Annotated in this window: 49 protein-coding genes, 1 pseudogene and 1 riboswitch (2 of these 51 cut by a window edge); of the genes and pseudogenes, 7 read left to right on the top strand and 43 right to left on the bottom strand. The window is 65.4% G+C overall.

Going from position 1 to position 57,291, the window contains the following annotated elements:
• The 4 genes from mfd to KIH81_RS01000 all read right to left on the bottom strand — a co-directional run.
• Window positions 1-1,108, bottom strand: the start of a protein-coding gene (gene mfd, locus KIH81_RS00985; RefSeq protein ID WP_236029037.1) for a transcription-repair coupling factor. 2,573 nt of this gene lie to the left of the window's left edge; only the first 1,108 of its 3,681 coding nucleotides appear in the window; it begins with the start codon at window positions 1,106-1,108; its stop codon lies beyond the left edge, outside the window.
• A complete protein-coding gene (pth, locus tag KIH81_RS00990; protein ID WP_214303676.1) occupies window positions 1,098-1,697 on the bottom strand; it encodes an aminoacyl-tRNA hydrolase in 600 nt (199 codons plus the stop codon). The genes mfd and pth overlap by 11 nt, the downstream gene beginning before the upstream one ends.
• 101 nt (window positions 1,698-1,798) lie before the next feature.
• Window positions 1,799-2,326, bottom strand: a complete 528-nt coding sequence (locus KIH81_RS00995; protein ID WP_214303677.1) for a GNAT family N-acetyltransferase — start codon at window positions 2,324-2,326, stop codon at window positions 1,799-1,801.
• A 296-nt stretch (window positions 2,327-2,622) separates the two neighbouring features.
• Window positions 2,623-5,913: a UPF0182 family membrane protein gene (locus KIH81_RS01000; RefSeq protein ID WP_214303678.1), complete on the bottom strand. Its 3,291-nt coding sequence runs from the start codon at window positions 5,911-5,913 to the stop codon at window positions 2,623-2,625.
• A gap of 180 nt (window positions 5,914-6,093) precedes the next feature.
• Here KIH81_RS01000 and KIH81_RS01005 point away from each other — a divergent pair, with 180 nt between their 5' ends.
• Window positions 6,094-7,323, top strand: coding sequence for a glycoside hydrolase family 3 N-terminal domain-containing protein (locus KIH81_RS01005; protein ID WP_338024716.1), 1,230 nt, complete (start codon window positions 6,094-6,096; stop codon window positions 7,321-7,323).
• 145 nt (window positions 7,324-7,468) lie between these two features.
• Here KIH81_RS01005 and nadD read toward each other — a convergent pair whose 3' ends face one another.
• The 4 genes from nadD to glyA all read right to left on the bottom strand — a co-directional run bounded on the left by nadD (window position 7,469) and on the right by glyA (window position 11,626).
• Window positions 7,469-8,209 (bottom strand): nicotinate-nucleotide adenylyltransferase, encoded by a 741-nt coding sequence (gene nadD, locus KIH81_RS01010; protein ID WP_214303680.1) that lies wholly within the window; start codon window positions 8,207-8,209, stop codon window positions 7,469-7,471.
• A complete protein-coding gene (locus KIH81_RS01015) occupies window positions 8,206-8,781 on the bottom strand; it encodes a phosphoribosylglycinamide synthetase (protein ID WP_109057199.1) in 576 nt (191 codons plus the stop codon). Before KIH81_RS01015 ends, nadD begins: the two co-directional genes overlap by 4 nt.
• The gene (locus KIH81_RS01020) at window positions 8,778-10,073 is read right to left on the bottom strand and encodes a glutamate-5-semialdehyde dehydrogenase (RefSeq protein WP_214303681.1); all 1,296 of its coding nucleotides are present in this window, start codon (window positions 10,071-10,073) and stop codon (window positions 8,778-8,780) included. The genes KIH81_RS01015 and KIH81_RS01020 overlap by 4 nt, the downstream gene beginning before the upstream one ends.
• 245 nt (window positions 10,074-10,318) lie before the next feature.
• Complete coding sequence (glyA, locus tag KIH81_RS01025; RefSeq protein ID WP_214303682.1) at window positions 10,319-11,626, bottom strand: serine hydroxymethyltransferase; 1,308 nt, start codon at window positions 11,624-11,626, stop codon at window positions 10,319-10,321.
• Window positions 11,627-12,032: 406 nt separating this feature from the next.
• On the opposite strand from glyA, the gene thrC reads away from it, so the two are divergent.
• Window positions 12,033-13,523, top strand: coding sequence for a threonine synthase (thrC, locus tag KIH81_RS01030; protein WP_214303683.1), 1,491 nt, complete (start codon window positions 12,033-12,035; stop codon window positions 13,521-13,523).
• Window positions 13,524-13,672: 149 nt separating this feature from the next.
• On the opposite strand, the gene KIH81_RS01035 is transcribed toward thrC, so the two are convergent.
• The 4 genes from KIH81_RS01035 to KIH81_RS01050 form a co-directional block, all read right to left on the bottom strand.
• The gene (locus KIH81_RS01035) at window positions 13,673-14,392 is read right to left on the bottom strand and encodes an ABC-2 transporter permease (RefSeq protein WP_214303684.1); all 720 of its coding nucleotides are present in this window, start codon (window positions 14,390-14,392) and stop codon (window positions 13,673-13,675) included.
• Window positions 14,392-15,111, bottom strand: coding sequence for an ABC-2 transporter permease (locus tag KIH81_RS01040; RefSeq protein ID WP_214303685.1), 720 nt, complete (start codon window positions 15,109-15,111; stop codon window positions 14,392-14,394). Before KIH81_RS01040 ends, KIH81_RS01035 begins: the two co-directional genes overlap by 1 nt.
• On the bottom strand, window positions 15,108-16,034 hold the full coding sequence (locus tag KIH81_RS01045) for an ABC transporter ATP-binding protein (RefSeq protein WP_214303686.1): 927 nt from the start codon (window positions 16,032-16,034) through the stop codon (window positions 15,108-15,110). The genes KIH81_RS01040 and KIH81_RS01045 overlap by 4 nt, the downstream gene beginning before the upstream one ends.
• Window positions 16,035-16,143: 109 nt before the next feature.
• On the bottom strand, window positions 16,144-16,524 hold the full coding sequence (locus KIH81_RS01050) for a GntR family transcriptional regulator (RefSeq protein ID WP_214303687.1): 381 nt from the start codon (window positions 16,522-16,524) through the stop codon (window positions 16,144-16,146).
• 243 nt (window positions 16,525-16,767) lie between these two features.
• On the opposite strand from KIH81_RS01050, the gene KIH81_RS01055 reads away from it, so the two are divergent.
• Entirely contained in the window at window positions 16,768-17,388 is a 621-nt protein-coding gene (locus KIH81_RS01055) for a GNAT family N-acetyltransferase (RefSeq protein ID WP_214303688.1), read from the top strand.
• 130 nt (window positions 17,389-17,518) lie between these two features.
• On the opposite strand, the gene KIH81_RS01060 is transcribed toward KIH81_RS01055, so the two are convergent.
• The 3 genes from KIH81_RS01060 to KIH81_RS01070 all read right to left on the bottom strand — a co-directional run bounded on the left by KIH81_RS01060 (window position 17,519) and on the right by KIH81_RS01070 (window position 21,272).
• Complete coding sequence (locus KIH81_RS01060) at window positions 17,519-18,184, bottom strand: HAD family hydrolase (RefSeq protein ID WP_214303689.1); 666 nt, start codon at window positions 18,182-18,184, stop codon at window positions 17,519-17,521.
• A gap of 209 nt (window positions 18,185-18,393) precedes the next feature.
• Window positions 18,394-20,247 (bottom strand): DNA repair protein RecN, encoded by a 1,854-nt coding sequence (locus tag KIH81_RS01065; protein WP_214303690.1) that lies wholly within the window; start codon window positions 20,245-20,247, stop codon window positions 18,394-18,396.
• Window positions 20,247-21,272, bottom strand: coding sequence for an NAD kinase (locus KIH81_RS01070; RefSeq protein WP_236029043.1), 1,026 nt, complete (start codon window positions 21,270-21,272; stop codon window positions 20,247-20,249). The genes KIH81_RS01065 and KIH81_RS01070 overlap by 1 nt, the downstream gene beginning before the upstream one ends.
• A gap of 295 nt (window positions 21,273-21,567) precedes the next feature.
• On the opposite strand from KIH81_RS01070, the gene KIH81_RS01075 reads away from it, so the two are divergent.
• Entirely contained in the window at window positions 21,568-23,031 is a 1,464-nt protein-coding gene (locus tag KIH81_RS01075; protein ID WP_214303691.1) for a TrkH family potassium uptake protein, read from the top strand.
• Between the two features lie 66 nt (window positions 23,032-23,097).
• Window positions 23,098-23,772: a potassium channel family protein gene (locus KIH81_RS01080; protein WP_214303692.1), complete on the top strand. Its 675-nt coding sequence runs from the start codon at window positions 23,098-23,100 to the stop codon at window positions 23,770-23,772.
• A gap of 38 nt (window positions 23,773-23,810) precedes the next feature.
• Here the strand turns inward: KIH81_RS01080 and KIH81_RS01085 are convergent, their stop codons facing one another.
• From KIH81_RS01085 to KIH81_RS01220, 28 genes and pseudogenes are all read right to left on the bottom strand, one after another.
• Window positions 23,811-24,458, bottom strand: a complete 648-nt coding sequence (locus KIH81_RS01085) for a hypothetical protein (RefSeq protein ID WP_214303693.1) — start codon at window positions 24,456-24,458, stop codon at window positions 23,811-23,813.
• Window positions 24,459-24,736: 278 nt separating this feature from the next.
• On the bottom strand, window positions 24,737-25,507 hold the full coding sequence (locus KIH81_RS01090) for a TlyA family RNA methyltransferase (protein ID WP_214303694.1): 771 nt from the start codon (window positions 25,505-25,507) through the stop codon (window positions 24,737-24,739).
• A gap of 65 nt (window positions 25,508-25,572) precedes the next feature.
• Entirely contained in the window at window positions 25,573-25,779 is a 207-nt protein-coding gene (locus KIH81_RS01095; RefSeq protein ID WP_214303741.1) for a hypothetical protein, read from the bottom strand.
• Window positions 25,780-25,787: 8 nt separating this feature from the next.
• Window positions 25,788-26,828, bottom strand: a complete 1,041-nt coding sequence (locus tag KIH81_RS01100; protein ID WP_214303695.1) for an HAD-IIA family hydrolase — start codon at window positions 26,826-26,828, stop codon at window positions 25,788-25,790.
• Window positions 26,828-28,675 (bottom strand): hypothetical protein, encoded by a 1,848-nt coding sequence (locus tag KIH81_RS01105; RefSeq protein ID WP_214303696.1) that lies wholly within the window; start codon window positions 28,673-28,675, stop codon window positions 26,828-26,830. Before KIH81_RS01105 ends, KIH81_RS01100 begins: the two co-directional genes overlap by 1 nt.
• Window positions 28,676-28,827: 152 nt before the next feature.
• On the bottom strand, window positions 28,828-30,150 hold the full coding sequence (gene tyrS / locus KIH81_RS01110; protein ID WP_214303697.1) for a tyrosine--tRNA ligase: 1,323 nt from the start codon (window positions 30,148-30,150) through the stop codon (window positions 28,828-28,830).
• 562 nt (window positions 30,151-30,712) lie between these two features.
• Window positions 30,713-31,318: pseudogene (locus KIH81_RS12315) on the bottom strand (putative ABC transporter permease); the annotation flags it as partial.
• On the bottom strand, window positions 31,309-31,854 hold the full coding sequence (locus KIH81_RS01120; RefSeq protein WP_214303698.1) for an HD domain-containing protein: 546 nt from the start codon (window positions 31,852-31,854) through the stop codon (window positions 31,309-31,311). The gene KIH81_RS01120 and the pseudogene KIH81_RS12315, both read right to left, overlap by 10 nt.
• A 162-nt stretch (window positions 31,855-32,016) precedes the next feature.
• A complete protein-coding gene (locus tag KIH81_RS01125) occupies window positions 32,017-32,376 on the bottom strand; it encodes a rhodanese-like domain-containing protein (RefSeq protein ID WP_214303699.1) in 360 nt (119 codons plus the stop codon).
• Window positions 32,377-32,471: 95 nt separating this feature from the next.
• The gene (gene thiF / locus KIH81_RS01130) at window positions 32,472-33,281 is read right to left on the bottom strand and encodes a thiazole biosynthesis adenylyltransferase ThiF (protein ID WP_214303700.1); all 810 of its coding nucleotides are present in this window, start codon (window positions 33,279-33,281) and stop codon (window positions 32,472-32,474) included.
• 112 nt (window positions 33,282-33,393) lie between these two features.
• Window positions 33,394-34,167 (bottom strand): thiazole synthase, encoded by a 774-nt coding sequence (locus KIH81_RS01135; RefSeq protein ID WP_033890456.1) that lies wholly within the window; start codon window positions 34,165-34,167, stop codon window positions 33,394-33,396.
• Window positions 34,168-34,416: 249 nt separating this feature from the next.
• Window positions 34,417-34,611, bottom strand: a complete 195-nt coding sequence (thiS, locus tag KIH81_RS01140; RefSeq protein ID WP_109057222.1) for a sulfur carrier protein ThiS — start codon at window positions 34,609-34,611, stop codon at window positions 34,417-34,419.
• Between the two features lie 173 nt (window positions 34,612-34,784).
• A riboswitch (TPP riboswitch) is annotated at window positions 34,785-34,885 on the bottom strand.
• Between the two features lie 245 nt (window positions 34,886-35,130).
• Window positions 35,131-36,603: an argininosuccinate lyase gene (argH, locus tag KIH81_RS01145; protein WP_214303702.1), complete on the bottom strand. Its 1,473-nt coding sequence runs from the start codon at window positions 36,601-36,603 to the stop codon at window positions 35,131-35,133.
• A 299-nt stretch (window positions 36,604-36,902) separates the two neighbouring features.
• Window positions 36,903-38,141: an argininosuccinate synthase gene (locus tag KIH81_RS01150; protein WP_214303703.1), complete on the bottom strand. Its 1,239-nt coding sequence runs from the start codon at window positions 38,139-38,141 to the stop codon at window positions 36,903-36,905.
• Window positions 38,142-38,242: 101 nt separating this feature from the next.
• On the bottom strand, window positions 38,243-38,770 hold the full coding sequence (locus KIH81_RS01155; RefSeq protein WP_214303704.1) for an arginine repressor: 528 nt from the start codon (window positions 38,768-38,770) through the stop codon (window positions 38,243-38,245).
• Window positions 38,767-39,732 (bottom strand): ornithine carbamoyltransferase, encoded by a 966-nt coding sequence (argF, locus tag KIH81_RS01160; RefSeq protein ID WP_214303705.1) that lies wholly within the window; start codon window positions 39,730-39,732, stop codon window positions 38,767-38,769. Before argF ends, KIH81_RS01155 begins: the two co-directional genes overlap by 4 nt.
• Before the next feature lie 11 nt (window positions 39,733-39,743).
• Window positions 39,744-41,039, bottom strand: coding sequence for an acetylornithine transaminase (locus KIH81_RS01165; protein WP_214303706.1), 1,296 nt, complete (start codon window positions 41,037-41,039; stop codon window positions 39,744-39,746).
• A complete protein-coding gene (gene argB, locus KIH81_RS01170) occupies window positions 41,029-41,985 on the bottom strand; it encodes an acetylglutamate kinase (protein WP_214303707.1) in 957 nt (318 codons plus the stop codon). Before argB ends, KIH81_RS01165 begins: the two co-directional genes overlap by 11 nt.
• Before the next feature lie 191 nt (window positions 41,986-42,176).
• Window positions 42,177-43,355, bottom strand: a complete 1,179-nt coding sequence (gene argJ, locus KIH81_RS01175; protein WP_214303708.1) for a bifunctional glutamate N-acetyltransferase/amino-acid acetyltransferase ArgJ — start codon at window positions 43,353-43,355, stop codon at window positions 42,177-42,179.
• A complete protein-coding gene (argC, locus tag KIH81_RS01180; protein ID WP_214303709.1) occupies window positions 43,352-44,446 on the bottom strand; it encodes an N-acetyl-gamma-glutamyl-phosphate reductase in 1,095 nt (364 codons plus the stop codon). Before argC ends, argJ begins: the two co-directional genes overlap by 4 nt.
• Before the next feature lie 160 nt (window positions 44,447-44,606).
• Complete coding sequence (locus KIH81_RS01185; protein WP_214303710.1) at window positions 44,607-45,365, bottom strand: hypothetical protein; 759 nt, start codon at window positions 45,363-45,365, stop codon at window positions 44,607-44,609.
• Window positions 45,366-45,511: 146 nt separating this feature from the next.
• The gene (pheT, locus tag KIH81_RS01190) at window positions 45,512-48,121 is read right to left on the bottom strand and encodes a phenylalanine--tRNA ligase subunit beta (protein WP_214303711.1); all 2,610 of its coding nucleotides are present in this window, start codon (window positions 48,119-48,121) and stop codon (window positions 45,512-45,514) included.
• 7 nt (window positions 48,122-48,128) lie between these two features.
• Window positions 48,129-49,196: a phenylalanine--tRNA ligase subunit alpha gene (pheS, locus tag KIH81_RS01195; protein ID WP_109056880.1), complete on the bottom strand. Its 1,068-nt coding sequence runs from the start codon at window positions 49,194-49,196 to the stop codon at window positions 48,129-48,131.
• A gap of 65 nt (window positions 49,197-49,261) precedes the next feature.
• A complete protein-coding gene (locus KIH81_RS01200; protein WP_214303712.1) occupies window positions 49,262-50,236 on the bottom strand; it encodes a TrmH family RNA methyltransferase in 975 nt (324 codons plus the stop codon).
• A gap of 115 nt (window positions 50,237-50,351) precedes the next feature.
• Window positions 50,352-51,269 carry an energy-coupling factor transporter transmembrane component T family protein gene (locus KIH81_RS01205; RefSeq protein WP_214303713.1) on the bottom strand — a complete coding sequence of 306 codons (918 nt, stop codon included), beginning with the start codon at window positions 51,267-51,269 and terminating at the stop codon, window positions 50,352-50,354.
• Window positions 51,266-52,864: an ABC transporter ATP-binding protein gene (locus KIH81_RS01210; protein WP_214303714.1), complete on the bottom strand. Its 1,599-nt coding sequence runs from the start codon at window positions 52,862-52,864 to the stop codon at window positions 51,266-51,268. The genes KIH81_RS01205 and KIH81_RS01210 overlap by 4 nt, the downstream gene beginning before the upstream one ends.
• Window positions 52,864-53,463, bottom strand: a complete 600-nt coding sequence (locus KIH81_RS01215; protein ID WP_109056876.1) for an ECF transporter S component — start codon at window positions 53,461-53,463, stop codon at window positions 52,864-52,866. The genes KIH81_RS01210 and KIH81_RS01215 overlap by 1 nt, the downstream gene beginning before the upstream one ends.
• Before the next feature lie 294 nt (window positions 53,464-53,757).
• Entirely contained in the window at window positions 53,758-55,140 is a 1,383-nt protein-coding gene (locus KIH81_RS01220) for a dipeptidase (RefSeq protein WP_214303715.1), read from the bottom strand.
• A gap of 93 nt (window positions 55,141-55,233) precedes the next feature.
• Here KIH81_RS01220 and KIH81_RS01225 point away from each other — a divergent pair, with 93 nt between their 5' ends.
• Window positions 55,234-55,863, top strand: coding sequence for a DUF3043 domain-containing protein (locus tag KIH81_RS01225; protein WP_109056874.1), 630 nt, complete (start codon window positions 55,234-55,236; stop codon window positions 55,861-55,863).
• 122 nt (window positions 55,864-55,985) lie between these two features.
• Window positions 55,986-57,291: the 5' portion of a dihydrolipoyl dehydrogenase family protein gene (locus tag KIH81_RS01230; protein WP_214303716.1), read on the top strand. It continues 191 nt past the right edge of the window; 1,306 of the gene's 1,497 nt are visible here — the first part of the coding sequence; its start codon is at window positions 55,986-55,988; its stop codon lies off the right edge, out of view.

Raw genomic sequence — 57,291 nt, forward strand, 5'->3', positions numbered from 1 at the left:
CGGCGGAGCGGCGCAGTTTTTCGGGGTCGCTGAGCATGATGACGGCGTTCGCGGGCAGCATGGAGCTCACCGGCTCCAGATGGTCCACGAGCGCGGGCATCAGCGATTCCATGCCCTCCACCGGAATGGCGTTGGCGATGGATTCGAGCATGTCCTCGGCGTTGGGGATGGAGCCGATCAGGGCCTTGGCGCGTTTGCGCACGGCGTCCGTGAGCTGCAGTTCACGGCAGGCGGTGGCCCAGATGGTCTTCATGCCGCCGCCATAGGTGCGCTGGTCGGAGGCGTGGAATTCCTTGATGGTGTCGATCTCGTCGCCGAAGAACTCGATGCGCACCGGGTGCGGCGCGGTGGGCGGGAACACGTCGAGGATGCCGCCGCGTACGGCGAATTCGCCGCGATCCATCACGAGGTCCACGCGCGTGTAGGCGTTCTCGATGAGGCGCTTGGCGGCCTCGTCGAGTGCCAGTTCCTCCCCCGTCGTGAAGACGAGCGGTTCCACGTCGCCCAGACCCTTGACCACGGGCTGGATGAGCGAGCGCACGGGCATCACAAGGATGCGGATCGGGCCGAACATCGGGTCGGTGGCGCTGGGGTGCTTGAGTCGGCGGAATACGGCCATGCGGCTGGCCACGGTGTCCGCGCGGGGGCTCAGGCGCTCGTGCGGCAACGTCTCCCAGGCCTCAAGCTGGGCGATGTCGTTCGGGTCGCCGTCGTACCAGGAACGCAGTGCTCCCACGGTCTCCTCGGCCTCGCGTCCGGAGGCCACGACCAGCACCACAGGCTTGCCGGTGGCGTTGTGGTCGTTGCCGTCGGCGTGATCGTGACCGTCGATGCCCTGGGCGATGGCAGCGGCAAGCGCCGGACGCAGGCCTTCGGGGATGCCGACCGTGATGGACGGGTCGGCGGCGGCCTCCTCGCCGGGCTGCACGTCGCCGGACGCCACCCTGCGGAAGGCGGGGTCGCGCGGCAAATCATGCAGGATGCCGGTGAGCGAACCGTTGATGGGTTCGCCGTTCAGCGCCGCGGACGCAACAGCGGAGGGCTCGGCCGCACGGGAGGCGTCGGCACCGGCGGATGCGGTGGAAGCGGATGCGGCGTCAGCGGCCATTGAACATCTCCTGGGTCTTGGCCAGGCCCTTGAAGATGATGTCTTCGGCGGCGTCGGCGCCGTCGGCGAGGAATTCGGGCAGCTGCTTGCGCTGGTCGGGGCCGAAGCCGCCGAGGACCCAGTTCACGGTGTTGTCGTGCGCGTTGGGGCCGCGCTTGGCATGGCCCACGCCCATGCGCACGCGCGCGTACTTCGGCGTGCCGAGGGAGCGGTCGATGGATTTGATGCCGTTGTGGCCGCCCGCGGAGCCGCCGGCCTTGACCTTGATGCGGCCGAACTCCAAGTCCATGTCGTCGTGGATCACCACGATGTGGTCCGGCTCGATCTGGTAGTAGGCGGAGATGGAGGCCACGGCGTTGCCGGAATCGTTCATGTAGGTCAGCGGCTTGGCCAGGAAGAACTTGACCGTGCGGCTCTCGAGGTTCATGGCGCCCTTGCCGAGCATGGCCAGGCCCTTGTGGTCGGCGAAGTTCACCGACCAGCGTTCGGCCAGCAGGTCGGCGGTCATGAAGCCCATGTTGTGCCGGGTGTCCTCATACTTCTTGCCGGGGTTGCCCAGGCCCACGATCAGCCAGAAATCCGATGCCATATCCGCTCCTTTACTCGGTCAAACCGTACAGATTGTACTCAACGCCGCCGTCAAGGCCGACCGTGGGCCGGACCCGGGGCATGACGTGTGCGGACGTGGGGTCACAGGTCCAGGTACCAGTAGGACATGTCGCGCATGGTGCCGGTGGAGTCGGTGGCGGCGGCGGGCATGAGGCCGAAGCGTGTGAAGCCGAAGCGGCGCATGAGGGCGATGGAGCCGGCGTTGTCCGCGAAGATGATGCCGCAGGCCTTGCGCATGTGGCGGACGCGCGCTTCGTCGAGGAGCTTGGACAGCAGGAACGTGCCGACGCCTCTGCCCTGCCATGCGGGGGCGATGTAGTAGGCCAGATCGGTGACGCCGTCGTAGCCCGCTCGGTCGTAGAAGACGGAGAGCGCACCGAAGCCGACGACCTGCGAGGTGGCGTTGTCCGCCTCGCCGACCGTCTCGCCGTCGGATTCTACCACGAAGACGCCGTACGGGGGCTTGTGCGATTCGACCCATGCACGGCGTTGGTCGAGGGTGCGTGGCGTGAGGTCGGCGGTGGAGCCGCCGGCGATAACGGAGGCGTTGTAGATGTCGGTGATGTTCTGGATGTCCCGCGGTTCGGCGGGGCGGAAGGTGTATGGCATGGGGATTCCTTTTGCTGCGATGTTCCGAACCAGATGACACGAAATCTCGTGGAACTACCCCTCAGTCGGCTTCGCCGCCAGCTCGTCCTGCAATTATGGACGAACTTCGTTCGCATTCTGTTGGCTCGACTGTCGTCTCGCACATTGCCTACAAACGGCTCTGCCGTTTGCTTCACGGCAATGTCCTGACAAGGGGAGCCAAGAAAAAGGGTATGCCCGTTCTGGTCCAGGGAAGCTTTCAATATGCGTGTGGCCCGTCCTCGCGCCTGAGGACGGGCCACACGGCCGGTTTGGGACTACTTGTCGAGTTCGAGGGCCTTGTTGAGGGCGTCCTCGAGCTCCTGCTGGGCCTTGCCGTAGGCGGTCCAGTCGCCGTTCTTCATGGCGGTCTGGCTGTCCCTCATGGCCTGGGCGGCATCTTCGAGGGCCTGCTGGAGTTCAGGGCTGGCCGTCGTGCCGGAGGTGCCGGACGAATTGCCGGAGTCTCCGTTGGACTGGTCGGACTTACCTTGGTCGCCGGACTGGTCGGACGAATCGGACTTATCCGACTTGTCGCCGTCGGACGAGCCGGAACCGGACTGACTGGACGAATCCGAGCCGCCCGCGTTCTGTGCGTCGCCCGCGGCCGCGCCGGAATCGCCGCCGAACACCTGGTCCAGCGCCTCGTCGAGCGTGTCCGCGAAGCCCACCTGGTCGCCGAAGGCCACCAGCGTCTTCTTGAGCAGCGGGAAGGACGTGGCACCCGAGGACTTGACGTACACGGGCTGCACGTAGACCAGGCCGCCGCCGAGCGGCAGGGTCAGGAGGTTGCCTCGCACCACCTGCGTGTCGCCGGACTGCAGGAGGTTGAGCTCCTTGGACACGTCCGCGTTGGCGTTGAAGTTGTTCTGCGCCTGTCCGGGGCCGGGTACATTGGAGTCCTTGGGCAGCTCCTGCAATCGGATGGTGCCGTAGTTCGGACCGATCTTGCCCTTCTCGCTGCCCGCGTCCGAATCGACCGAGAGGAAGCCGGTGAGGATCTCACGGGTGGACTGGCCGGCCGGGATGTACGTGGAGGTCAGCGAGAAGATGGGCTCCTCAGTGCCGCCGGTCTGCAGGGTCAGGTAGTAGGGCGGCTGCAGGATGTCCTGGTCCTGCTGGGCCTGCGATTCGGTGGGGTCCACGGGCGTCTGCCAGAAGTCCTCGCCGGAGTAGTACTGGTTGGCGGAGGTGACGTGGTACTTGGACAGCAGGTTGCGCTGCACCTTGAACAGGCCCTCCGGGTAGCGCAGATGGCTCATGAGGTCGCCGGAAATCTCGCTCAGCTGGTGGTACTGGCCGGGGAAGATCTGCTCCCATGCCTTGATCACCGGGTCGGAGGTGTCCCACACGTACAGGTCCACGGAACCGTCGTAGGCGTCAACGGTGGCCTTGACCGAGTTGCGGATGTAGTTGGCCTGCTGCGACCCCAGGGAGGAGACCGTGTCCGAGGAGACGGTGGTGGAGTCCTGGGTGGAGGTGCCGAGGTTGGTCATCTGCGAGTACGGATAGGCGTCGGAGGTGGTGTAGCCATCCACGATCCACTTGACGCGGCCGTCCACCACCGCCGGGTAGACGCGGCCGTCGAGCGTGAGGTACGGGGCGACCTTGGCCACGCGCTCCTTCGGGGAGCGGTCGTAGAGGATCTGCGAGGCGCTGGTCACGCGGTCGGAGAAGAGGATCTGGTCCGAGCCGAAGCGGATCGCATAGAGGATGCGGGCGAACAGGTTGCCCACGGACGGGCCGCCGTCACCCTTGAAGGTGGTCAGGGCGCCTTCGGAACCGGTCGGATAATCGAACTCCCAGGCCTGCGTGCCCTCGGGCGCGCCGACGATGGAGTACTCGGTGGTGTTCGGGGAGAAGTAGATGCGCGGCTCGTACTTCTCGGATTCGGTGAGCTTGCCCTGGGTGGGGATGCCGGACTCGAAGAACTCCGGCTGGCCGTCCGCGGTCACCTTGTTGCCGTAGGCGGCCACGATGCCGTAGCCGTGCGTGTAGACGGTGTGGTCGTTGACCCAGTTGCGGTTGTCGTTGCCGTCGAGGTCCAGCTCGCGTGCGGCGATCACGGTGTCCTGGGAGACGCCGTCGATCTCGTACTTGTCCACGGCGAGCGTGTCCGCGAAGGTGTAGTACTGCTTGGACTGCTGGAGCTGCTTGAACGTGGGGCTGACCACCTGCGGGTCGAGCAGGCGGATCTGCGCGGTGGTGTCCGCCTCCTTGGCCAGGGCACCCTGCTCGCCCTTGTTGGTCACCTCGTACTGCTCGGTCTTGAGCTTGTCGAGACCGTACGCGGCGCGGGTGGCGTCGATGTTGCGCTGGATGTAGGTGGATTCCATCTCCTGCGCGTTCGGGTTCACACGGAATCGCTGGAGCAGCACCGGCCAGGCCACGGTGAGCACCATGCCCACCACCACGGTGGCGGCGATGGCCACCACCGGCACGCGCCAGGCCTTGAGGGCGGCGGAGGCGCGCACGCCGAGCGTCGCCTGACCTTCGAGCGCATGCGAGCGCATGAGCCACACGCCCAGCACCACGCCGAGGATGGCGGTCAGGGCGGCCATGATGAAGGTGACCGGGATGTTGGCATGCACGGCGGTGTAGGAGGCGCCGGTGATGCGAGAGCCCTGCACGGTGAGCTGGTCGAACACGCCGATGACCTGGCGCACCGCCCAGGCGAACATGTTGAGGATCAGCCAGATGCCGAGCTGGCGGCGGCAGCGCTTGGTGATGGAGAACAGGCCGCGGCCGTTGACCGGCATGGTGATGCGGATGCCGCCCATGAGCACGTGCGTGATCAGCGAGAAGACGAGTCCCACGCCCAGCAGCATGGACGCGGCGGCGAGCACGAGCTTCAGGCCCGGAAGCACGAACACGTAGAAACCGTTGTCGAGGCCGAACTGCGGGTCGGTGGTGCCGAAGCTCTGCGCGTTGAACATGAGCAGGATCTCGCTCCAGTTGGCGTTGAACTGCGCGCCGAACACCACGCCCACGATGAGCGAGACGCCGGCGGCCACGCGCCGCGCGGTCTTGGAGCTGAAGGATTTGGCCACTTCGATGACGTCGCCGTTGATGCGGATGGTGGAGCCGTCCGCCGCGTCGGGGCGGGCGCGGATCGCCAGCCATGCGGACACGAAGCCGGTCAGCGCCATGAGCAGCGCGTACGCCACCCACAGGCCCACCTTGACGCCGAGCTGGGTCCAGACCACGGATTGGAAGCCGAGCTGGCCGTACCACATGAGGTCGGTGATGAAGCGGGACAGGGCGAAGAACAGGCTCACGACGATGACGAGCGCCAGCACCACGCCGAGCATGATCTTGGTGCCGCGCGTGCTCTGGGCGTTGCGCGGTCGGCCATTGGACGGGCGGTTGGTCAGGCGCGGGTTCGAGGGCCCGTGCGGCGGACGGCCGGAGCCGAACGAGCCGGAAGCATTGGCGTCGCCGCCGTTTGCGGGGCCGTCCCCATCGGCCTCGACGTCGAGAATGATCGGATCGTCATCGCCGGACTTGCCGCGGTGGCCGTCGCCGCCACCGTTGCCGAACAGTATTGAGAAAGGATCGTTGAAAGACATGTTCCCAGCCTACCGGCAGGCAAGGAAGGGTGATTATGCCGCCAGCGCACAGGTGATTCGCAGGAAACACAACATCGGAACACACCCTGTCATAGGCTTGGAGGCATGAGAAGAGAACGTCCGCAACATCTGCATGCCTCCCACGCCGCATCCAAGGCCTCCCATATCGGTACGGTGGTCGTGGCCGTGATCTGCGTGCTGGTCCTGGCCCTGGCCGGCACGGTGGCCTACGGGTGGCATACCGGCGCGTTCGATTTCCTGCGGGGCTCCGGCACCGCCGGCGGCGGCAATACCACGCAGCAGTCCGCCGCGGGAACCTCGAAGCAGTCGCAGACACTCAATCGCAAGGACTCCCCCAAACCCGACGATTCGGCCGCCGCACGGGCCCGGAAACTGGTCTCCTCGATGTCGCTCGGCGAGCGCGTGGGACAGCTGGTGATGGTGCCGCTGTTCGCCGGCACCAACCCGTCCTCGCTGGCCTCGACCATCCAGAACGACCACGCCGGTTCGGTGCTCATCATCGGCAACTGGACCAGTGGCACCACGGGCGTCAAGGCTGCGGTCGATCAGTTGCAGGGATATGCCCCGGAAGGCAACGGGCTCATCATCGCCACCGATCAGGAGGGCGGGCAGGTGCAGCATCTGACCGGCTCCGGGTTCGATACGATGCCGTCGGCCGTCGAACAGGGCGCGATGACGACCGACCAACTGCGCACCTCCGCGAAGGTGTGGGGTTCGCAACTGGCATCCGCCGGCGTGAACGTCGATCTTGCACCGGTGCTGGGCACGGTAACGGTTGATCGCGCCTCGAACGCCCCGATCGGCGCGCTGAACCGTGATTTCGGCCTGGACGCCGCCGGCAACGCCGCCCATGGCGTGGCGTTCATCCAGGGCATGAAGGACGCCTCCGTGCAGACGTCGGTCAAGCATTATCCCGGTCTGGGCGCGGTGACCGGCAACACCGATTTCACCTCGCAGGGCATCCTCGACACCACCACCGCGTTGGGCGGCGACGAGATCGGCGCGTTCGACACGGCCATCAAGCAGGCCGACCCGGCGATGGTGATGATGTCGCTGGCCACGTATCAGGCCATCGATCCGAACAATCCCGCGGTGTTCTCGTCCGCGCTCATCACCGACCATCTGCGCGGCGAACTGGGCTATGACGGCGTGGTGACCTCCGATTCGCTGTCCGCCGAGGCGCTGAGCGGCTACGATGCCACGCAGCTGGGCGTGAAGATGGTTGAGGCGGGCGCGGACCTGGCCTGCATCGGTCAGGTGGAGTATGTGGAGCCGATTCTGCAAGGCCTCAACACGCAGGCCTCCGCCGATGAGGCGTTCGCCAAGAAGGTCACGGAATCCGCGGTGCGCGTGATGACGTTGAAGATCGAAATGGGATTGGTGAAGTAGCGGCAGTAGCGGCGAAAGGATCGGAACGCGACAGGCTCATGCTTTCTCGCAAGCCCTAAAAATTCGTAATACGTTGCGTGGAGGCCGGTGAGGGGAGCGCACAGCCCCTCACCGGCCTCCGCGCAACTTATTCCGTTTGACTCCGCTACTCCCCCTGCGCGTACAGGCCGTGCTTGCCGATGTACTGCACCACGCCGTCGGGCACCAGATACCAGACGGGCTCGTTGTGTTCGGCGCGGCGGCGCACGTCGGTCGAGGAGATGGCCAGGGCCGGGATCTCCAGCGTGTCCACCTTGCCTTCGGGCAGCTTTACGCCGGTCGGGCTGGAGTATCCGGGCCGGGTCACTGCCACGAAGTGCGCCAGATCCCACATCTTCTCGGCGTCCTTCCACTGCATGATCTCAGCCACGGCGTCCGCACCGGTGATGAAGAACAGCTCCGCGTCCGGGTGCTGGGCGCGGATGTCGCGCAGCGTGTCGATGGTGTAGGTGACGCCCGGACGGTCGATATCCACGCGGGAGACCGTGAACTTGGGATTGGAGGCCGTGGCGATCACGGTCATGAGGTACCGGTCCTCGGCGTTGGTCACATGCTTGTCCAACTTGAACACCGGCCGGCCGGTGGGCACGAAGATGACCTCGTCCAGGTCGTAGACCCACGCCACCTCCGAGGCGGCGACCAGGTGGCCGTTGTGGATCGGGTCGAAGGTGCCGCCCATGATGCCGATGCGCAGTCGCGTATGCCAGTTGCCGCGCGCCGAAAGCCGTCCGCGGCCGTGACCGGAGTGCCCGTCCTGACCGGACAGATCGGACATGCGGCGCATGGGTTCCGCCGCACCCGCCGCCTGTTGCAGGGCCGCGAGTTCGGTAGGTTCGGCGGCGCTCATGCCTGGCCGCCTTCGTCCGCCACCTGCGTCTCCTGCTCGATCTCGTCGGCGGTGGGGTCGGCCTCCTGCGGGTCGATCTTGCCCATGTCCTCATCCCATTCGTCCTGCACCACGCGGCGGATCTCGGCGAAGGTGGGCAGCGGGAATCCGGGCTGGTAGAGTCGACGCACCTCGGCCACGCGCTCGGTGATGCGGATGAGCGTGTCCGTCATACCGTCGATGTCGCCGTCACGCTCCATTTGGGAGAACTTGCCGATGTAGCCTTCCATGAGTTCCATGTGCTCGCGCACGGTGTGCAGCCGGGCCTCGTCCAGATCCACCACGTCGGGCGAATCGGTTTCGGGCCAGCCGATGAGCACGGCGTCCGCGTATTCCAACGAGGCGCGCTGGGCGGCGGAGGCGATGCCGTCCTCGATCTGCACGAGGAAGACATAGCGTACGATGCTCAGGCGCTCGGCCGCGATCTTGAGCCCGAGTTTGGGATCGTTCAGGTCGATGTCGTTGCGCAGGTCGGTCACCTGGCCGCCCTCCTTGGTCGTGCCGTTGACGACGTTGCCGTTGTTCTCGCTCATACGCGCACCTGTCCTGTTCCGTATCCGATCCACTTGGTGGTGGTCATTTCACGCAGTCCCATGGGTCCGCGCGCGTGCATCTTCTGGGTGGAGATGCCGAGTTCGGCGCCGAAGCCGAACACGCCGCCGTCCGTGAAGCGTGTGGAGGCGTTGACCATGACCACTGCCGAGTCTATACGCTTGGTGAACGTTTCGATGGCTTCGTAATCCTCGGCGATGATGGATTCGGTATGGCCGGTGGAGTGCTCGTTGATGTGCGCGATGGCCTCGTCCAGATCATCGACCACCTTGACGCCCATCTTGAGGGCCAGGTATTCGGTGTCCCAGTCCTCCTCGGTGGCGTGGTTGAGCGTCAGCCCCTCGATCGCGGCGCCCTGGATGATGTCGTAGGAGATGGCGTCCGCCTGCAGCACCACGTCCGCCTGGCCCAGGGCCGTGGCGATGGCGGGCAGGAAGTCGGCGGCGACATCCTTGTGGACCAGCAGCTTTTCGGCGGCGTTGCACACGCCCACGCGCTGGGTCTTGGCGTTGAGGATGATCGGGATGGCCTTGTCGAGGTCGCCGGAACGGTCCACGTAGATGTGCACGTTGCCGGCTCCGGTTTCGATGACCGGCACCTTGGAGTTGCGCACCACGGCCTGGATGAGTCCCGCGCCGCCTCGCGGCACGAGCACGTCGATGTGGCCGCGCGCTTCCATCATGGCAGTGGCGCCGGCGCGTCCGAACTGATCCACGGACTGCACGAGGGCCGGGTCGAAACCATGAATCTCAAGCACGGGAGCGATCACGGACAGCGTGGCGGCGTTGGTGCGTTCGGCGGCGTGGCCTCCCCGAAGCAGCGCGGCGTTGCCGGATTTGAGGCACAGGCTGGCCACGTCCACGGTGACGTTCGGGCGGGCCTCGTAGATCATGCCGATCACGCCCATCGGCACGCGCGTCTGCGTCAGGCGCAGGCCGTTGGGCAGGTTGTATCCGCGCACGATCTCCCCTACCGGGTCGGGCAGGGTGGCCACGTGACGCACGCCGTTGGCTGCGGCGGCCACGCGCGGGATGTCGAAGAGCAGACGGTCGAGTTTGCCCGCGTCCATGCCGTTTTCCTTGGATTCGAGCATGTCGAGGGCGTTGGCGGCTTCGATCTCGCCGGCGTGCGCGTCCAGTGCGTCCGCGATGGCGAGCAGCAGCTCGTTCTTGGATTCGGTGTTTGCCCTGGCGAGGCGCTCCTGTGCGCGGGCGGCCCGATCGGCCTGGCCGCACACCGCGCTGAACACCTCGGGACTCAATGCTTCGCTCATAGAAGACAAGGGTAACGCACAATGCGGCATGTCGCTTGTTTCGGGCCAGATATGCGCTTGGCTCCCTCTGACGAGGGAGTTGGCAGCGAAGCTGGCTGAGGGAGAGAAGCCGAGGCGATGCCATCGCCGTGGAATCGTATCGGCTGTAAGCCGATGCCTTTCCCAAACGGCTGACGCCGTACTTCTCTCCCTCAGTCTTGCTTCGCAAGCCAGCTCCCTCGTCGGAGGGAGCCAAGGTGGTTAGATCAGTGAATCTGGTCGAGGCCCGGGTAGAGCGGGAAGTCCTCGACGAGCTTGTCCACGCGGGCCTTGAGGGCCTCCACGTCGGCGGACGGGCCGGCGGCGAGCGCGGTGCCGATGATGTCGGCGACCTCCTCGTATTCCTTCGGTCCGAAGCCGCGGGTGGCCAGGGCGGAGGTGCCGATGCGCAGGCCGGAGGCCACGGAGGCCGGGCGCGGGTCGAACGGCACGGTGTTGCGGTTGATGGTGATGCCGCAGGCGGCGAGCAGATCCTCGCCCTGCTTGCCGTCCATCTCGGAGTTGCGCAGATCCACCATGACCAGGTGCACGTCGGTGCCGCCGGTCAGCACGGAGATGCCGTTGGCCTTGACGTCGTCCGCCATGAGGCGGTCGGCCAGGATCTTGGCGCCGTCGAGGGTGCGCTGCATACGGTCCTTGAACTCCGGGGTGCCGGCCACCTTGAAGCTGACGGCCTTGCCGGCCACCACGTGCATGAGCGGGCCGCCCTGCTGGCCGGGGAACACGGAGGAGTTGAGCTTCTTGGCGTACTCCTCCTTGGCCAGGATGAAGCCGGAACGCGGGCCGCCGAGCGTCTTGTGTGCCGTGGAGGAGACCACGTCGGCGTACGGCACCGGGCTCGGGTGCAGGCCGGCGGCCACAAGGCCGGCGAAGTGGGCCATGTCGACCCAGAACTTGGCGCCCACCTCGTCGGCGATCTCCTTGATGGCCTTGAAGTCCTCGATGCGCGGGTAGGCGGACCAGCCGCCGATGATCATGGCCGGGTGCACCTCGAGGGCGCGCTGGCGGATGATCTCCGGGTCGATGCGGAAGGTCTCGGGGTTCACGCCGTAGGCTTCGGCGTGGTAGAACTTGCCGGAGAAGTTGATCTTCATGCCGTGGGTCAGGTGGCCGCCGTGGTCGAGGGCCAGGCCGAGCACGGTGTCGCCGGGCTTGACGAGCGCCTGGTAGACGGCGGCGTTGGCCTGGGCGCCGGAGTGCGGCTGGACGTTGGCGTATTCGGCGCCGAACAGCTTCTTGGCGCGCTCGCGGGCGATGGTCTCGATCTGGTCCACGAACTCGCAGCCGCCGTAGTAGCGGCGTCCCGGATAGCCCTCGGCGTACTTGTTGGTGAGCACGGAACCCTGGCACTGCAGCACGGCGCGCGGTACGAAGTTCTCGGAGGCGATCATCTCCAGGCCGCCCTGCTGGCGGTGCAGCTCGGAGTCGAGCAGCTGGGCGATCTCGGGATCGGTCTCGCTGATGGGCGCGTTGAAGGCGTCGGTTGCGGTCTGTGCGAGGGGTGAAGCGGTCATGGGTGCTCCTTAGTGGTGTGGATAACGACTGGTTTGCCGTTCGGGGGCTACTGTACGTTCCGTTTGTGGCCGTTCTGTTTCCGCACGACGATTCCGCCGGTGTTTCACAGGTCGTTTCACGACCGGTGCGCACATCGTGCGTCATCGTCGGCCTTGCGTCCGGCAGACCCGCACGCCGCCCGTATACCGGCCATCATGGCCCGGATCGCACATGACGGGAAGGTAAAGTCCCATATCTCGGACATCGCGACGCGCCGTCTCACCATACGGACGCACAGCTCCCTCGCGTCACACATCCGGCGTCTTTCCTCCATCATGCGGGAGGCCCCGCTCCCCTGACCGAGGCCCACGGTAGACTTAAGAGGATTCAATCATCCCTTAAGGCTTCAAGGATTAAGGATTCACCGTGGCTACCACCTTCCATTCCACCCGCAGCACCACCGACTCGCTGACCGCCAAGCAGGCCATCCGCAAGGGCATCGCCGACGACGGCGGCCTGTTCGTCTCGGATGACCTGGGCAAGACCAAGGTGGACATCGCCTCCCTGCCCGGCAAGACGTATCAGGAAATCGCCGCGGAGGTGCTCGGCGTGCTGCTGCCGGACTTCACGGCCGAGGAGCTGGGCCAGTGCATCGTGGACGCCTACGGCGACCAGTGGTCGGACGAGCGCATCACGCCGCTCAAGCCCCTGGGCGACGACTACATCCTCGAACTGTTCAACGGCCCGACCTCCGCGTTCAAGGACGTGGCCCTGCAGATCCTGCCGCGTTTCATGGCGCACACCACGCCGGCCGACGGCGACCCGGACGAGAAGATCATGATCCTCACCGCCACCTCCGGCGACACGGGCAAGGCCGCACTGGCCGGCTTCGCGGACGCTCCGGGCACCGCCATCACCGTCTTCTATCCGGAAGGCAAGGTAAGCCAGGTCCAGGAACTGCAGATGACCACGCAGACCGGCGCGAACGTGAACGTGGCGGCCGTGCAGGGCAACTTCGACGACGCACAGTCCGCGGTCAAGCGCATCTTCGGCGACCGTGTGCTGGCGGACAAGCTCGCCGCCGAATCGCATGTGGTGCTTTCCTCCGCCAACTCCATCAACGTGGGCCGTCTGGTGCCGCAGGTGGTCTACTACTTCTCCGCGTACGCGCAGCTGCTCGCCGACCAGGTGATCAACGTGGGCGACGAGGTGGAGTTCGTGGTGCCCACCGGCAACTTCGGCGACATCCTGGCCGGCTACTACGCCAAGCTGCTGGGCCTGCCGGTCAAGCACCTCGTGGTGGCCTCCGACAAGAACAACGTACTGTTCGACTTCCTGACCACCGGCACATACAACCGCCAGCGCCCGTTCTTCCAGACCATCTCCCCCTCGATGGACATCCTCATCTCCTCGAACCTGGAGCGCATGCTCTACTACTTCTCCGAGGGCGACACCCGTCTGATCTCCATGCTCATGAACGACCTCAACAAGTGGGGCGCTTATGAGGTGCCGGAGCCGCTGCTGGCCCAGATCCGCCAGATCTTCGGCACCGGCTGGGCCGACGAGGATCAGGTGCGCGAGGCCATCAAGCACTGCTGGGACGAGAACCATTACGTCATCGACCCGCACACCGCCTGCGGCTACTACCTGTTGGAGCAGATGCCGCGCGACCCGCTGACCCCGCGCGTGCTGCTGTCCACCGCGAGCCCGTACAAGTTCCCTCGCGTGGTGAACGAGGCGCTGGGCTTCGACGCCACCGGCACCGACTTCGAATGCATGGACGTGCTCTCCCGCGAAACCGGCACCACCGCCCCCGCCGCGCTGCGCGGTCTGGAGCATGCCGAGGTGCGTTTCAATACGGTCGTGCCGATCGACGGCATGGAGCGTTTCGTGGCCAACGCCGCCGAAGCGCTGTAAACGGCACGAAACGCAAGTTCCGAACGTCGTCGACTTGCGTTTCGTGCCATATCGAGACACCGAAACGGGGCGAAACGCAACATCGCATCGTCGCTAACTTGCGTTTCGCCCCGTTTCCGTTGGGCAAAGGGTCCCGCGGCCCGTGAGGCCTACAGTTCCTTGGCGCTCCAGATGCGCAGGGAGATGCGGTAGGACGCCGTGATGGCCAGAATGGCTACGGCGGTGATCACGACCCATCCGACCGGCGGCACCGTGATAGCCGTGGACAGCACCTGCAGGCGCAGGCCGTCAGGCAGAAGCAGCATGATGATCTGCGCGGCGAAGAACACGGTGATGGCACCGACGAACAGCCTCGAATAGGCCTTGACGAAATCGCCGCAGGAGTAGAACACCGGAATCACTATGGCGGCCAACACCACGAAAGTAGCCATGGCAAGCGGCACGACCGTGGCGAGCGCGCTCAGACCGATACCGAACCACAGTCTGGACAGTGCGATTTCGATGCTGAGTTCCGTAAAGCAGATTACGAACAGCACGCCCGCGGAGCAGTAACGCATATTGACCTGCGTACGGCGGGACACCGGCATCACACCGATCATCCGGGTCGAGGCCAACTGATTGTCACTGTTGAATTGGAACAATACGGCGACGGACGCGACCCAGTACATAACGGTCAGATATGCCATAACCGTGAGCGGTAGGCCTGATTCATCCGGCCCCGATTGCCAGGTGAACGCGGTGAATACCAGCGGGGCCAGGAATGCGATGACGTTCGTCACCGTGGAATTGCCGGTGAGGGCGGCGAAATCCATACGCATGGCGACACGCTCGGCATGCACGTGAATGTTGTCATCCGCTATGAATGCCATCAGAACTCCTTAGCGAGATAGATGTGCAACGACACGGCGAGCGAGGCGGCCACGGCGACCGCCGCCAAAACCACTCCACCCAAAGCCGGCCAGATCACGTCTGCGCCCGACATAGCCTCGGCAGACGACACCACCCATGAGATCAGGGCGTCAATCGAAGCCGGAGCCAGTTTGGCGAGCAGTGCGAATGCAGCGGCCACCACCGCACCGAACCCTATGCAGATGAGCATCATCGTCAGCAACGCCTTCTGATAGGTGAACCGGTAGCACAATGGGAGCATCACCGCTTCCAGCAATGCATACGCCACGACCGCAATCAGCACGGACACCACCAACTCGGGCAGCAGCAGCGTTCCCGATTCGAACCACATGCCGGCTCCAGCGCAGAGCGCGACCTCCAACGCCAATATCAGCATGCACACGGCCATCACAAGATACCGGCCGATCACCTGATGGACACGACGAACCGGAATCACGCCGTTCATCCAATTGTTCCGTCCCTGCTGTTCAAAGGTGAACGTGTTGAGCGGCAACAAGGCGAGCATCGCGGAAACGCCGCCGACAGCGGCTCCGGGCATATAGCTGACACCGCCCGAGATGCTCCCGAGCAGTATCATTGCAGCGGGAAACCCTATGAGCAGGACCACTATCGAGAACATGCCCTGTGAAGCAACTCGCCGCACATCCAATACGAACGCGCGCAGTACCCCGGTCATCATGCCACCTCCATGGCGCGCGCGGCGTCGTCCGTATTGGTCAGTCGGATGATGTCGTCGATGGAGGCGGGTTCGGCGGTGAGCGGTGCCGCCCTGCGTCTCCCCTCCTCCGTCTTGAGACCCCCGATTTTGCCGAGATCCTCGGTACGCACGAGTGCATCGAAGCCGGTTTCGTAGCGGTGGATGCCGACCGCTACGCCTTTGACGTCGGGCGCCAGGTCGTCCGGCCCGCCCTTGATCAAACGGAAGGATTCCTCGAATTCGTCCTTGGGACCGGTGAAGTAGAGCTTGCCGCGCGTGATGTAGGTGATGAAGTCGGCGGCGCGTTCGAGGTCGGCGGTGATGTGCGTGGAGAAGAGCACGCTACGCCCGCCGTCCGCGATGTAGTTCTGGAGGATGTCCATGAGTTCGTCGCGGGCGAGCACGTCGAGACCACTGGTGGGTTCGTCCAGCACCAGCAGTTTGGCGTCGTGGCTCAGGGCCACGGCGAGCATGAGCTTCATCTGCATGCCGCGGGAGAGTTCCTTCACCCGCTTCTTGCGGTCCAGGCCGAAACGCTTGAGGTAATTGTCGAAAGTCGCATGGTTCCATGCGAGATACATCGGCGCCATGGTCTGTTCGACCTTGTTCACCGTCCACGTCTCGATGAAGTAGCTGGAGTCGAAGACCACGCCGAGGTTTTCCTTGACGGTTTCCTCGTCGGCGAGGTTGTCGAGGCCGAACACGTGGATTTCGCCGGCGTCTCGGTGGATCATGTTGAGGATGAGTTTGATGAGCGTGGATTTGCCGGCGCCGTTCGGGCCGATGAGGCCCATGATGTAGCCGGCCGGCAGGTCGAAGGTGATGTCGTCCAGCGTGAAGCCGGAATCGTAATGCTTGGTTGCGCCGGTGATGGACAGCGCCATCGGCGATTGGTCAATGGTCATAGCAATGCCTTGCCTTTCATCGGATGATAAGCAATGCCAAATGCATGTCATCCATGTGACTACCCCTCAGTCGTGCTTCGCACGCCAGCTCCTCTGACAAGGGGGAGCCTTAGGAGGGAAGTTTTTCGTATTCCTCGGCGAGCATCCGGGTCAGATCGGTCAGCGGCATGTCCGCGGCCTTGGCGGCGCGGACGGCTTCAGCGAGGCTCGTGCGGGCTTGGGTTTCAAGCTGATTGCGCATCAGCTCGTTGCCCTTGTCCATCACGAAGGTGCCCTTGCCCTGGATGTTCTGCACCACGCCCTCATCGGCCAGTTCGTTGTACGCCCTGGTGACGGTGAGCACGGAGATGCGCAGTTCCTTGGCGAGCTTCCTCAGGGAAGGCAGAGCCTGGCCTGCCTTGAGCTCGCCGTTCAGGACGCTGGCGCGAATCTGGTTCTTGATCTGCTCGTAGATGGGTTCGCCGGACACGGATGAGATGATCAGTTTCATCTATGCCCCTTTCGGTTGGTTTCGTTATAGCGCTCGCAGCTGTTCAGCTGTTATGTATCACAGTATAACTGTTATGGTTCACTGTCAAGGTGTGTTGCATAACAGTAGAACAGCAAGAGCAGCCTGAAAAGCCGACAGCCGGGCGCGATAATGAACAGTCGGCGAACAATGCCGCGCGCATATCGCCCGACCACGAGTCGAAACATTGGACATGCCTACAATGGCCCCGGAAAGGGGCCTGATATGCCAAACAACGTTGTTACCTTGCGCGCAACAGAGCCAAGTGATTATCCCTATCTTGAAGCCTGGTGGAACGACGTGTCCGTCGCGGACGGCTGCCGTGCCACACTGGACGATCTTCCCCGCGAACGGGTGGACGCACTGTTCCACGGCTGGAGCGACATCAACGACGAACATCGCTTCGGACGCACCGTGCTCGATCCGGGCGGCATGCCCATCGGCCACATCGCCGCATGGGATTGCGAGGATCCGGACCGCGACGCCACGATGGGCATCCTCATCGGACCGTACTTCCAGGGCCTCGGCTACGGCAACCAGGCCATGAAGCTCGGCATCAAGATCGCCGCCGAGCAGCTCAAGGCCAAGACCATCACCGTGAAGGTGTGGTCGTTCAACCTGCGCGCGCGGCACATGTACGAGTCGCTGGGATTCAAGGAGGTGGACCGCACGGCCAAGGCCGTCGAACGCGACGGCGCCCCGTTCGACGAAGTGGTGTATCGCGCACCGATCGACGTGTTGCTGGAGCGCATCGCCGCCGAGCAGACGGAACGCACCGAAGGCGAGGAGATGGAGCGGCAGCGTTTCGCCGCGCAACGCCCGGGCGACAAGTTGCCGTTGCGGTGATTTCAATGCCCGCCACTGGCTGAGGGGAGCATTCCGCCTGTCCGAAACTCCCCTCAGTCGCCTCACGGCGACAGCTCCCCTCAGAGAAGGGAGCCAAATTCAAGACGCGGAGCGTTGCTACCAGCTCTTCTCAAAAGGGGAGCCTAGTTAGCGGGGCGTCGCGGAAATCATGAAGCGTGCCGTCGGCGATCGCCGTGATTTCGGGCCAGTCGGCGGCCGAGGAGTCGTCGTACATGGCCCAGACCCGCATGCCGGCGGATTTGGCGGAGCGGATGCCAGCCAGCAGGTCCTCGAACACGGTGCAGTCGGCCGGCGCTGCGCCAAGACGTGAGGCGGCCAGCAGATAGACGTCCGGCCGGTCCTTGCCCACGCCGTGCGCGTCGTCCACGGAGACGATGGCGTCGAACAGGTCGCGCATGCCGAGATGGCCGAGCGCGGCCTCGCGCAGTTCCGGCAACAGGGTGGTGGCCACGCCGAGCCTCACGCCGGCGGTCTTGAGCTCATGCAGGTATTCGATTGCGCCCGGCTTGGCCTTGACCGTGGTGGCGTAGGCTTCGCGGGCCATCTCATCCCATTCAGCCATCAGCGCCTCTGGCGTGTCCTTGAGGCCGAACCGGTCGATGGTGTATTCGGCGATCTGACGGAACTGCATCGAGGCCACGGTGGCCATGTAGTCGTCCGGCACGGCGAGGCCGCGCTTGCCGAGGAAATCGATGTCGATCTGGTTCCAGACGCCCATCGAGTCGAGCAGGGTGCCGTCGAGGTCGAAGATGGCGGCTTTGGTGTGCTGGGTCATTACAGAATCCTTCCCTCTGACTCCCCTCAGTCTCGCTTCGCGAGCCAGCTCGTCCTGTAATTAATGACGGGCCATGCCCGCGTTTTGCTAGCTCGACTGTCGTCTCGCACATTGCCTACAAACAGCTCTGCTGTTTGCTTCACGGCAATGTCCTGACAAGGGGAGCCAAGAATAGGGGAATGTCGATCTTGGTTTAATAGAGCTTTTATTCACGCTTTAGACGAGGCGAGCAGTTCGCGGGCGTGGTCGAGGGACGCCTCGGATTCGCTGCCGGAGAGCATGCGGGCCACCTCGTGCACACGCGCGTCGTCCTCAACCTCGGCCACGGTGGTGACGACGCCTACCGCGTCGTCGTCCGCGTCCGGCGGTTCCTTGGTCACCACGAATTGCGCGTCTGCCCAGGAGGCCACCTGCGCCAGATGCGTGACGACGATGACCTGCGAGGTGCGGGCCAATCGGGCGAGACGACGACCGAGCTCCGCGGCCGCCTTGCCGCCCACACCGGCATCGACCTCATCGAAAATGAACGTCATATCGGACGGCGCCATGTCACCGGACCCGTTACCGTCACCGGCATCACCGGTCCCGGAAGCGGATTCGCGTCCCTTTCCCGCGCCGGCAGCCGCGCCGGCAGCCGCACCGGCGTGTATATCCGCGGCGGACAATTCCAGGGCGAGCATCAGTCGGCTCAGCTCGCCGCCGGACGCGCTCTTGCCCATCGGCAGTTGCGGGGATCCCTCGTACGGCGTGAACAGGAAGGCGATGTCGTCGCCGCCGTTCTGGTCGAGTGCACGCTCCCCCGAAGCATCCGACTTGCCGTCGCCCGTCGTAGCTGAAGCCGTACGCGGCGTGACGCGAATCTCCAGGGACGCGCCGGCCATAGCCAGCGATTCCAGTTCGGCGGTGACGCGCGCGGCCAGGCGCGAGGCCGCCTCCGCACGCGCCGCGCTCAACGTATCGGCGGCGGCCGCGGCAGCCTGATACAACTGTTCGCGTTCCGCTTCCAGCTCGGCCAGTTTCTCCGGCGAGGCATCCAGATCCTCGATTTCGAACGCGGCCTTGTCCCGCCAGGCCACCACGTCGGCCAGCGTCGGTCCCCAACGCCGCATGAGCTCGCCGAGCTCATGGATGCGCGCGTTCAACGTGTCCAGATCGGCATCGCCGAAGTCCTCGTCCAGATGGCCGGAAAGCGCGAACACCACGTCCTGCAGCTCCGCGTTCAGCGATTCCAGACGATCCGCGAGCTCGCCGAAATCGCCTGAGGCACGAATGCCGCGCAACGCCTGGGCCGCCTGCAGCAACAGGTCGGACGCGCTGGCGCTTTCCGAGGACGAATCGTAGTCAAGCTGCGAGGAGTCCAGCGCGGCGAGCGCCCTGGAGACGCCCTCGGCGATTTCGGCCGCATTTTCGATGCGGTCGCGCTTGGCCTTGAGTTCCTCGTCCTCACCGGGGTGCGGGTCCACCTCGTTGATGTGCTCCACGGATTCACGCAGGTAGTCGGCGCGCTGGCGCGCGGAGGATTCCTGCGAGCGCAGCCGCGTCAGACGCTCGTCCATGGCCGAAAGCGCACGCCATGCCTCGCGGTAGGCGTCCAGTTCCCGCTCGTCGCCCGCGGCGCGGTCCAGGAAGTCCCGCTGGCGCGAGGGCGAGGCGATCTTCAATTGTTCGGCCTGGCCGTGGATAGTGATGAGTTCGCCGGCGACCGCGACGAGTACGGATTTCGGTAGGCTTTTGCCCCCAAGCACGGCACGGGAGCGGCCCGCGGCACGCACGGTGCGCGAAAGGAATAGCTCGCCGTCCTCGGGTTCCACGCCGGCCTCGCGCGCGATGCCCGCCGCCGCGGACTCCTCGCTGACCGCGAAGATGCCCTGTGCCCATGCCTCGCTGGCACCGGTGGAGACGCGGCCGGCGTCGGCCGGACCTCCGGAGATGAGGTTCAGCGCGGACAGCAGCATGGATTTGCCGGCGCCGGTCTCGCCGGTGATGGCGGTCATGCCCGCCGCCGGCGTGATGGTGGCCTCGCGAATCGGGCCGAGGTTGCGGATGTCGAGTTCCTCAAGCATCAGGCGGCCGCCTTGCCGGACGTTGCCTCGGCATCGGCCTCACCCGGCCGGACGGCGGTCCGGACGTCATCAACCGGGGCACCGTCGCCGGACGCGCCCGCGGGGAACACATGGCCGTGCCGCGCCGCGCCGGACTTGCCGGCCTCCGCACGGGCGTGCTCACGCCAACCGACCACGGGCAGGTCGAACTTGGAGACCAGACGGTTGGTGAACGGCACGCCGGAGAGGCGGGCGAGTCGCAGTGTATCGCGCGATTCGCGCACGATGATGCGCGTGCCCTTCGGCAGCGCGCGCTGACGGCGGCCGTCGCAGCAGATCCAGCCGTCGGACATGGAATCGTTCAGGATGTCGATGGTGAACGTGGACCCCGAGCCGATGATGAGCGGGCGGGCGAACAGGGCGTGCGCGGCGAGCGGGATGAGCTGCAGCGCCTTGACGTTCGGCCATATGACCGGACCGCCCGCGGAGAAGGCGTAGGCGGTGGAGCCGGTGGGCGTGGAGACGATCACGCCGTCCGCGCCGAAGGAGTTCATCTCCACATCGTCCACGCGGATGGACAGTTCGACCATCTTGCCGCGGTCGGCGCGCTCCAGCGTGATGTCGTTCAGGGCCCAGTCCTCGATGGGTTCGGACGCACCGGGCAGCCACACGTCCACATGGGCGATCATGCGCTCGTCGATGGAGTAGTCGTGTTCGGCGATGCGTCGGATCGCCTCGTCGATCTGGAAGCTTTCGAATTCCGCCAGGAAGCCCACGTGCCCCATGTTCACGCCGAGAATCGGCACCTGGGTGCAATGCACCAGTTCGGCCGCGCGCAGGATGGTGCCGTCGCCGCCGAGCACCACCACGATCTCCGTGTCATCGGGCACGCAGGCCGGCTGCACGCCGAAATCGGGGGCCTCGGTGTTGTCGATGATCGTCACGTCGAATCCGGCCACGCGCAACTGGCTCACCGCCTCGGACACCACGGTGCCGGACTGCCTGAGCCTGGTATGCGTCACCACCACAGCATTGCGCTTGGCCATTGGACCTCCTGTGTTCCGGGGATGCGTTCCATTGACCATCCTAACCGGCGTTGCCGCCATCGGACCGGACCTTCTTCCCGATTCGTCCGAATCCGGCGCATCCGATCGGCGGACCGGACGGGCGGCAAGTTCCACGGAGTCGATTATTCTGGTTTGCCGGCATACAATGGCAGGCGTACGGCGATGCGTACCGACACTTGCCCGCGGAGCGTCGCCCGCACCGAACGGCGTCGCGCACGGCATGCCGGAGAGCAAGAAGAACACCAAACAGAAGAGCTGAGGAAGCGCAGGAACCATGTCCGACGACTTCGACGAATCCTCCCTTAACGAGGAGGCCTCGAAGGGGCTGTCATGGTGGTATTCGTCCGACGACCCCAACCACAACCGCGAGGAGCGGACATCCCGTCGTATCCGCCGCATCGGCCTGACCGACCGGCTGCTCAGCCATCCCGGCCGTCTTTCCATCCTGTATTTCGTGGTGCTCATCGTGCTGGTCACGGCTCTGCTGCTGCCGTTCTCCACGCATGACTGGGTGTTCACCAACTTCCCCGTGGCCTTCTTCACCGCGGTCTCGGCGTTGTCCACGTGTGGCATCCCGGTGGTGAACACGGCCGAGTACTGGTCCACGTTCGGGCAGGTCGTCATCCTGTTCTCCATCCAGTTCGGCGGCCTCGGCGTCATGACCTTCGCCTCGATGGTGGCGCTCGGCGTCTCCCGCCGTCTCAAGGTCTCCCAGCGCATGCTCACCGCCAGCGAGCTCGGCACCACCAAGCTTTCGGAGATCAAAAGCGTGCTCACCGTGGTGTTCGGCACCTTCGTGATCGCCGAGGGACTGACCTTCGCGCTGCTGCTGCCGGAACTGTTCCGCGTGAACCACGGCCAGCTCGGCCGCACCCTGTGGCAGGCGCTGTTCTACGCCGTCTCCGCCTACAACAACACCGGCTTCACGCCCGACGCCACCGGCCTGCACATCAACCGCTGGGGCGTGGGCCTGCCGATCCTCATCAGCGCCTTCGTGGGCACACTCGGCTTCCCCGTGGTGCTCAACCTGGTCCAGTGCGCACGCAAACGCCAGAGCCCGAAGCGCTGGACGCTGCACACCAAGCTCACGCTGGTGACCACCGGTCTGCTGGTGATCGCCTCGCTCGCCTGGTTCCTGCTGGTCGAATGGGGCAACACCGGACTGTTCCCGGCCGACGATCCGGGCATGAAGCTCAGGCGCGCGCTTTCGGCCGCCGTGATGCCGCGTTCGGCCGGATTCGACATCTCCTGGGTGCCCGAGGTGACCAACGAGACCAAGGTGTTCATGAGCGTGCTCATGTTCATCGGCGCCGGATCGTCCTCCACGGCGGGCGGCATCCGCGTGACCACGTTCGCGGTGATCATCCTCATCTGCGGTGCCTCCTTCACCGGCCACCGCGATGTGACCGCATTCCACCGCCGCATCCCCCGCCGCATCCAGATGACGTCCGTCTCCGTGTGCACCGCATGCTTCGCACTGGTGATGGTGGGTGCGGTCGCCCTGATGTTCGTGACCGGCTGCGCGTTCGTGGACGCCGTGTTCGAGGCCTGTTCGGCGTTCTCGCTGGGCGGCTACTCCGTGGGTGTGGCCAGCGCCGGCAACGCCGCGTCCATGTTCATCCTCGCCGGCGAGATGATCGTGGGCCGTCTGGGCCCGCTCACCATCGCCTACGCCATCAGCAGGCCGATGGCGCCCGAGCCCATCCGCTACCCGCAGGAAAACATCATCGTCGGCTGACAGCCGGCCCGGTTCTTTGGTTCGATGCATATGTTCGGCAAGCATTCGTTTGAGGAGGTTATTCGCATGGCAGTCAAGCCTCGTGACACCAAGAGCAGCAACAAGAGCGTGCTGGTCATCGGCCTGGGCCGTTTCGGCGGCTCCGTGGCCTCCACCCTGGACCAGATGGGCCAGGACGTGCTCGCCGTGGACAAGAACCCGGAGATCGTGGCCCGCTGGTCCGCGCACCTGCCCACGATCCAGGCGGATATGACCGACGTGATGGCCATCGAGCAGATCGACGTCTCCCAGTTCGACACGGCCGTGGTGGCCATCGGCGACAGTATCGAGGCGTCCGTGATCATCACCGGCAACCTGCTGGACGCCGGCATCTCGGATCTGTGGGCCAAGTCCGTCTCCCAGGAGCACGCGCGCATCCTGCAGCGCATCGGCGCGCGCCACATCATCAACGCCGAAACGGACGCCGGCAAGCGCGTGGGCCATCTCGTGGCCGGCAACTACCTCGACTACATCGAGATCGACGGCCCGTACACCGTGGTCAAGATCCATACGCCGCTGTATGCCGTGGGCCGCACCATCGAGAACGTGCAGGTCCACGACAAGTACGGCGTGACCGTGGTGGGCATCAAGGCCCCCGGCAAGGAATTCCAGTACGGTTCCAGGGAACTGGTCATGCACCGCAACGACGAGCTCATCATCATGGGCAAGCAGGATCAGATCGACCACTTCATCCAAGGCTGATTCGTTCAGGGGCGAGCGCGCGTTTTACACGGATGCCGTCACGCGGATCTCAGATGCTTCGCACGATGGCATTTGCCGCTGAGCATGACCACGGCCGAACTGGCGTCCAGGCTCAGCGAAGTCTCACAGACCGCGTGCTCCACCATCGTGCCGTCGCGCAGGATGGCCGTATCCGCCTTGAGCAGCTTACATCGCAGGTTGCCGGCGTCCAGATCGACCACGGTCACCTGATCCGCTTCCGACCGGCCCTCGTACTGGGTCATGCCGAACCGGGAGAACATGGCGCTGTGCAGCGGACGGATGACCAGCGCGTTGCCGCTGACGGTTCCGGTGGTCAGCGTGCCTTTGAGCGTGATGTCGCCGCCGCTGACGTGCTGCCGGCTCAGCAGTTTGCCGTTCACGAGGATGTCGCCGCTGCAATGGACGTTGCCGGAACAGCGCAGTTCGCCGGTCATGCCGATGGCGTCACAGAACAGGTTGCCGGAGATTTCGATGATGCCGCGTCCGGTGAGACACCGTATGCGGGCGACTCCCCTGCACCGCACCTTGCCGCCTTCCAATTCCAGGATCTCGCCGTCGAGCGATTCGGCCTCCAGCAGCGCCCTGACCGTGGTACATCGGAAACGAACGCCTCTGGCGAACCTTGTCCGTGCGGTGACGTCTATCGCATCGTGGTTTCCCGGCATCACGTATATCATTCCCGTTGACTCGCCGTTCATGGTGTGCTCTTCTCTCTTGTTTCGTATGCACAACTCATCATGCATACGTTCTCAACGCTACTGTTGGAGAGCTCTGTGCATGTAAACGCATGAAAGGCAAGAAGCCGATGAAATCGTATGCATTATTGCATACGCTACGGTGCTGTTTGCAGGAAGATGGGCTGCGGTTGCACGTCACTGTGCAACGATATGTCACCATGCCGCATAAGGCATTTTCAACGGGTGCCGTGCGGGGAACGCACACCCTATGCGCGCGCGTACAGCAGGTATTCCGCGTTGCCGTGGGTGCCGGTGATGGGGCTGTCGGCGGTGGCGACCACCGTGAGTCCGCAGCGTTCGGCGCAGGCGACCACGGTGTCCAACGCCTGTTCGCGCAACGTCTCGTCCTCCACGATGCCGTTCTTGCCGAGTCCTTCGCGCCCCACTTCGAACTGCGGTTTGACCAGCAGCACGATCTGCGCTCCCGGTGCCACGATGCGTGCGATCACCGGAATCACGTAGGTCAGGGAGATGAAGGAGACGTCCGACACGATCATCTGAGGTCGGAACGGCAGATCGCCGGCCTCGACCTCGCGGATGTTCACGCCGCTCATCTCGATGACGCGGCCGTCACCGGCGATGCGTGGGTCAAGCTGTCCGTGGCCCACGTCGAGGGCGATGACCTTGGACGCTCCCCCACGTAGCAGCACGTCGGTGAAGCCGCCGGTGGAGGCGCCGATGTCGAGGCATTCCAGGCCTTCGGGGCCGGTCAGGCCGTTATCGGCGAAGGCGGAGAAGGCGCCCAGCAGCTTGTAGGCGCCGCGGGAGACGTAGTCGTCGCCCTTGTCCACGGCGAGCTCGCTATGGCCGGCCTTGACCATGAAGGAGGGTTTGGTGACGGTCTCGCCGTCCACGCGCACATGCCCGGCCTTGATGAGCCGCTGCGCCTTGGCCCGTGATTCCACCAGCCCGGACGCCACCAGCATCATGTCGAGACGGTCCAGCGGCGTGGACGGATCAAGATTCTGCTCGGTCATATGGCTTTCTCTCGGTGGTATGCAATATCTTGGCTCCCCTCTCTGAGGGGAGCCAAAACAAGGAATCAGCGCGATTCGTCAAGGCGCTGCTGAAGGGATTTGAGGACGGCCTGATAGGTTTCGATTTGGTCGTCAATGGGCTTGGATTCGATGCCGGCGAGTTCGGGGTACCGCTGTTCGATCGGAATCCGAGTCGCCGGGGTGCCGGCTTCGGAAGCACCCGCAGGCGTCTCCGAAGCCGTATCCCCATACGATTGCATGGCCTCGGCCATAATCGCTTTCAGTCCTTCAGCTCGAAGGCCGGCACCGTGGTCTCGTCCAGCTTGGCACCCTTGTCGACAGCCTCCCAGGCGGCGCAGATGGCCGCACGAAGGCCGTCGATGCTCTCGGCGTCGCTGACGTGCACACTGCCGTTCTCGAACCATGCGCAGGCGTCGCGGCACTTCCAGGTGCCGTCCTCGGCGCGCACCGGCTCAGGCTGCACGCATCCCAGTTCGCGCAGGTCACGTGCCACGTACGTGGGGCGCAGATGCGCGGGGGCGAGCATGAGCTCGGTCGGATTGGTCACGCCGGTCAGCACGGCCAGCGAGTCGTATCCGCCGCGGTTGCCCGCTTCGATGTCCGTGTCCAGACGGTCGCCGATGGCGATGGACGCCTCCTTGGGCACCAGGTCATGGCCTTCGGCGGCGTTGAGCTCTCGGGCCTCGTCATACATGTACGATTCGGGCTTGCCCGCGGAGGCCACCGGTTCCACACCGGTGGCGGCGATCACGGCGCGAATCATCGAACCGCAGCCGGGGGCGATGCCTAGCTCGCGCGGGATGGTGAGATCGCGGTTGGTCACGAAGTATTCGGCACCGGCCTCCACGGCGAAGGCCACGTTGGCCATCATCTGCCAGGTCATCTCCGGGTACCAGCCTTGGATGACGGCCTGGGGATGGTCCTCGGGGCCCTCCACGATGGTCAGGCCGTTGCGCAAGACCTCCTCGCGGAGGTGTTCGGCGCCCAGCACCTGCACCTTGGCCCCGGCCGGCACGGCCTTGGCCACCATGCGGGCGGCCACCACGGAGGAGGTGATCACCTGCCACGGTTCCACGTCGAGACCGAAGCCCTTGAGCTGGTCGGCCACCACGTGCTGGAAGCGCGAGGAGTTGTTCGTGGTGTATTCGATGGTCATGCCGGCCCGTTCCGCCGCGCGGATGGAGTCGGCGGCGTGTTCCACCGGGTTCTTGCCGCGGTAGACCACGCCGTCAAGGTCCAGCAGTGCCAGCTGGTAGGCCTCGGCCAGGGTGCGATCGGTTCCTTTGAGGAAACGGGTCATTACTCCGCGGTCTCCTCGGACTGCTCCGTCTTGTCGGCTTCGGATTCCTCTTCGGAGGATTCGTCAGACTGTTCCTCGGCCGGCTCGGGCTCAGCCTCGGCGGGCTTCTCAACGGTCTCGTCGGCAACCGGTTCGTCCTCGACGGTTTCGGTCTCCTCGGCCGGTTCCTCGTCGGATTCGACGTCATCGGAATCGTCCTCAGCACCGGAATCCTCGGACTCGCCGGCTTCGCCCTCGCCATCCTCATCGGAGCTCTCCGGCTCCAGCTCAGGCGCATACTCGGCCTCGGACGGGTCGATGCCCAGCTTCTCCAGCACTTCGGAATCATCGGTGAGGCCGGCCAGATCGTGGTCGATCACCACGTCGTCGCTATCCTCGTCGATGTCCTCCTCGGCGAACTGGTCCTCAAGACGGTCCAGCAGGCCGTCGAGCGCGGCGGCTTCCTCGTCACGGCCGGCCTGCTCCAGGAAGTACTGCTCGGCCTGCACCGCACGCATGCGGTACTCGCCCGGCAGGCCCTGGGAGCGGCCCACGGTGTGCGCCACATTGATGGCCTTGTCCCACAGCTGCAGATCGCCCAGCGCACCGGCGTACACCAGGAACATCTCGACCTTGGCGGCGCCGACCAGGCTCTTGCCCTCGTCGGAAAGCGCCAGCTCCACGGCCTTGTCCGGGTTGCCCACGCCACGCTCGCAGTCGGCGATGAACGGCAGGTAGTCCGGGAAGCCGTTCATGCGGTAGGCGGTGCGGAATTCGCGCAGGGCCAGCTTGTACTCGCCCTGGCGGTAGGCCACGAAGGCCAGCGTCTCACGGGCGAAGTCGATGCGGGAGGCCTGGCGGGCCACCCACTTGGCGTGCTCCAACGCGGCGGCCGGGTCGCTCTCCTCCAGCGCGTAGGCGGCCAGGATGTGCAGACCGATGTTCTCGGCGTGCTCCTTGGACAGGCCGCGCAGACGCTCGCGCTCGTCGCTGGAGAGCATGCGCCATTCCATGCCCTTGGGCATCTTCGGCTCATCCGGGCGACGGTCGGTGTACGGGTTCTGCGAGGGGAAGCTCATGGTGCCGTCGGAGTTGCGGCGCGGCTTCCTCATGTATTCGGAACGCTTCTGCTCGCGGTATTCGCGCTTCTCCTGCGGGGTGAACTCGCGGCGTTCGCCATCGTTGCGGTTGTCGCGGCGATCGTTGCGGCGATCGTCATCGCGGCGCTGGTAGCGCGGGTTCTCGCCATGCTCGCGGCGCGGCTTGAAGCCCTCGCCGTCCTCATGACGACGCGGCTTGAAACCGTCGCCATCGCCCTCATGGCGACGCGGACGGAAGCCGTCGCCATCACGACGGTCGTTGCCGCGGTAGCCGCCCTTACGGAAACCGCCGGACTTGCCGTAGGACTTGTTGCCGTAGGACTTATGGAAGCCGCCGGAACGGCCGGACTCGCCCTCGCCGTCACGGCGCTGGTAGCCTTCGCCGTCCTCGCGGCGACGCGGCTTGAAGCCATCGCCATCGTCACGACGCGGACGGAAGCCGTCGCCATCGCGACGCGGGCCGTTGCCGCGGTAGCCGCCCTTGTGGAAACCGCCGGACTTGCCGTAGGACTTGCGGAAACCGCCGGAACGACCCTCGCCATCGCCTTCGCGGCGCGGCTTGTAGCCCTCGCCGTCACCGTCGTGGCGACGCGGCTTGAAACCGTCGCCGTCCTCGTGGCGACGCGGACGGAAGCCCTCGCCGTCACGGCGGAAGCCGCCCTTGCCGCGCGGCTTGAAGCCCTTGCCGCCGCGGTTGCCGGGGCGACGGTCGCCATAGGACTTGCGGCCGCCGTAGGACTTGCCGGAATGCTCGTTACCTTCTGCCATCTACGATTCCTTTACTGCTTACTGCTGAAATGATTAACGATTGATCCCGCCAGACCAGACCGACATGAATCCGGTCCGGCTACCCCTCAGTCGGCTTCCCCGACGGCTCCCCTGTCAGGGGAGCCGAGAACGAAAGTCATGCCGATTTTGGTTTAACGGTTTTCCACGGCGCCGAGCGCCTTCTTGCCGCGGCGGATGAGGGCGAAGCGGCCGGCGAGGAAGTCGCCCTCGGCCAGCGTCTGCTCGTCATCCTCCACACGGTTGTTGTTGAGATACACGCCGCCGGACTTGATGGCGCGGCGTGCCTCGGAGCCGGACTTGAACAGGCCGGCGGCCTGGGCGGCGTCGATCACGCGATCGCCCGGCTTGGCGGTGGGGAACACATGCTCGCCGTTCTCGTCGGCCACCTTGAAGCCGTCCAGCACGGATTCGAGCGTGTCCTCGTCGATGTCCTCAAGATTGCCGCCACGGCCGAACAGCGCGGAGGAGGCGTCGATGGCGGCCTGGGTGGCGGCCTCGCCATGCACGAAGCTGGTGACCTCCCATGCCAGCGTCTTCTGCGCCTCGCGGGCACCAGGATTGGTCTTGGACTCCTCCACGAGACGTTCGATCTCCGCCTTGGGCAGGAAGGTGAAGGCCTTGAGCAGGCTCTCCATCTCCACGTCCGGGCGGTTGATCCAGAACTGGTAGAACTTGTACGGCGAGAGCATGGTGGCGTCGAGCCAGACGGCGTTGCCCTCGGACTTGCCGAACTTCTTGCCCTGTGCGTCCGTGATGATCGGGCTGGTGAACACGTTGACGTCCACGCCGCGCACCTTGTGGATGAGGTCGAGGCCGGAGGTCAGGTTGCCCCACTGGTCGGAGCCGCCGAGCTCCAGCGTGCAGTGGTACTCGTCGAACAGGTGCAGGAAGTCGTTGCCCTGCAGCACCTGGTAGCTGAACTCGGTGAAGGAGATGCCCTCCTCGGAGTTGAGGCGGCGGGCCACGGTGTCCTTGGCGAGCATGGTGCCCAGGCGGAAGTTCTTGCCGACATCGCGCAGGAAGTCGATGACGGACATGGAGGCGGTCCAATCGTAGTTGGACACGAAGCGCACCGGATTGGCGCCTTCGGTCTCCAGAATGCCGCCGATCTGGTTCTTGAGACGCTCGGCCCAGCCGGCCACCACGTCCTTCGGGTTCAGGGTGCGTTCGCCGGACTGGCGCGGATCGCCGATCAGACCGGTGGCGCCGCCCACGAGGGCGATCGGGTGATGGCCCGCCAGCTGCAGGTGGCGCATGTTGATGAGCTGCACCAGGTTACCGATGTGCAGGGAGGCGGCGGTGGGATCGAAACCGCAATAATAGGTGATCGGCTCGCCGTTCAATGCGTGTGCGAGTCGATCGCGGTCCGTGGACTGCGAGATCAACCCGCGCCATTCCAGTTCATCGAGCAGGGTATCGAATCCTGCCTCTTTGAAGTCGATGACGTGAGCCATAACTGGTCGCTCTCCCTATCGAATTGTGTGATTTGGACGTGCTTTACTCGGTTTTCAAGCGTCTCCAAGTCTCGCAGAACACACCGACAGTGGACGGGCCGCGGGTTGCCGGGCGGGGCAGGGCGCTGATTGCCCCTCGCCGTGGGCCCGCCGCAGAGCCGCTCGCCCGACCGCGGACTCGGCCGGGCATGACGCACGGTTTTGGGCTTGATTGCCGTCACCTGCCGCCGCGGTGCAGCTTCTCCATCGTCTCGCGCAGCTCCTGCAGCGTCTCGTTGTTGCGGTTGGTCTTCAGACGCGGGAACGAGGCGATCATACGGCGCTGCTGGCGGTTGAACATGGAGTCGGCCACGTCACGCACGCGCAGCATGAATTCGGCGGACATCTCCTTGCCGTTCTGCCACGACTCGCCGACCTTCTCCCCCACCTTGCCGGGCATGCCGCCGAACCGTTCGGAGGCGCCGTCCATCACGCCGGAGGCCATGCTCGCCGCACTGGAGGCCATCGCGGACGCCGCGGACGCCACGCTGGAGGCCGCGCCGGTGGCACCGGAGACCATGTCGGCCGCGCCGGAGACGGCATCGCCCACCTTCTCGCGCATGGCGTCTCCGTATTGGGCCGCCTTGGCCATGGCCACCTTGAACTGCTCGAGGCTCTGCTCGAAGTTCACGATGCCGCACACGGTGATCACGGTGTCAATGGCGGTGAGCACCGCCAGCACGGCGAACAGTACATGGACCATCTGCAGTGGAATCAAGGCCGTCACTCGTTCCACCTGCGGTTGCACCACGTCCACGATCACCACGCCACCGACGCCGAAGACCACGGCGCCGAGCAGGCACACGCGGCCCTGGATATTGAAACGGAAGTGGGAGTAGTCCCACCAGCGGGCGTGGAACAGCTGCTCCATGGCCCAGGAGGTGACGTATTCGAGGATCGAAGCGCCGAACATCGAGACAAGGAAAATGACCAGCGGATCGCGCATATCGCCGAACACCACCACGCCGGTCACCGCTCCGGTGCCGTAGATCGGGCACAGCGGGCCGTTGAGGAAGCCGCGGTTCACCCAGCGACGCTCCTGACAGGAGACGAGAATCGACTCATAGACCCAGCCGGCGAAGCTGTAGAAGATGAACCACAGGAACAGGTACTCGACGATCAGCGGCATCGGCGAGCTCCGGCTCCGATTTCGGGCAGCGGCGCACGAGCGGGCAGGGCCTTCTTGTGGAAGCGGCCGCGGGAGAACGTCTCGCGGGTGGCGGAGATCTTGTCCGCGAGGGTGACCAGGTAGCCTTCGATGTAGGCCGGCGGCACCGGGGTCATCGGGAACATGTGCTTTTCGATGCTGTCGCGTTCGATGTCGTTGAGGGTGAAGTCCCTCAGGGCGTTGCGCAGGGCGGCATGGCCGTGCGTGAAGCCGTGCCAGCGGTGCTCGCCGTTGTCCCAATCGTGCCAGTCGTACAGGAAGTAGTCGTGCAGGAGGGCGGCGCGGATGAGCGAACGCAGGTCCACGCGATGCCACAGGTGGGCGCGGTCGGCCAGCCAGACGGCCAGGCACGCCACGCGCACGGAATGGGCGAAGGTGGTCACGTTGCCGTGCTGGTAGCAGCAGCGTTCGATCTGCATGTGGTCATGTTCGATGACGTCGCGGCCGTGCTTGGCCACGAGTCGTTGGATCTGCATACGGGTGAGCAGACGTCCCACGGTTCCGGACTCCTCACAATCGACTGTCTGTTTCTACGGTGCCGATTGTAGGACGCACGCCGAACGCCCGGCCTCATCCGCGGGGATGATTGGGCTTTATATTGGCTCCCCTCGGTCCGCTTCGCGGACAGCTCCCCTCAGCGAGGGGAGCCAAGAATGCTGTTATCGAGCAGCCTGCCCGTCGAGGTACTGCTGATAGGCGCGGAATCCGCCGATCAGGCTGGCCACCTCGTAGCCGCGGTCGGCGAGGATCTCCGCCACCTCCTCGCTCCACCAGCCTTCGGCGCAGTAGACCACGACCTTCCGATCCTTCGGCACGGTCCTCAGTACGTGGGCCAGCGGGTCGAGCGGCGCGTTGATGGCGCCTTCTACCGGATGCGCGGCCACGTCAGCCGGCTCGCGCAGGTCGAGCAGCGTGACCGTGTCGGGATCCAGCGCGGCGAACTCCTCCGGCGTGATACGGCCGAACGACGGCTCGTCGGTCTCCTCCACATCCTTACCGATGCGCACGGCAATCATCATATTCAATCCCCTTCATGATCTCCTGGTCGTCCGTTGGCTGGGCTCACCCAACGCAACGGACGATGGCATGGTTCGCCGACTGCGGCGGGCCCGAATCAGATCGCGCAGGCCGGCTGCACGTAGTTGGCCGGGTCGAGGGCGGTGATGGTCGGGTTATCGCCGCATACCGGGCAATCCGGCACATGTTTCGGCAGCGGCACGCGGCGGATGTTCATGGTCAGCGCGTCCATGGTGAGCATGCGGCCCACCAGCGGCTCCCCCACACCCACGATGAGCTTGGCCGCCTCGGTGGCCTGCAGGCTGCCGATCACGCCCACCACCGCGCCGAGCACGCCGGCCTCCTTGCAGGTCGGGATCTCGCCGGCGGCCGGCATGTCGCGGAAGATGCAACGATAGCAGGGGCCTGCACCGGGCACCACGTCCATAACCTGGCCCGCGAAGCCCACTACGCCGGCGTGAATGAACGGTTTGCCGGCCAGCACGCAGGCGTCGTTGATGAGGAATTTCGCCGCGAAGTTGTCCGTGGCGTCCAGCACCAGATCATATGGGGCGATGAGTTCGGCGATGTTGCCGACGCTCACCAGTTCGTGATGGGTCTCCACGGTGACGTCCGGGTTGAGTTCGCGGATGGCTGCCGCGGCCGACTCCACCTTGGGGTCCCCCACGCGGGCCGTGGTGTGGATGATCTGGCGCTGCAGGTTGCTCAGGTCCACCACGTCGCCGTCCACCAGGCCGATACGGCCCACACCGGCCGCCGCAAGGTACAGCGCCGCCGGCGAGCCGAGGCCGCCTGCGCCGATGATGAGCACGCTGGAGGCCAGCAGCCGCTTCTGCCCTTTGACGCCGACACCTTTCAGGATGAGGTGGCGCGCGTACCGTTCAAGCTGTTCGTCCGTGAATGCCATGTTGCTTCTCCTTAACCCTCTTGGAGGGGAGCTACCACCGCAGGTGGCTGAGAGGAGTCCCGGCCGAACAGGCCTCATCACTTCCCTCAGCCAACTGCGGCCGGCGGTTTCATCAGTGCAGGTATCCGGTGGTCGGGCTGGACGGCACCGCCTGGCCCTCGGTCACCTTGCCGAGGCCGGACAGGTAGGCCGCGCGACCGGCGTTGATGGCGTTCTTGAATGCCTCGGCCATGAGCGGGATGTTGCCGGCGGAGGCCACGGCGGTGTATGCCATGACGGCGTCCGCGCCCATCTCCATGGCGTCGCATGCCTGGCTCGGGCGGCCGATGCCGGCGTCGATGATCACCGGCACGTGCGCGTTGGCGATGATGATCTCGATGAAATCGCGCATCCTCAGGCCCATGTTGGAGCCGATGAGCGAGCCGAGCGGCATGACGGCTGCGGCGCCGGCCTCCTCGAGCTGGCGGGCCGCGATCGGATCCGGGAACATGTAGGGCATGACCACGAAGCCTTCCTTGGCCAGCATCTCGGTGGCACGGATGGTTTCGGCGTTGTCCGGCAGGAGGTACTTGGTCTCGTGCTCGATCTCCACTTTGACAAAGTCGGTGTGGCACACCTCACGGGCCAGTCGGGCGATGCGCACGGCCTCCTCGGCGTTGCGCGCGCCGGACGTGTTCGGCAGCAGCGTGATGCCTTCGGGAATGTAGTCGAGCACGCTGTTCTCGGTGGTCTGGGCGCGGCGCAGCGCCATCGTGACGATCTGCGTGCCGGCGTGTTCGACCGTGGCCTTGATGAGGTTCAGGTCGTAGCGGCCGGAGCCCAGGATGAAGCGCGACTGGAATTCGTGGCCGCCGAGGTTGAGCGGCTTGTCCTCCACCGGCAGCATGGGGGCGGCGGTGCCCACGGGGTTGACGACGGCGGGCTGCGGCGGCAACGGCGTCGCCTCGACGGATGCTTCGGTAACCGGATTGACGTTCATGGTTGTTTTCCTTTCATATCCCGCCCCCTCGCTGAGGGGAGCTGTCACGAAGTGACTGAGGGGAGCAATACAACCGAATGGCTGCTTTCGGACTCCCCTCAGTCCGCTTCGCGGCCAGCTCCCCACACAGAAGGGAGCCATATGTCATACGGTCGCTCAGCCGCCCTGGACGAACTGCACGATCTCCATCACGCACTGGTCGTCCAGCATGGCCTCGGCGCGCTTCTCGCGCGGGATGATCTCGCCGTTGAGTTCAATGGCCACGCGCTCGGCACGGAATCCGTGCGCTTCGAGGTAGTCGGCGACGCTGACCGGCGCCTCAAGCGTGACCTGTTCTCCGTTGACCTGCATGGTGAAATCCCTCCGATACTAAAAAAGGGCGCACGAAACGAACCGTACCTTAAGTGGTGCGCCCATTCATGAACCCAGTCATGCGACCGTGCATGACCCGATGGCGCATTGGCTACACCACGCAAGCCGCACACGGCTGAATTATGCGTACGAACTGCGGTGGAGAACCCGACAAATCTTCGAACAACGATTCCTTACGGCGGCATGACCCGCGTCAAGTTCCCCGGTCGAAGCTTCGCTTCCTCTCAGCCTTGCGGCTCCCGTTCGTTACGGTACCCCAGTGTAGGTGCGATATATGACAACGCTCGACGATGCCGAACCGACGAGTCGCCATTTCGGGATGACGTTCCATTACCTTGTCACCCCACCTATCGCGTCACTTTTTCGAAATAAGCCCATACTTCGTGAAAAGCGATCACTGAGCGCCTGTCAGTGATCGCTTTTCACGAAATCAAGCCTCATTTCGAAAATGACGATCACTGACGTACATTCAGTGATCGTCATTTTCGAAGCATGGCATCAGAACGTGCCGGGGGCCTTGTAGGCGGAGCCGTCCGAGGTGGAGGCCGGGAAGAGCTTCAACTCCTCGACCTGGGCCTTGGCGTCGGCGATCTGCTCACGCACGCGGCCGTAGGCGGTGCCGCCCTTGCCGTTGCGGGAGTCGACCGAGCCATGGCTGGAGAGTACCTCGCGCACGCCTGGGGCCACGTCGGCCGGCAGGAACGCGGCGAAGGTGTCGATGAAGTCCTGATCGGTCAGGTCCCACAGCTCCTGGCCGCGGCCCTCGGCGATCTTGACGCATGCGCCGGAAAGCTCATGGGCGTGGCGGAACGGCACGCCGTTCTTGACCAGCCATTCGGCGATGTCGGTGGCGAGCGCGAAGCCGGTCGGCGCCTCGGCTTCAAGGCGGTCGGCGTCGAAGTGCATCGTGCGGACCATGCCGGTGAAAGCGGGCAGCAGCACCTCGAGCGTGTCGACCTGGTCGAACACGGCTTCCTTGTCCTCCTGCAGGTCACGCGCGTAGGCGGTGGGCAGGCCCTTGAGGGTGGCAAGCAGGCCGGTCAGGTCGCCGATAAGACGGCCGGACTTGCCGCGAGCCAGCTCGGCGATGTCCGGGTTCTTCTTCTGCGGCATGATCGAGGAGCCGGTGGAGTAGGCGTCATCCAGCTTGACGAACGCGAACTCCTGCGTGTTCCAGATGATGATCTCCTCCGACAGGCGGGAGATGTCCACGCCGGTCATGGCGGCCACGAACGCGAACTCGGCCACGAGGTCGCGGGCGGCGGTGCCGTCGATGGAGTTGTCGGTCACGCGGGAGAAGCCGAGCTCGCGGGCCACGGCCTCCGGGTCGAGACCCAGGGTGTTGCCGGCCAGAGCGCCTGAGCCGTACGGGGAGGCGTTGATGCGCTTGTCCCAGTCGATGAGGCGCTGCACGTCGCGGATGAGCGGCCAGGCATGGGCCATGAGCTGGTGGGCCAGCAGCACCGGCTGGGCGTGCTGCATGTGGGTGCGACCCGGCATCACGGTACGGCCGGCCTTCTCAGACTGTTCGATCAGTGCGTTGACGAGGTCGAGCAGCAGGCCCGCGATCACACGGGAGTGGCGGCGCAGCCACATGCGGATCAGGCAGGCGATCTGGTCGTTGCGGGATCGGCCGGCACGCAGCTTGCCGCCGAGCTCGTCGCCGGCGATGTCGATGAGGCCGCGTTCGAGCGCGGTGGCCTCGTCCTCGTCGTCTTCAATCGGGGCGAAGGAGCCGTCGTCCACGTGACGCTGCAGGGTGTCGAGCGCGTCCTCCATACGCTGCAGCTCGTCGGCGGTGAGCAGGCCGGCGCGGCCGAGCGCACGGGCGTGGGCGCGGGAGCCGGCGATGTCGTCGTCGGCCAGACGCCAGTCGAACTGGGTGGACTTGGACAGGCGGGCCAGTTCCGGGGACGGACCAGAGGTGAAACGGCCACCCCACAGTGCCAGATGTTCATTGTTTTCAGGCATGAATCACTCCTTTGAATTTTGGTCGGCAGTACGAGGAATACGTGCTTTGAAGCGGTTTTTGGCTGTTTGCCAGCCTATCAGCGTTGGGCTACATAGTAAGTCGACTTTATTGTTGGCATTATTGTCAGCATTGTCAGCGTTATTGTCAGTACCACTGACAATAACATCGTTGGCTCAAGCAGCAAACAAATATAAAAGTCCTCTCTGCCTTAGGCAGAGAGGACTATACAGATTAGGGGACTCCCCTCAGTCAGCTGCGCTGACAGCTCCCCTCGGAGAGGGGAGCCAAGGTGTGTTCGTTACTCCACGGTGTTGGTCGGCACTTCGATGCCGTTGCCGAACTTGACGTCGCGGGCGGCGGCCACGCGGGTCGGCAGGCCGTAGATGTCGATGAAGCCGTTGGAGGACTTGGAGTCGAAGCTGTCGCCGGAATCGTAGGTGGCGAGCTTGTAGTCGTACAGCGAGGTGTCGGAACGACGGCCGGTCACCACGGCGCGGCCGCCGTGCAGGACCATGCGGATCTCGCCGGAGACGTACTTCTGGGTGTCCTCGATGAAGGCGTTCAGGGACTGGGTGGCCGGGGAGAACCACTGCGCATCGTAGACCAGCTCGGCCCAGCGCTTGTCAATGTCACGCTTGATGCGGTGCTGCTCACGCTCGAGGCAGCAGTTCTCGAGCTCCTGGTGAGCGGTGATGAGGGCCACGGCACCCGGAGCCTCGTACAGCTCGCGGGACTTGATGCCGACCAGACGATCCTCGATGAGGTCGATGCGGCCGATGCCCTGGGCGCCGGCGCGGCGGTTCATCTCCTCGATGGCCTGCAGCGGGGTGACGTCGCGGCCGTCGATCTTGACCGGGACGCCCTGCTTGAACTCGATGACTACCTCGTCCTCGACCGGCGGGAAGGCCGGATCGTCGGTGTAGGAGTAGCAGTCCTTGGTCGGACCGTTCCACGGATCTTCCAGGAAGCCGGTCTCGATGGCGCGGCCCCACACGTTCTGGTCGATGGAGTACGGGGACTTCTCGGTCTGGGTGATCGGCAGCTTGTGCTCCTTGGCGAACGCGATCTCCACGTCGCGGGTCAGCGCCAGATCACGGATCGGGCTGATGGCCTTCAGGGTCGGGTCGATGGCTGCAATAGACACCTCGAAACGCACCTGATCGTTGCCCTTGCCGGTGCAGCCGTGGGAGATGGTGTCGGCGCCGAACTGGTGGGCGGCGCGCACGAGGTGCTTGGAGATGAGCGGGCGGGAGATGGCGGAGACCAGCGGGTAGACGCCTTCGTACATGGCGTTGGCCTTGAGGGCCTTCATGCAGTACTCGTTGGCGAACTCGTCGCGGGCGTCGACCACGTAGGACTCGACGGCGCCGCAGGCGAGGGCGCGCTGCTTGATGGTCTCCAGGCTCTCGCCGCCCTGACCGACATCGAGGGAGACGGCCACGACATCCTTGCCGGTGCGCTCCTTCAGGTACGAAATGGCGACGGACGTATCGAGACCGCCGGAATAGGCCAGAACAATGCGCTTGTTATCTGCCATGGGTCACCTTTCCTATAAGTCAAAAACAAACTGATGCAAGTATATACAGACCTATGCATATTTATGCATGGGCGTGTTGAGCAAAGGAGAATAGCGAACGTCTACTTCGAGACGAGGGCGAGGAGCCAGTCGCGGCGGGTGGCGGCGGCATCGTCATCGGCGCAGATCACCATCACGGTGTCATCGCCGGCGATGGTGCCGAGCACGCCGTCGAGCGGCTGCTTGTCGATCACCGACGCCACGTACTGGGCCGCACCGGACGGCGTATGCACCACCACGAGATTGCGGGCGGCGGCCACCGAGGTGACCAGGCCGGAGAGCACGCGGGCCATCTGCTGTTCGCCGCGCTGTCCCACATCCTCGCCGGCATCCGCACCGGACGCCCCGCGATCCACCGCATACGCCACCGTTCCGTCCCGCAGACGGGTCTTGACCGCATGCATCTCGTCGAGGTCGCGGCTGAGCGTGGCCTGCGTGACCACGATGCCCTCGTCGAGGAGGATCTTCGAGAGCTGCGACTGCGAGGTGATGACATGCGTGGCCAGCGCCTCTTCGATGGCGCTGAGCCGGGCCGCGCGGGTGGCGGGCCGCTGTAGGGACGGTGAGGTCTCGCTGGCGCGAGCGGTCATGCGAGCAGGCTTTCGTCGCCGCGGGCCTTGCCGGTCAGCCACGTCAGCAGCGCCTTCTGGGCGTGCAGACGGTTCTCGGCCTCGTCCCACACCACGGACTGAGGGCCGTCGATCACCTCGGAGGTGACTTCCTTGCCGCGGTAGGCGGGCAGGCAGTGCTGGAAGAGCGCGTCCGGCTTGGCCAAGGCCATGAGCTCGGCATTGACCTGGTAGTCCCAGAACGGCTTGGAGCGGATGGCGTACTCGGCTTCCTCGCCCATGGAGACCCAGGTGTCGGTGAAGACGCAGTCGGCGCCCTCCACGGCGGCCTTGGCGTCGGTGGTCACCGTGATGGAGCCGCCGGTCTGGGCCGCGATGCGCTTGGCGTCGGCCACGATGTCCGGGCGGGGCAGGTAGCCGTAGGGGCCGGCCACGCGCACGTCCATGCCGGCCACCGCGCCACCGAGCAGGTAGGAGTTGGCCATGTTGTTGGCCGCGTCGCCCAGGTAGGCGATGGTCTGGTTCTTGAGGTTGTCCACGCCGCCGCGATGCTCGGCGATGGTCTGGAAGTCGGCGAGAATCTGGCAGGGGTGGAAGTCGTCGGTCAGGGCGTTGACCACCGGGTGGGTGGAGTACTTGGCCATCTCCTCGACGCGGTCCTGGCCGAAGGTGCGCCAGACCACGCCGTAGGCCATGCGGTCGAGCACGCGGGCGGTGTCCGCCACGGGTTCACCGCGGCCCAGCTGGGAGCCGGACTTGTCGATGACCAGCGGGTAGCCGCCGAGCTCGGCCACGCCGATAGAGAAGCTGGAGCGGGTGCGGGTGGAGGGCTTGTCGAACAGCACGGCCACGGCCTGCGGGCCGGCGAACGGCTGCTTGTAGAAGCGATCCTTGTGGAACTTGATGGCGAGCTCGAGGACCTGCTTCTGCTCCTCGTGGTTGAGGTCGTCATCACGCAGCATGTGACGCAGTTCTGGGGTCATGATGGATCTCCTTAGTCGTTGGGCAGGTCGGCGGGGACGTTCTTCAGGACGGCGACGGCCTGGTCGATGTCCTCGGCGGTCACGATCAGCGGCGGTGCGAAGCGCAGCGCGTCGGGGGCCACCGCGTTGACGATGAGCCCGTGTTCGAGGCAGTAGTTCATCACAGCGTGGGCGCACGGGTGCTTGAGCTCCACGGCGTCCAGCAGGCCACGGCCGCGCACGGAGACGTACAGCGGGTTGCCAGTGGCCATGATGCCTTCGCGCAGCTGCTTGCCGCGTTCCTCGGCGTTGGCCACCAGGTTCTCGTCCTCGATCACGCCGAGCGTGGCGAGGGCGGCGGCGGCGCCCAGCGGGTTGCCCGCGAAGGTGGAGCCGTGCGAGCCGGGGGTGAACAGCGAGGCGAGCTTGGCGCCGAAGGCGATCATGCCGCCCATCGGGAAGCCGCCGGCCACGCCCTTGGCGAAGGTGACCATGTCCGGGGTCACGCCGCCGGAAAGATCCTCGCGCTGGAAGGCGAACCAGGAACCGGTGCGGCCGATGCCGGTCTGCACCTCGTCGATGATGAGCAGCGCATGATGGATGTCGCAGATCTCGCGCACGAACTTGACATAGTCGGCGCCGAGCGGCTTGACGCCGGCCTCGCCCTGGATGAGCTCCAGGATCACCGCGGCCACCGGACCCTTGCCGTAGTGGCCGACGCCGGTCTGGGCGAAGGAGTCGTGCAGGGCGATCTTGTCGCCGGCGCGCACGAATTCGATGTTCGGCACGAGCGGGTCGTACGGCTTGCGGATGTTCGGCTTCCACGTGGCGGACAGCGCACCCATCGTACGGCCATGGAAGCCGTGCGTCATGGCGATGATGCGCGCGGGCTTGCCGCCCACGGACGGCAGTGCGCCCGGCAGCGTGCGGCCGTAGAGCTTGGCGAGCTTCAGGGCGGCCTCGTTGCCTTCGGCGCCGGAGTTGCCGAAGTAGACCTTGGAGCCTTCGGGGGCGCCGGCGAGCTTGACCAGCTTGGCGGCGAGCTCGATCTGCGGCTCGGAGGCGAAGTAGTTGCTGATGTGGGCCATGCGGCCGGCCTGCTCGGTGACGGCCTTGACCCACTTGGGGTGGGCGTAGCCGAGCGAGTTGACGGCGATGCCGGCGAGGAAGTCGAGGTATTCGTTGCCGTCCACGTCCCAGATGTGCGCGCCCTGGCCGTGGTCCATCACGCGCAGCGGCGTGCCGAACACGTTCATGTGGACCTGGGAGTACTCCCCCAGCCACTTGCTGTCTTCGGCGCCCAGTGTTTCCTTATGTTCAGTAGCCATAGGAGCTCCTCATTTCCAGTCCGTCCTCCGGTACGACCATGGTGCCGATGCCGGCGGAGGTGAATATCTCGTTCAGGATCGAATGCGGCTTGCGGCCGTCGATGATGTGGGCCTGGGGCACGCCGCCGTCGAGGGCGCGCACGCACGCCTCCATCTTCGGGCGCATGCCGGATTCCAGGTCGGGCAGCATGTCGCGCAGGTTCTCCACGCCGATACGGCCGATCAGGGAGTTCTTGTCCGGCCAGTCGGCGTACAGGCCGTCCACGTCGGTCAGGATGACCAGCTTGTGCGCGCCGACGGCTGCGGCGAGGGCCGCGGCGGCGGAGTCGGCGTTCACGTTGAGCACTTCGGTGGCGTCCTCCTCATTGGGAGCCACGGAGGAGACCACCGGGATGCGGCCGGCGGCCACCAGATCCTCCACGGCGGAGGCGTCCACGGAGACCACGTCGCCCACCAGACCGATGTCCGTGGGCTTGCCGTCGATGACGGGCTTGCGCTGCATGGCGGAGAACAGGCCGCCGTCCTCGCCGGACAGGCCGACCGCGAGCGGGCCATGCGCGTTGATCAGGCCCACGAGCTCGCGCGAGACCTTGCCGGTCAGGACCATGCGCACCACGTCCATGGCCTCGGGCGTGGTGACCCTTAGGCCGCCCTTGAACTCGGACTTGATGCCCAGGGCCTTGAGCATGTGGGAGATCTGCGGGCCGCCGCCGTGCACGACGATCGGGTGCAGGCCCACCTGGCGCAGAAAGACCATGTCCTCGGCGAAGCAGCGCTTGAGGTTCTCGTCCACCATCGCGTTGCCGCCGTACTTGACCACGATGCGCTGGCCGGCGAACTCTTCCAGCCACGGCAGCGCCTCGATGAGCACTTCCGCCTTCTGATCGGCCCTGAGGTCGGTATGCACGTCGAAGTGGAACCCAGGTCCCTTCAATTCAGTAGCCATTGTCTTCTTTCCTAATTACACGTTTTCTCTTGGCTCCCCTCGCTGAGGGGAGCTGGCGGCGAGAGCCGACTGAGGGGAGCCGTTCGGGACTGACTTACGCGGCGCTCCCCTCAGTCACCTCCGGTGACAGCTCCCCTCAGCGAGGGGAGCCGGAATAGAGGAGCGCTGAAACCCGTCAGCTCTCGCGGAACTCAGCTTTCGTAGTCGGCGTTGATATGCACGTACTCGTGCGTCAGATCGTCCGTCCAGACGGTGGCCTGGGCGTCGGAGCCGGTGTTGAGGTCGATGTCGATGTGGACCTCGCGCGGGGTCATGTCCACTTCGCTGCGGTCGCGTCCGGCGCCGCCGTTCTCGCAGATGCGCACGCCGTTGACGTCCACGGTCACCTTGTCCGAGTCGTACGGGGCGACGTCCGGGGGCACGGTGCCCAGGGAGCTCACGATGCGACCCCAGTTCGGGTCGTTGCCGGAGATGGCACACTTGAGCAGGTTCGAGGCGGCCACGGCGCGCCCGCAGGCCAGTGCCGCGTCCTCGCTGGTGGCACCGGTGACGGTGATGCGGATGTCGTGGGATGCGCCCTCGCCGTCGCCGATGATCTGGCGGGCCAGGGAGGCGCAAGCCTCACGCACGAGCTTGTTGAACTCGTCCTTGTCCGGTTCCACGCCGGAGGCGCCGGAGGCGAGCAGCAGGACCGTGTCGTTGGTGGACATGCAGCCGTCCACGTCGATGCGGTTGAAGGAGTGCTCGGTGGCGGTGGCGAGGGCTGCCTGCATCTGGCCGGCGCTCACCACGGCGTCCGTGGTGATGACGCACAGCATGGTGGCCAGCTGCGGGGCGATCATGCCGGAGCCCTTGACCATGCCGCCGATCTTCCAGCCGTTGGAACCGGTCAGGGTGACGGTCTTGGGCTTGGTGTCGGTGGTCATGATGGCGTGCGAGGCGTCCGCGCCGGCCTCGGGCGTGGCGGCCAGGGACTCGTAGGCGCTCTTCGCACCGGAGAGCACGTTGTCAAGCGGCAGGAGCTCGCCGATGAGTCCGGTGGAGCAGACGGCCACTTCGGACGGGTCGTCGGCACCAATCAGGGAGGCCACAGTCTTGGCGGTGGCCACGGACTGCTGGTAGCCGGCCTCGCCGGTGCAGGCGTTGGCGCCGCCGGAGTTCAGAATGACGGCCTTGACGTGGCCATCGGCCACGGCCTTGCGGCTCCACTGCACGGGGGCGGCGCAGAAGCGGTTCGAGGTGAACACGCCAGCGGCCGCGTCCAGCGGGCCGTTGTTGACGACGAGGGCCAGATCCTTCTTGCCCTCAACTGCGGAAATGCCCGCCACCACGCCGGCGGCGGAGAAACCTTGTGCGAATGTGACGCTCACGGTGCGACTCCGATCTTGGTCAGGCCCGCGTCTTCCGGCAGGCCAAGTGCGATGTTCAGGGACTGGACCGCCTGTCCGGCGGTGCCACGGTTGAGATTGTCGATGGCGGCGAAGGCGTAGATGCGGCCGGACTTGCGGTCGGTGACCACCTGAAGGTGCGCCGCGTTCGAGCCGATGATGTTGCCGGTCGCGGGCAGCATGCCTTCGGGCAGCAGCACCATGAAGTCCTGGCCTTCATAGGCCTTGGCCCACACGGAGCGGATCTCCTCGTCGCTCATGGCCTGGGCCTTGTCCGTCATCTCGGCGGAGACGGTGGCCAGGATGCCTCGGGACATCGGTGCCAGAATCGGCGTGAAGCCGAGCGTGAACTCGCTGGCGGCCGTGGCGCTCTTGCCGGCGGCGTGGGCGAAGTTCTGCAGGATCTCGGGGATGTGGCGGTGCGTGCCGCCCACCGAATACGGCAGCGCGGACTGCAGGGCCTCGGAGGCCAGCAAGTTGGTGCGCTTGAGGTTCTTGCCGGCGCCGGAATAGCCGACCACCAGATCGGCCACAATGCTCTTGGACTCCACCAGGCCTTCGGCGATGCCGGGCTGGAGGGCCAGCGTGGTGGCGGTGACGTTGCAGCCGGGGCCCGCGATGCGCTTGGTGCCGGGCAGGGCCTCGCGCTGGCGGGTGTAGGTGCCGTCCGCGTTTTTGCCGGTGATGAGCTCGGGCATGCCGTACGTCCAATGCTCGTAGAAATCACCGCCATAGAACTCATCCCATGCGCTGCGCTCCTCCAGACGGTGGTCGGCGCCCAGATCCACGACCACGGCGTTCGGGTCGAGCTGGGATGCGAGTTTGCCGGACGCGCCGTGCGGCAGGGCGAGGATGATGACGTCGTGACCGTTCAGGACTTCCGGCGTGGTGTCCTCCACCGTCAGATCGGCCAGCTGGGGAATATGCGGCATGTGCTTGGCCATGGAATCACCCACCGAGGAGTGACCGGCCACGCAGGTGACCTCGAAGTCGGGATGCGCTGCAAGGATGCGCAGCGCCTCGCCACCGGCATAACCCGTGGCACCGGCCACGGCCACTGTGTATTTCGCCATACTCATCTCTTTTCAACTGATGTGTCTTGGACGAGTATACGCGATTATGCAGACTCATGCATATTTATGCAGTAGGTGTGTTGGTATGTGGACGCGCGGCAAATCGGTCTTCGGCTGCCAAACCGTTATGGAAGGCCCGGAAGCCGCATCGCGCCTGGTCTCACGCGGAAATGGAATCGCCGGAGGAGCCGGAGCCTCCCATACCGCCCATGAGCTGCTGCAGCGCTTCCTGATACAGCGTGGAGGCGTCCACGCCGTTCAGGGCCATCCAGATCACGGCGATCGTGTAGAGGATGTTGATGATCACGGCGGCCACCGCAAGGCCGAAGCCCTTCATATGGAAGGTGCGGGTACGCCACATGGCCACGCCGCCCATCAGCGCCGAAAGCACCGGCACCGGGAAGAACAGCGCGAGCACGAACGCGATGATCGCGTAGGAGTCCCAGTGTCCGTACAGCGGGTTCTGGGAGGGATCGTCGAGGTTGATGCCGTTGTAGAAGTGCGGCGGGCGATGCTGGCCGCGGGGACCGGTCTGGCCGTTGGCGTTCGAGTTCTGCTGGAACTGGCCCTGATACGGCTGGCCTTGGATGCCGGGGTAGCTGCCCGGCCAGTAGCCAGGTCCGAACTGTCCGCCCTGCTGGCCGTTCTGTTGCCCGGACGGCTGCCCTGACTGCCAGGGCTGTCCGCCTTGGCCATACGGCATACCGTTGGGCTGCTGCCAGCCGGTCTGCGGCTGGGCCCCGGCGGTGCCGGGAGCGCCCGTGCCATCGTTGGCACCGTTCGCCGATTGGCTGGAGGAAGTATCGGGAGCGCCATAGATATACGGATTGTAATTCGGGCCGTACTGGCTTCTCATCGCACCGTATTCGGGCTGCTGATACTGCCCGTATTCCGGTTGATTGTTCTCCGGCTGGCTCATGGCGCTCCTTGTGAAATATGAACCGGCTCTGTTCAGCCGCGATTGGTGGAAATACCCGCGGCTCCCCTTGTCAGGGGAGCTGTCACCGAAGGTGACTGAGGGGTAGTCTATGGAATCCCGGCGGAACAGAGCCTTTACGGTTGCGGTCAGGCTCGCAGCTGGGCGCCGAGTTCGGCGGCCTTGGCCACGATGGCCTGACGGATGGCGTCGCTGTCCTCGGCGGACAGGGTCTTGTCCGGGGAGCGGAACACCACGGCGTAGGCCAGGGACTTCTTGCCCTCGCCCACCTGCTCGCCGGTGAACACGTCGAACAGTTCGATGGACTCGAGGTTCGCGCCTGCGGCCTCACGGATCACGGCCTCAAGCTGGGCGGCGGACACCGTGGAGTCCACGGTGAAGGCCAGGTCCTGCTTGACGGGCGGGAACGTGGAGATCGGCTTGGCCTGCACCGGCTTGCCGCTCAGGGTGGCGAACAGCGCGGTGAGGTTGAGCTCGAAGGCGGCGGAGTGGGCCGGGAAGCCCAGCGCCTCGTTGACGCGCGGGTGCAGCTCGCCGACCCAGCCGACGAACGTCTCGCCCACCATCACGCGGGCGGCGCGACCGGGGTGCCACTGCACGGGCACGTCCTCGGCGGCGGGCTGGTCGAGCTCGATGGCGGCGCCGATACGGCCGGCGATGCGGCGCACGGCCTCGACGGCGTCGGACCAGTCAACCGGGCGCTTGCCGCCCAGCCAGCCCTCGTCCTCGGCCAGACCGGTCAGGATGCCGGCCACATGGTCGGGCTGGTCCGGCAGGCCGGCGTCGAGCGCGGCGAGCTGTTCGGCGGTCGGACGCACGCCGCCGGGCAGGGCCGGGATGGCGGGCGCGTTCGGATCCCACAGGTAGACGTGGCCCAGCTCGTAGAGGGACACGTTCTCGATGCCGCGGCGGATGTTGCGCTGCACGGTGGTGGCCAGGGTGGGCAGGATCTCACGGCGCAGGTACGGACGGTCGCCGTACAGCGGGTTGGCGATCTCCACGCTCACCTTCTTGGTGGCGGCGGGGTCGTAGCCGAAGGCCTTGTAATCGTCATCGCCCACGAACGGGTAGCTGAGCGCCTCGACCATGCCGTATTCGGCCAGCTCGTCCGCCACGCGGCGGCGACGCAGCTGGTTCGGGGTCAGGCCCACGAGGCCTTCGACCGGGGCGGGCGGCACGATGACCGGAATCTGGTCGTAGCCCACCAGACGCGCGATCTCCTCGACCAGGTCGCACGGCTCGTTCAGATCCGGACGCCAGGTCGGCGCGGTCACAGAGAACTCGCCGTTGCCGCCGCCGGCCACGGTGCAGCCGATGTCGGTGAGGATATCGGAGATGCGGTTGATGTCCACGTCGAGGCCGGCCACGCGGGCCACTTCGGTGGCCTTGAAGTGGATGGTCTTCGGACGGGGCGTGTTGTTCACGTCGTTCGGGAAGTCGCTGGGCTCGCCGTTGCCGTAGCGGGCCAGCAGCTCGGCGGCCATCTCGGTGGCGGCCGGCTGCAGCGCAGTGTCCACGCCGCGCTCGAAGCGGCGGGAGGCTTCGGACGGGATCTTGTGGCGGCGGGCCGAACGGGCGATGGTCACCTGGTCGAAGTGCGCGGCCTCGAGCAGGATGTTCTTGGTCTCGGCGGTCACTTCGCCGTACAGTCCACCCATCACGCCGGCCAGGCCGAGGATGCGCGAGCCACGCTCGCCGTTCGGGGAGTCAGTGATGAGCAGGTCCTCGGTGCTGAGCTCGTGCTCCTTGCCGTCGAGCGTGGTGAGCTTTTCGCCGGCGTTCGCGCGGCGCACCACGATCGGGCCCTCGATCTTGTCGAGGTCGTAGGCGTGCATGGGCTGGCCCAGGTCGAGCATCACGTAGTTGGTCACATCTACGGCCAGGGACAGGGAGCGCATGCCGGCGCGGGTCAGGCGGCGGCGCATCCAGTTCGGCGTCTTGGCGGTGGGATCGAAGTTCTTCACCACGCGGGCGTAGTAGCGGTCGCAGCCGGGCACGCCATGGATCGGGTTGTTGTCGTCGATCTCGATGTCGATGTCGACCTTGGTGCCGGGCTGGTAGTCGGACGGCTCCGGGGCCTTCTCATTGAGGGCCACGGCCGGATCGGTGTACGGCTGGCCGGTGGAGTGGTGGTATTCGCGGGCCACGCCACGGTAGGACAGCGTGTAGCCACGATCCGGAGTGATGTTGATCTCCAGCAGCGGCTGGTCGAGATGCAGCAGGTGCATCGCGTCCTGGCCGGGCTTCAGGGCGTCGTACTCGGCCTTGGAGAAGCCGTATTCGCGCAGCAGGATGATGCCGTTGTGGTTGTCGCCCAGGCCCAGCTCACGCTCGGAGGCGCACATGCCGTTGGAGATGTGGCCGTAGGTCTTGCGCGGCTCGATCTTGAAGTCGCCGGGCAGCACAGCACCGGGCAGGGTCACGACGACCTTCTCGCCGGCCTTCATGTTGGGCGCGCCGCAGATGATGCCGCGCGGCACCTTGTTGCCGTTCTCGTCGGTCTCGTTCCATTCGTCGCCGCAGTCCACGTGGCACCAGTTGATGACCTTGCCGTTCTTCTGCGGTTCGGGAGTGGCGTCCACCACGTAGCCCACCACGATCGGGCCGGTCACCTGGGAGGAGTGGATCTCCTCTTCCTCAAGGCCCACCTTGACGAGGTCCTTGGCGAGCTGTTCGTAGGTCAGGCCCTCGGGAACCTCGACATGGTCCTTGAGCCAATCGATATCGATCATAGGCATGGGTAACTCACTCCCCCATCACAAACTGTTCGGCGAAACGGACGTCGCCCTCGACCAGGTCATGCATATCGTTGATGTCGCTGCGCAGCAGGAGCGTGCGCTCCATGCCCACGCCGAACGCGAAGCCGGTGTAGACCTCCGGGTCGATGCCGGCGGACTTGAGCACGTTCGGGTTGACCATGCCGCAGCCACCCCATTCGAGCCAGCCGGGGCCGCCCTTCTTGTCCGGGAACCACAGGTCGAGCTCGGCGCTCGGCTCCGTGAACGGGAAGTAGCTCGGGCGAAGGCGGGTCTTGGCCTCCGGGCCGAACATGGCCACGGCGAGCTTGTCCAGCACGCCCTTGAGGTCGGCCATGGTCAGGTGCTTGTCCACGGCGAGGGCCTCGCACTGGTGGAACACCGGGGTGTGGGTGGCGTCCAGCTCGTCGGTGCGGAACACACGGCCGGGGCTGGCGATGTACAGCGGCACGCCGCGGGTGAGCAGCGCGCGGACCTGATCGGAGGAGGTCTGCGTGCGCACGACCATGTTGGAGCCCACGAAGCCGGCGGCGTCCTTGGCCTGGTTGCCCTTGACGTAGAAGGTGTCCTGCATCTGGCGGGCCGGGTGGTCCGGACCGAAGTTCAGGGAGTCGAAGTTGTACCACTCCGCCTCAACCTCCGGGCCGGAGGAGATCTGCCAGCCCATGGAGATAAAGAAGTCCTCGACGTCCTCCATCAGCTTGGCCAGCGGATGACGGGCGCCCAGCGGCTTGCGGTTGATCGGCAGCGTCATGTCCACGGTTTCGGCGGCGAGCGCGGCCTTCTCGGCGGCTTCCTTGAGCTCGGCCTCCTTGGGGCCGTACGCGCGGCCGAAGTCGGCGCGCAGCTTGCCCATGAGCTTGCCGGCTTCCTTCTTCTGGGCCGCGGGCAGGGATCCGATGGCCTTGCTGGCCTGGGTCATCGCCGAATCGGCGCCTGCGTACTGTGTCTTGATGGCCTTGAGCTCCTCCAGAGTGGAGGCTCCTTGGATTTTCTCGATGCCCTCGGCGACCGCTGCGGTCACCTGGTCGGCGTCGAACACCAGTTGTTCTGCCACGAGAACCCTTTCGTCCGATGATTTCTCAACGCGGTTTTCTAATGTTTGCAGCGTATTTTCCAAACTCACATTGTTTCAATATGACGCGACATAGCCAGGCTCATCAGCATCACCGCGGCCGATGTGCCGAGGTTGAGCGATTCGGCCTTGCCGTAGAGCGGGATGGAGACGATACGGTCGCATCTGCGCAGGATTTCGGTCTCCAGTCCACGTGCCTCATTGCCGAACAGCACGGCGCGGGAAGTCTGCGGTGACGGGGATTCCGCGGCGGTCGCGTCGGCTATCGCCTCGGTTCCGTCGGTCGCACCGGGCGCTTCAGTCAGTTCCGCAAGCACCGTGGGCAGGCTTTCCGGTTTGCGCTCCGGGGTACCGTATACGTCCGCGGCCCAGACGTCCACATGCTGGACGGCGGTCCAGGTGAAGAACTCCTCGGTGCCCATGGTCAGGACCGGCAGATGGAACAGGGAGCCCGCGGTGGAGCGGATCACCTTGGGATTGAGCACGTCCACGCAGTCGTCCACGAACACCACGGCGTCGCATCCGGCGGCGTCGGCGGCGCGGATCACGGTGCCGGCGTTGCCCGGATCGCGCACCTGCCAGAAGGCGGCGATGTTCAGGGGTTTGCCGGAGTCGGCGGAATCGCCGGGACCGCCGGACCTGCCGCCGTCGATCTCGAAGTCGGCGACGTCCACGCGCATGGCGCGCGCGTTGCCCACGGCCAGGATGCCTTGCGAGTCCGGGCTGATGCGGCGGATCACCTCGCCGGTGCACTGATGCACGTAGATGGTGGCGTCCTGCGATTTCTCGACGATCTTGGCGAGCGTGGACGAGACGATGCGCGGATGGTCGAGCGCCTGGCTGACCTCCACGTACAGATCCTGCACCACGTCCGGCCGCCAGGTGACGGCCTCGCGCACCGACTGCGGTCCTTCGATGAGGAACCGTCCGGACCGCTCACGCCCCTTGGAGCGTGTCAGGTCCGCGATACGGCGCACACGGTCGGATTTGGGATTATCAAGAATCTGGGCGTTAATCGGCATACGCCACAGCCTACCGCAACCATATATAAAAAGGTGACCGAAGCGATTGGCTTCGGTCACCTGTCATGGGTTCGTGCCTGGACGGCAATCATCCAGGTCGGGAGGTATCCGCCGATCAGGCGCCGCCGGTGAAGGCGAGGCGCCAATGGCCTGTGGCGATGGCCACGCCGAGGGAGATCAGCGGCACGGACAGGCAGATGGCGTAGAACAGCCAATCGACGGCCTTGAGCTGGGAGATGCGAGCCTGGGAGCGCGGAGCGTCGGAACCGAAGCCGCGGGCCTCCATGGCGGTTGCGAGCTTGGTGGCACGGCGAATGGAGAGCACCAGCAGGCCGAACGCCTGGGAAAGCGCGCGGGAGATGGCATTGCCGTCGCCGAGACCGCGGGAGCGCTGGGACAGGCCAAGCGCACGCCAGTCGTCCTGCAACAGCGTGAACATGCGCATGCCGGCCAGACCACCGTAGACGAATCGCGGCGAGAAATGCAGAATCTCCACCAGGCCATCGGCCAGGTCGGTGGGGTCAAGTCCCAACGCCAGAATCACGCCGGGCACGGCTATGGCGGCGACGCGAATCGCAGTGGCCAAGGCCAGCGGGAACGAGCCCTCGCTGATCACGATCCAGCCCACGGACCAGAGAATCCGGCCCGAAACCTTGGCGTATAGGAACACGGAGATGAAGCTGCCGAGCGCGGCGATCCACACCGGCCATGTGCGCCGGCATACGGTCCACGGGGTAACCCCGCCGATCCACAGCAACACGAATTCGATGCCAAGCGCCGTGGTGGCGGAGACCAGGTCAAGGCTGAAGAACATCGGGATGCACAGCAACAGCGCGCCGATGATGCGGCTCACCGGATTGACCTTCGCCACGAACCACGAGGGCGAGGCCGGCTTCAACGGATCCTCGCGCGTATCCTGCGCGCTGACGGTCACCACATCGGAGACGGCCGGCTTCACCGCGGCATCGGAAGCCGGGCCATGCTGCTTGCCATGCCCGGTACCCGTTACGCGGATGCTCACGCTTTCGCTCATGCCTCGCTCCTCTCCTGGAACATCACGCGACGCGCGCCGAGAGCATCCACCAGCGCCTCGTCATGCGTCACCATGATCACGCATGAACCGTGGTCACGAATCGCGGCGATCAGACGGACCATCTCGGTCCATGTGCGGAAGTCCTGGCCGAACGTCGGCTCGTCCATCACCAGAATCCTCGGCGCGGCGGCCAGCATCGAGGCCACGGACAGGCGGCGCTTCTCGCCACCGGACAGGGTGTACGGGTTGGCTTTGGCGAAGCGCGTCAGGTTCATGCGTTCCAGCATGCGGTCCGCCGTCCGGTATGCCTCATCCTGACTCTGTCCCATGGATTTGGGTCCGATGGACACCTCGTCGCGCACGAAGTTCGCAGCGAATTGATGCTCTGGCTCCTGGAATACCATGCCGATGCGCCCTAGCAGTTCCCGGCTTTTCCAATGAACCGGCTCACGGCGGTTCGGACTCGGCGCCAGTTCCTCGGCGACCAGCACCTGTCCGTCAATGGGCTGGAGCAGACCGGCCAGCGTCAACGCGAACGTGGATTTGCCGGCACCGTTCGGACCCATCAGCGCCGTGACCTCACCGGCATGGAAGTCCAGATCGATACCGGTGCCCAGCGCAGTGCCGCGGCCGAAGCTCAGGTTGTGGCAGCTCAGCACGGGTCGTCCGGCAGCTTCGGCGGCAACCGCCTTCGCATCATCGGCAGAACGGTCCCCGGCAGACCTATCACCGGCAGACAACGACTCCTTATTACCATCCGCAAGCGCAGCCTCTGCATCGCCGGATGCCGTAACGGATCGCGTTCCAGGACGATAGTTTGGAATCGCCCGCCCCGGCACCCATGCACCGCCTTCGGCGAGTACGTCGCCCATCGAGGCGAACACCTCGTCGGGCGTGCCGTCGGCGATGACCCCGCCGGACAGCGAATCAGCATCCGGACGCCCGAGCACGATCACACGGTCGACCAGATCCAGCCATACATCGATATGGTGTTCGACTACCACCATGGTCTGGCCGGTGGTCTCGATGACCTCACGGACCGCATCATGCACTTCCTGCACGCCCGCGGGGTCGAGGTTCGCGGTCGGCTCATCGAGCAGCAACAAACCCGGCTTCATAGCCAGCACACCGGCCAATGCCAGGCGCTGACGCTGTCCGCCGGAAAGATGACGGGTGGAGCGGCGCAGATCGAGCGCGTCCAACCCCACCAGATCGAGCGATTCGCGCACGCGCTGCCAAATCTCCTCGCGCGGCACGTTGAGGTTCTCGCAGCCGAAGGCCGCGTCATCGCCCAATCGTTCAAGAATGATCTGCGAGTCCGGGTCCTGGAGCACCAGGCCCACGCGGCCTCGCGCCTCGCGGGCGTCCACACCGTCGATGGTCAGGGAGCCTTCCTGCTCACCTTCCTCATCGCCGCCGAGTACGCCGGCGAGACCGGCCATCAACGTGCTTTTGCCCGCGCCGGAGGCACCGAGCAGGAGCACACGCTCGCCTGGCCGGATGGCAAAATCGACGGCACGCAACGCGAAGTCCTTGCGCGTCGCGTGCCGCCAGCCCCAGCCGCTGGCCTCGACCGCAGCCGGTTCGACCCTCATCAGACGCGGGCCTCGGCGCGACCGGACTCGAAGCGATCAAGCACGCCCGTGGCGGCAAGCGCACGGGAGAGGAACCAGACCACCACGCCGGCGATCACCAGGCCGGAGATGATGGAGCAGATCAGGTACATGCTCACGCGCATGGCGTTCCAGCTCGGGTTGGTGGCCCAGTAGTAGGCCCAGCAGCCCACGCCGGCGAGCGCGCCGGACAGCAGGGTGGTGCCGATGTTCCACTTCTTGTAGGCGAACACGGCGAACGCGATCTCAGCGCCGAGACCCTGGATGATGCCGATGATCAGGGAGCCGCCCACGCCCCACTGGTTGCCCAAGGTGAGCTCCAGGAACGCGGCGAGCGTCTCGGCGAACAGCGCGGCGCCCGGCTTGCGTACGATGATGGCGGCCAGCGGGCCACCGAACAGCCAGAATCCGTTGAGCAGACCCTCGAAACCGGGGGTCACGCCTTCGAAGATGGCCAGCGGGACGGTGCAGACGATGTCCCAACCCCAGAAGATGACGCCGGATGCGACGGCGATGATGGCGGCCACGACGATATCCACGACGCGCCACTTGTAGTTGGCTTTGGCAACGGCTTGTGCCATGTGAGTGCCCTCTCTTCTCTCTTCGCGCGGGTCATGACGAGTAACCCCACGCGGATTGGTTCAGGCACGGGTATGTAAGAGCGACAATTCCGTGAAGCGGCATTACCCGGTCACGTTCCATCGGTCGAGACTTCCGTCTCCTCTCAGCCGCCCTACGGCAGCTCCCGTGTCAACTCCCCGACTATAAGACAAGCCGCCGTCAAAGGCAATAGCGACTTTGACGGCGGCTTGATATTCGGAACGTCAGGGGTGTGCGGACGCCCTATGTTTCCCTGATATTCACATATCTTCTAGCTACCTACCCAGCTTGTCGAGCAGCAGGGCCTCGGTGATGACGTTGTCCTTCAGACCGGGCAGCGAGATGGATTCGTTGGGGCTGTGCGCGTTGGCCTTCGGGTCCTCCGGGCCGGTGACGAGCACCTGGGCGCCCGGGAAGAGGCGCTGCAGTTCGGGGATGAACGGGATGGAACCACCCTGGCCCTGGTTGATCGGGGCCACGCCGAACGCCTCCTCCATGGCCTCCAGCGCATCCTTGGTGGCCTCCGCGTTCGGATCCATGGCCCAGCCCATGCCGTTCTCGCCGGCCTCGACCTCCACTTCGGCACCGAACGGCGCGGAGCGCTTCAGATACTCCATCAGCGCGGCCTGCGCCTCCTCGGGGCGCTGGCTCGGCGCGGTGCGCAGGGACAGACGGAATCGCGTCTCCGGGCTGATCACGTTGAACGAGCCCTCGACCGGCTGGGCGTCGAAGCCGATCACCGCGAGCGCGGGCTTGGTCCACAGGCGGGAGGCCAGCGAACCGGTGCCGGCGAGCACGTAGGAGTCGACCACGCCCGCGTCGGCGCGCACGCCGTTCTCGTCCACGTCCTGCTGCAGGCCGCCCACCGGCTCCTCGGAGGCGATGCCCGGCACGGCCAGTTCGCCGTTGTCGTCGTACAGGGAGGAGATGAGCATCGCGGCGAGTGTGTTGGAGTCCAGGATCGGGCCGCCGTACTGGCCGGAATGCACCGGGTGCTTCAGGCCGCGCACGGTGACGTCCACGGTGGTGTTGCCCCTGAGCGAGGTGGTCAGGGAGGGGATGTCCGCCGCCCAGTTGCCCGAATCGGCCACGATGATCACATCCGCGGCGAACTCCTCCCTGTGGGCGGAGATGAACGGGATGAAGCTCGGCGAGCCCATCTCCTCCTCGCCTTCGATGAACACCTTGATGTTCACCTTGAGATCGTCACCCAGGGCCTTCAACGCGCCGGAGTGGATGGCGATGCCGCCGCCGTCGTCCGCGGAGCCGCGACCGTAGAGGCGGCCGTCGATCTCGGTGGCGACGAACGGGTCGGTGTCCCAGGCGGAGGCGTCCGGCACGGGCTGCACGTCATGGTGCGCGTACAGCAGCACGGTCGGGGCGTTCGGGTCCACGATGCGCGAGCCGATGACCTCCCAGGCACCCGGGGTGCCGTCCTCGTTCGCGGCCTGAACCACCTTGGCGTCCACGCCCACCAGCCTGAGCTCCTCGGCCACGAATTCGGCCGAACGCTTCATGTGCTCGGCGGTGATGCCCTTGGCGGAGACCGACTGCAGCGCGATCTTGCGCGAAAGCAGCTCCACGATGCGGTTCCAGTCGGATTCCACGCGCGAACGGATCAGCTCGGCGTCCAGCGTGCCGGCGTTGGGTGCGGCCATATGCCCTCCTCTATATATAACGGCGTCATTGCAGCGGTTGCAGTCCGCAAACACCGCTTGAACAGTGTCTGAACGTCACCGTAACCTCAAAGCATGACATGGAATCCGTTCAAGAAGAAGGAAGAGGCCCAGGCTCCCGTTGAGCAGAGCGCCAAGGCCGTCAAGAAGACCGACCCCAACGGACCGAAGGGCCGCCCGACTCCGAAGATGAAGCAGGCCCAGGCCGCCGGCATCCGGCCGCTGGTCCCCGCCGACCGCAAAGCCAGCGCCAAGGCCGCCAAGGCCCGTATGCGCGAGCGTGAGAACGCCGAGTACGAGGCCATGCAGAAGGGCGATCTCAACCACATGCCCAAGTCCGAGCGTCTGCCGTGGCGCATCTACATCCGCGATTACGTGGATGCCCGCTTCAACATCGGCGAATGGTTCATTCCGGTGGCCTTCGCTATTCTGATCGTTTCGATGGTGGTCACGTCCGTGTACGCGAACGCATGGTCCTCCATCATCATGATGGTGCTCATGTACGGCTACCTGATCGCCGTGATCATCGATGTGTGGCTGATGTGGCGCAAGCTCAAGGCCAAGCTCATCGCCAAGTACGGCGAGGCCTCCGTGGCTAAGGGCTCCCGCTCGTTCTCCTACGCCTGGAGCCGTGCGATCCAGATGCGCCGCTGGCGTCTGCCCAAGCCGCGTTACGACAAGCGCGGTCACTGGCCGGAGGACTAGTTCTTTTCACCAGGTTGGCGGCGTCGGCTGCCGGCATAACGTGTTGTGGCTCCCTATGATGGGAGCCACAACTGTTTTTTGAGCGGAAAACGAATGCCGGCACTTCGATTCAGGGAGGATTCATGAGCGGACAGAGCGAACAGTTTGACGTGGCGATCATCGGAGCCGGCCCCGGCGGCTATTCCACGGCCCTGCGCGCCGCCGAACTCGGCATGAAGGTCGCTTTGATCGAACGCGACGCCACCGTGGGCGGCACATGCCTCAACCGCGGCTGCATCCCCTCCAAGGCGCTCATCACCGCCACCCACACCATCGACACCGTGCACCGTGCGGCCGAACTCGGCGTCAACGCCTCCGTGGAGGGCATCGACTTCGGCACCCTGCGCGACTACCGCCTACGCATGGTGGACACCATGGTTCGCGGGCTCGCCGGACTCCTCGCCCACCGCGGCATCACCGTGCTGCGCGCCGCCGCATCCTTCAACGCCGACCAGACGGATTCGGACGGCCGGCACATCGTCCATCTGCTCCCCTCCCCCGGCCAAAGCGAGATCCAGGCATTCCACAAGGCGGACGTTCCCGAACCGGCCGGCGCCGCGCTGGACGTCATCGCACCGAACGTGGTGCTCGCCACCGGCGCCGCACCCCGCCCGCTGCCCGGCACCCCGTTCGCCGGCGCGCTCATCGATTCCACGCAGGCCCTCGAACTGAACGAATTCCCCTCCTCGGCCGTCATCATCGGCGCCGGCGCCGTCGCCCTGGAATTCGCCTCGATGTGGAACGCGGCCGGTTCGAACGTGACCCTGCTCATCCGCAAGGACCGCGTGCTGTCCGCCTGGGACCGTCGCTCCGGCATGACACTGACCCGCGAACTCAAACGTCACGGCGTCAACGTCATCACCCGAACCGCCGTGACCCATGTGGACGTGGGCGCGAACCTCGGCGCCACCGTGCACTACACCCGCGAGGGACAGGACGGCGAGCAGAGCGTCTGGGGCGAGATCGCACTGGCCGCCATCGGCCGCACCCCGCTCACCGACCCGGCGTGGGCCGTGGACCTCATGGACGGCGGCTACGTGGTCACCGATGCGTACGGACGTGCCAGCAAGCCCGGAGTCTGGGCCGTGGGCGATGTGACCGCGGGCCATGCGCTGGCCCATCGCGCCTTCGAGCAGGGCATCGTCATCGCGGAGACACTGGCCGGGCTGCACGCCAAGCCGGTGGACGAGGACACCGTGCCGCAGATCGTCTTCTCCTCACCTGAAGCGGCCTCGGTGGGACTGACCATCGAACAGGCGCAGTCGCGCGAGGATCTGGTGGAGGTCAAGGAGACCGTCTACCCGATGATGGCCAACGCACGCATGCTCATGCGCGGCACGGCCGGATCGCTGACCATCGTCTCCGGCTGCGACGCCGCCGATCCGGACA

This window comes from Bifidobacterium miconisargentati (assembly GCF_019331675.1).
Taxonomy (GTDB): domain Bacteria; phylum Actinomycetota; class Actinomycetes; order Actinomycetales; family Bifidobacteriaceae; genus Bifidobacterium; species Bifidobacterium miconisargentati.

What these genes read in the sequence shown, in the direction of transcription:
- pth (WP_214303676.1), bottom strand. Translation starts at nt 1,697, where the DNA reads ATGGCATCGGATTTCTGGCTGATCGTGGGCCTGGGCAACCCCGGCAAG.
- KIH81_RS00995 (WP_214303677.1), bottom strand. Translation starts at nt 2,326, where the DNA reads ATGCCATACACCTTCCGCCCCGCCGAACCGCGGGACATCCAGAACATC.
- KIH81_RS01000 (WP_214303678.1), bottom strand. Translation starts at nt 5,913, where the DNA reads ATGTCTTTCAACGATCCTTTCTCAATACTGTTCGGCAACGGTGGCGGC.
- nadD (WP_214303680.1), bottom strand. Translation starts at nt 8,209, where the DNA reads ATGAGCGCCGCCGAACCTACCGAACTCGCGGCCCTGCAACAGGCGGCG.
- KIH81_RS01015 (WP_109057199.1), bottom strand. Translation starts at nt 8,781, where the DNA reads ATGAGCGAGAACAACGGCAACGTCGTCAACGGCACGACCAAGGAGGGC.
- KIH81_RS01020 (WP_214303681.1), bottom strand. Translation starts at nt 10,073, where the DNA reads ATGAGCGAAGCATTGAGTCCCGAGGTGTTCAGCGCGGTGTGCGGCCAG.
- glyA (WP_214303682.1), bottom strand. Translation starts at nt 11,626, where the DNA reads ATGACCGCTTCACCCCTCGCACAGACCGCAACCGACGCCTTCAACGCG.
- KIH81_RS01035 (WP_214303684.1), bottom strand. Translation starts at nt 14,392, where the DNA reads ATGGCATTCATAGCGGATGACAACATTCACGTGCATGCCGAGCGTGTC.
- KIH81_RS01040 (WP_214303685.1), bottom strand. Translation starts at nt 15,111, where the DNA reads ATGATGACCGGGGTACTGCGCGCGTTCGTATTGGATGTGCGGCGAGTT.
- KIH81_RS01045 (WP_214303686.1), bottom strand. Translation starts at nt 16,034, where the DNA reads ATGACCATTGACCAATCGCCGATGGCGCTGTCCATCACCGGCGCAACC.
- KIH81_RS01050 (WP_214303687.1), bottom strand. Translation starts at nt 16,524, where the DNA reads ATGAAACTGATCATCTCATCCGTGTCCGGCGAACCCATCTACGAGCAG.
- KIH81_RS01055 (WP_214303688.1), top strand. Translation starts at nt 16,768, where the DNA reads ATGCCAAACAACGTTGTTACCTTGCGCGCAACAGAGCCAAGTGATTAT.
- KIH81_RS01060 (WP_214303689.1), bottom strand. Translation starts at nt 18,184, where the DNA reads ATGACCCAGCACACCAAAGCCGCCATCTTCGACCTCGACGGCACCCTG.
- KIH81_RS01065 (WP_214303690.1), bottom strand. Translation starts at nt 20,247, where the DNA reads ATGCTTGAGGAACTCGACATCCGCAACCTCGGCCCGATTCGCGAGGCC.
- KIH81_RS01070 (WP_236029043.1), bottom strand. Translation starts at nt 21,272, where the DNA reads ATGGCCAAGCGCAATGCTGTGGTGGTGACGCATACCAGGCTCAGGCAG.
- KIH81_RS01075 (WP_214303691.1), top strand. Translation starts at nt 21,568, where the DNA reads ATGTCCGACGACTTCGACGAATCCTCCCTTAACGAGGAGGCCTCGAAG.
- KIH81_RS01080 (WP_214303692.1), top strand. Translation starts at nt 23,098, where the DNA reads ATGGCAGTCAAGCCTCGTGACACCAAGAGCAGCAACAAGAGCGTGCTG.
- KIH81_RS01085 (WP_214303693.1), bottom strand. Translation starts at nt 24,458, where the DNA reads ATGCCGGGAAACCACGATGCGATAGACGTCACCGCACGGACAAGGTTC.
- KIH81_RS01090 (WP_214303694.1), bottom strand. Translation starts at nt 25,507, where the DNA reads ATGACCGAGCAGAATCTTGATCCGTCCACGCCGCTGGACCGTCTCGAC.
- KIH81_RS01095 (WP_214303741.1), bottom strand. Translation starts at nt 25,779, where the DNA reads ATGGCCGAGGCCATGCAATCGTATGGGGATACGGCTTCGGAGACGCCT.
- KIH81_RS01100 (WP_214303695.1), bottom strand. Translation starts at nt 26,828, where the DNA reads ATGACCCGTTTCCTCAAAGGAACCGATCGCACCCTGGCCGAGGCCTAC.
- KIH81_RS01105 (WP_214303696.1), bottom strand. Translation starts at nt 28,675, where the DNA reads ATGGCAGAAGGTAACGAGCATTCCGGCAAGTCCTACGGCGGCCGCAAG.
- tyrS (WP_214303697.1), bottom strand. Translation starts at nt 30,150, where the DNA reads ATGGCTCACGTCATCGACTTCAAAGAGGCAGGATTCGATACCCTGCTC.
- KIH81_RS01125 (WP_214303699.1), bottom strand. Translation starts at nt 32,376, where the DNA reads ATGATGATTGCCGTGCGCATCGGTAAGGATGTGGAGGAGACCGACGAG.
- thiF (WP_214303700.1), bottom strand. Translation starts at nt 33,281, where the DNA reads ATGGCATTCACGGACGAACAGCTTGAACGGTACGCGCGCCACCTCATC.
- KIH81_RS01135 (WP_033890456.1), bottom strand. Translation starts at nt 34,167, where the DNA reads ATGCTGCCGGTGGAGGACAAGCCGCTCAACCTCGGCGGCCACGAATTC.
- thiS (WP_109057222.1), bottom strand. Translation starts at nt 34,611, where the DNA reads ATGCAGGTCAACGGAGAACAGGTCACGCTTGAGGCGCCGGTCAGCGTC.
- argH (WP_214303702.1), bottom strand. Translation starts at nt 36,603, where the DNA reads ATGCCTGAAAACAATGAACATCTGGCACTGTGGGGTGGCCGTTTCACC.
- KIH81_RS01150 (WP_214303703.1), bottom strand. Translation starts at nt 38,141, where the DNA reads ATGGCAGATAACAAGCGCATTGTTCTGGCCTATTCCGGCGGTCTCGAT.
- KIH81_RS01155 (WP_214303704.1), bottom strand. Translation starts at nt 38,770, where the DNA reads ATGACCGCTCGCGCCAGCGAGACCTCACCGTCCCTACAGCGGCCCGCC.
- argF (WP_214303705.1), bottom strand. Translation starts at nt 39,732, where the DNA reads ATGACCCCAGAACTGCGTCACATGCTGCGTGATGACGACCTCAACCAC.
- KIH81_RS01165 (WP_214303706.1), bottom strand. Translation starts at nt 41,039, where the DNA reads ATGGCTACTGAACATAAGGAAACACTGGGCGCCGAAGACAGCAAGTGG.
- argB (WP_214303707.1), bottom strand. Translation starts at nt 41,985, where the DNA reads ATGGCTACTGAATTGAAGGGACCTGGGTTCCACTTCGACGTGCATACC.
- argC (WP_214303709.1), bottom strand. Translation starts at nt 44,446, where the DNA reads ATGGCGAAATACACAGTGGCCGTGGCCGGTGCCACGGGTTATGCCGGT.
- KIH81_RS01185 (WP_214303710.1), bottom strand. Translation starts at nt 45,365, where the DNA reads ATGAGCCAGCCGGAGAACAATCAACCGGAATACGGGCAGTATCAGCAG.
- pheT (WP_214303711.1), bottom strand. Translation starts at nt 48,121, where the DNA reads ATGCCTATGATCGATATCGATTGGCTCAAGGACCATGTCGAGGTTCCC.
- KIH81_RS01200 (WP_214303712.1), bottom strand. Translation starts at nt 50,236, where the DNA reads ATGCCGATTAACGCCCAGATTCTTGATAATCCCAAATCCGACCGTGTG.
- KIH81_RS01205 (WP_214303713.1), bottom strand. Translation starts at nt 51,269, where the DNA reads ATGAGCGAAAGCGTGAGCATCCGCGTAACGGGTACCGGGCATGGCAAG.
- KIH81_RS01210 (WP_214303714.1), bottom strand. Translation starts at nt 52,864, where the DNA reads ATGAGGGTCGAACCGGCTGCGGTCGAGGCCAGCGGCTGGGGCTGGCGG.
- KIH81_RS01215 (WP_109056876.1), bottom strand. Translation starts at nt 53,463, where the DNA reads ATGGCACAAGCCGTTGCCAAAGCCAACTACAAGTGGCGCGTCGTGGAT.
- KIH81_RS01220 (WP_214303715.1), bottom strand. Translation starts at nt 55,140, where the DNA reads ATGGCCGCACCCAACGCCGGCACGCTGGACGCCGAGCTGATCCGTTCG.
- KIH81_RS01225 (WP_109056874.1), top strand. Translation starts at nt 55,234, where the DNA reads ATGACATGGAATCCGTTCAAGAAGAAGGAAGAGGCCCAGGCTCCCGTT.